The sequence below is a fragment of the Neobacillus sp. GCM10027624 genome, from assembly GCF_042675345.1.
Lineage (GTDB): Bacteria > Bacillota > Bacilli > Bacillales > Cytobacillaceae > Neobacillus > Neobacillus cucumis_D.
Genome location: NZ_JBHTHD010000010.1, coordinates 57,672 through 115,342 on the forward strand (window position 1 = coordinate 57,672; position 57,671 = coordinate 115,342).

The window sequence follows — 57,671 nt, forward strand, 5'->3', positions numbered from 1 at the left end:
CTATAAACCTGATTATAATGCACTGTTACAAGGTCCCGGTAAAGACCACCTAGCAGGCACGGATGAATATGGGAGAGATATTTTTAGTAGATTACTAGCCGGTGCTAGGATCTCATTGAGTGTAAGCTTTCTTTCTGTTTTTCTCGGAGCCTTGGTTGGTACCATGTTAGGGCTTGTCAGCGGCTATTTTGGCGGCTGGCTTGATCGGCTTATCATGAGAGGAAGCGACGTTATGTTTGCCTTTCCCGATATCCTTCTCGCGATTGCAATTGTGGCAATCTTGGGCCCTGGATTAACAAATGTAGTCATTGCCGTTTCCATTTTTGGTGTTCCATCCTTCGCAAGGTTGGTGAGGGGAGCTACGCTTGAGGCAAAAGAAACTGTATTTGTGGAGGCGGCTAAATCGATGGGGGCATCCCATTTTCGAATCATGTTTCAACATATTCTTCCAGAAACACTTGGTAGTTTAATCGTCTTTATATCAATGCGGATTGGAACAGCCATCTTGGCAGCCTCGAGTTTAAGCTTCCTTGGTTTAGGGGCAAGTCCGGAAACACCGGATTGGGGAGCGATGTTAAGCCTCGGACGTGATTATTTAGGTACATCGTCGCATGTCGTAATGATGCCGGGGATTGCCATCTTTTTAACCGTTTTGGCCTTCAATGTTGTCGGCGATGGGCTGCGAGATGTACTGGACCCGAAAACGAAGAATGAATAAGGGAGTTTGAAAAGGATGGAGAAGCTGCTGCAGGTAGAAAAGCTTGAAACAGAATTCACGAAGGATAAACATAAAACGAAAATTTTACACGGTGTTAACTTTCACATCCATAAAGGTGAGGTTGTCGGTCTTGTTGGTGAATCCGGAAGTGGAAAAAGTATCACTTCCCTCTCCATCATGAAATTATTTAAAGGGACGAGCGGAGAAATTTCAGGCGGCAGGATTCAATTTAATCAAGAGGATTTAACGAGCAAATCTGAAGGGGAAATGAGGAAAATTCGTGGAAAACAAATTGCGATGATTTTTCAAGAACCGATGACTTCCTTAAATCCCGTGATGAAAATTGGCGAGCAGCTGCTCGAGCCGATCCGCCTTCATTTAGGATTTGATGAGAAGAAGGCACGGGAACATGCCGTTTCAATTTTAAAAAAGGTCGGTATTCCAAGGGCGGAGGAAATCATGAAAGAGTTTCCCCATCAGTTATCCGGCGGTATGCGACAAAGAATCATGATTGCGATGGCGATAACCTGTCATCCACAGCTACTCATCGCGGATGAACCGACCACGGCACTGGATGTCACCATCCAGGCGCAAATATTAGATCTAATCAAACAACTGCAACAAAAGGAACAGATGTCGGTGTTATTGATCACCCATGATTTAGGGGTTGTTGCAGAAATGTGTGATCGGGTAGTCGTATTGTATGCAGGCAGAGTGGTGGAAGAGGCGAATGTATTCGATTTATTTGAAAGCCCAAAACATCCTTATACGAAAGGGCTGATTGGCTCTGTGCCAAAGCTTGGTCAGAAAAGGGATAAATTGGACTCGATTAGAGGCAATGTCCCGGACCCGAATCATTTACCTCAAGGATGCAAGTTTGCTCCAAGGTGTAATGATGCGATGCCGATTTGTTATCAGGAAGAACCGCCAGAATTGAAATTTGATCATGGCAGGACTTGCAGCTGCTGGTTATACAAAGAGGAAAGGGGGGGCATAAGTGTCTAATACTCTTTTAAAGGTATCAGGGTTAAAGAAATCTTTTTCGATTCCGGATGGCATGTTTGGAAAAAAGAAAACGCTCAAAGCGGTCCATGATGTATCCTTCATGATTCCGGAGGGGAAGACGTTCAGTCTTGTGGGGGAAAGCGGCTGCGGAAAATCGACAACAGGAAGGCTGATTAATCGGCTGATTGAGCCGAATCAGGGAGAAATCTGGATTGACGGGGATGAAATTTCGGGAAAAAAAGAATCACAATTAAAAACGATGCGGAAAAAGGTGCAAATGATTTTTCAGGACCCGTATGCCTCGCTTAATCCAAGGATGAAAGTTCGTGATATTGTTGCCGAACCACTTGCGATTCATACGAATCTATCAAGGGCAGAGCGATATAAACAGGTAGCGGAAATTTTAGAGGTTGTTGGTTTAAGTGAGTATCATGCGAATCGTTACGCCCATGAGTTCAGCGGCGGCCAGCGTCAGCGCATTGGCATTGCACGGGCGCTGATTCTAAAACCAAGATTGATTATTGCGGATGAACCCGTATCGGCCTTAGATGTCTCCATCCAGGCTCAAATCCTTAATCTTTTGAAGGATTTACAAGCCGAATTTAACTTAACCTATCTATTTATCTCGCATGATTTAAGTGTTGTTGAGCATATCAGTGACCATATTGGTGTGATGTATTTAGGGACGATCGTGGAGTCTGGGCCGAAAGAGGTTATTTTTTCAAACCCGCAGCATCCGTATACAAAAGCGCTTTTGTCGTCGATTCCGATTCCAGACCCGCGTCTGCGGAGGGAAAGGATTATTTTACAAGGGGATTTACCAAGTCCGGTGAATCCGCCGGCAGGCTGCCGGTTTCATACACGCTGTCCTTTGGCGACTGAGGCTTGTAAAGGGACGGAACCTGCTTTGAAAAAAGCGGGAACAGACGGTCATTTTGTTGCTTGTCATTTGGTAGAATAGCAGTTTTAAAAAATAGGAGGGGTTTTCGATGAAGGTTGGATTAAGTACATACAGTTTAGTGAAGGAATTACGCGAAGGGACGATGGATGTATTGGATGTCATTCAATGGATTGCGGATAATGGCGGCGAACATATGGAAATGGTTCCTTACGGTTATTCGGTGGTCGATAATCCCGAATTAGCGGATCAAGTTAAGGAAAAAGCAGCAACACTCGGGATTGAGCTGTCAGCCTATTCCTTGCCGGCAAACTTTGTTCAAGAGACTGAAGAGGCTTTTCAAGAAGAAGTGGAACGTCTCAAAACACATGTAGATATCGTCAATCGTTTAGGGATCAAGATTATGCGCCATGATGTAACGGCCTTCACGCTAAAGCCTGAAGAAATGACCATCCATTATTTTGAAGAACATTTTTCAAAATTTGTTAGAGGCAGCCAGTTGATTGCTGATTATGCGGCACAATTTGGTATTACGACTACAATTGAAAATCATGGCTTTAATGTTCAGTCAAGTGACCGGGTCCAGCGGGTGATTCATGCTGTGAACCGTGAGAATTTTAAAACGACCCTTGATGTGGGAAATTTCCTTTGTATTGATGAAGATCCGCTAGTTGGAGTGAAGAAAAATATTCCATATGCTGCGACTGTTCATTTTAAAGATTTCTATATTCGTCCTTACTATGAAAATCCAGGGGATGGTGTCTGGTTCCGGACGGTGAATGAAAACTATTTGCGTGGTGCGATTGTCGGCCACGGTGATTTAAATATTCGTGAGATTATCAAACTCGTTAAAAATTCAGGATATGACGGCTATTTAACGGTTGAGTTTGAGGGAATGGAAGATTGCAAGATTGGATCGAAAATTGGCATGGATAATGTAAGAAGACTATGGAATGAAGTGCAGTAATTTTACAGAAGGGGTGAAACACATGGAACAGCTTCGGGTTTGTGTGATTGGAACAGGTTCAATTTCTGATATGCACCTGGCATCTTATGCGAACAATCTCCATGCCGTATTATATGGTGTGTACGATTTTTCAAAGGAAAGAGCGGAGGAAAAAGCAAGGAAGTACGGAATTGAAAAGGTGTATGACTCTCTAGAAGCGGTTTTTGACGACCCTCATGTTGATGCTGTCAGTATTTGCACCTGGAATAACACCCATGCGGAAATTTCAATTGGCGCCCTAAAAAACGGCAAGCATGTATTAGTAGAAAAACCACTCTCGATGACGGTCGAAGAAGCAGTAAAGGTGGAGGAAGCTGCGCGAGAATCCAATAAAACCTTGCAGGTTGGTTTTGTCAGGAGATTTGCCACCAATACGAAAATATTAAAATCGTTTATAGACCAGGGGAAATTAGGGGAAATCTACTATGCCAAGGCATCCTGCTTACGGCGATTAGGGAATCCGGGCGGCTGGTTTGCCGACCAGGAACGCTCGGGAGGCGGTCCATTAATTGATCTTGGTGTTCATATTATTGATATTTGCTGGTATTTAATGGGGCGTCCAAAGGTAAAATCAATTTCCGGGAACACGTATCGGCAGCTTGGAAATCGTGGAAACGTTGAGAATCTAAGTTTTTATAAAGCTGCGGACTATGACAAAGGGAAAAATACAGTGGAGGATTTAGCTAATGCTCTCATTACCTTTGAGAATGGAGCTTCTTTACTTGTAGATGTTTCCTTTACCTTACATGCAAAGAAGGATGAAATTCAAGTAAAATTATTCGGCACTAATGGCGGAGCTGAATTAGAACCGGAATTAGTATTAATTAGTGAAGAAAATGATACGATTCTCAATATTCACCCGCAAATCGATCATCTTAGCTTCGATTTTTCCAATGCTTTTCAAAATGAAATTGATTCTTTTGTGGAGAGCTGCTTATCGGGGATCGAACCAGTGGCACCCGTTGAAGACGGCGTTGAAATCATGAAAATCTTAGCGGGGATTTATGAAGCCGCGGAAAAGAAGTGCGAGGTGAGATTTTAATCAATGCCTTATTTAAAATTGAACAATAAAATCGGGGTTATAGTGGATAGTCTTCAATTGCCGCTCCATGAAGGGCTTAAAGCAGTAAAGGAAATGGGGGCAGATGGTGTCCAAATCTATGCGGTTAACGGTGAAATGGCCCCGGAAAATTTAAGTGCCCGATCTCGGAAGGAACTTAAATCTTATATTGAGTCATTGGGTTTAGAAATTTCAGCCCTTTGCGGTGATTTAGGCGGTCATGGGTTTCAGGACCAGCACCAAAATAAGCAGAAGGTTGAAAAATCAAAACGAATTTTGGACCTAGCTGTGGAGCTTGGAACCAATATTGTTACTACCCATATTGGCATTATCCCGGAGGAAAAGGACAGTCCGATCTATGAAGCCATGCAATTGGCCTGTGAAGAGCTTGGGGTCTACGCTAAAAGGATGAATGCCTATTTTGCCATCGAAACGGGTCCGGAGCCAGCTGCCAGATTGAAGGACTTTTTGGATAGCCTAAGTACCAATGGAGTCTCTGTCAATTTTGATCCGGCGAATATGGTAATGGTAACGGGCGATGATCCTGTAGAAGGTGTAAAGCTTCTTAAGGATTATATCGTTCACACCCATGTAAAGGATGGAATCCGTCTTAAACCGGTTGACCCTCGCGATGTCTATGGGGCGCTTGGCTATGGAGGCGGAACAGACCATGAAAAAATAGCCCAAATGGTTGCCTCCGGTGACTACTTTCGTGAACTGCCACTCGGAAAAGGGGCAGTTGACTTTCCAAAATACTTCGCGGCCTTACAAGAAATCCAATACGACGGCTACCTAACCATTGAACGCGAAGTTCAAACCAACCCAACTCAAGATATCACTGAAGCAATTGAATTTATTAAAGCATTTAAGGTAGATTGAGAAGGAGTTGTGTTCGGCAAAATTCGGGGCGCGACAGGCGCCGCTCGAATTTTGTCGAAAGAAATTAAAAAATGATGTTAGTGCTTTCTTATGAATGGGAGATTTAACATGATTTTTTAAAGAGAAATAGAAAAATCATTTAAAAAGGGATGTAAATGGAATGGAAAAACAGGATCAGCTTTTAATGAAGAAGCAGAATAAGAATTTAGTTTTAGAGATTATAAAGAATCAATCGCCGATTTCGAGGATGGAAATTGCTAAGATCACAGGGATGAGTCCGACATCGATTACGAGGATCGTAAATGAGCTTCATTTACAAGGATTTGTTAAAGAAACGGAATTAGTAACTTCCGGTGTTGGTAGAAAGGCTGTTTTACTTGATGTATGTGGTGATGTGTTTTTTACGATCGGAGTTGAAATAGACAAATTTATTATAAAAATCGGTATTGTCAATTATGTTGGGGAGATTGTTGAATTAAGGAGGGTTCCAAGATTGGAGTCCGAAAGTTACTTTGAAACACTTGAAAAGGTAAATATGAACCTAAAGGAATTAATTGAAAAAAATCGGATTCCACATCAAAGGATAATTGGGATTGGAGCAGGATTACCAGGATTTATTGATAATCAAAACGGAGTTGTAAAGGTATCGGATCAGCTTAAATGGAAAAATGTCAATCTAGCGGAAGATCTTAAACAGCTTACGGCATTCGAAGTCATGATTGACAATGAATTAAAAATGAAGATTGTCGCAGAGGATTTTAAGGGGAGTGCAAAAAATTCGCATCATGCCGTCCTTGTTGGTATTGGGTCAGGTATCGGTTCTGCGATGATTCTTAACGGGGAAATTTACCGTGGCGATTCCAATAATGCGGGGGAAATCGGCCATACTGTGATTAATCCGACTGGGAATGTTTGTAATTGTGGAAAAATTGGCTGCCTTGCCACCTATATATCCGAAGGGGCGATTGTTGCGGATGCAAGAAAGGTAAAAGAAATTGATTCCATTCTTGATGTATTTGAGGCATACCGAAATGGGGAATCATGGGCCCATAATCTTATGGATCGAACAACGACTTATATTGCTCTAGCTGTTAGCAATATCCTTTGTCTCTATAATCCAGAAATGATTATTCTGAGCGGGGATACGATTGAAAGGCTCCCCGAAATAAAGCAACCGATTGAGCAGAAATGTGACCTATATATATGGGAACCATTGAAAGAAAGAGTAAAGATCGTTTATTCCCAGTTAGGTGAACATGGGGTTGTTCTTGGCGCAGCGATTCAAGTACAAAATTTGCTTCTGGATTTAGAGTAAACAAGGGATTTCATTTTTTTAGGGGAGAGGTTAGAAAGATGAATGCGGTAAAATTAGTGGAAGAAACTAGAGCAGGTTTAGTTGAAAATGTTCATATGGGAATGATATGCGGGGTAAATGAAAGGCTGGAAACGATCTACTATGCTGGGGACCCTGACCATTACACGTATTATCGGTCAGCGGCCAAGCCAATCCAAGCGCTGCCTGCCTTCTTAGCGAATATTATAACGAAATATGGATTGACAAGGGAGGAGGCTGCTTTGTTTACTGCTTCCCACCGCGGGGAATCCTATCATATTGCAGCTTTAGAGTCGATGCTAAAGAAATTACCTGTTCGGGAGGAAGAATTATTTTGTCCTTGCTCCCATCCTTTAAATGCAGCACCAAGGGAAGAAATGCTGCGGGAAAATAAAGAAAAAAGAAGACTTTACCATAATTGTGCAGGTAAACATATGGGATTTGTTACAGTTTGCCGTGAACTTGGATACCCGGTTGAAGGATATTGGGAAGTGGACCACCCACTTCAACAACAAATCCTGCAGATTCTTTCGGGACTCTCGGAAATCCCTATTACCGAGATTAAAGTTGGAAAGGATGGCTGCGGGGTCCCTGTTTTTGCCATTCCTTTAAAAAATATGGCGACAACCTATCTAAAATTAGCTTGTCCTGATTTGATTAAGGACCCAATTTTGCAAAAAGCCGTTATACAAATGACGGGTATTATGAATGAGTATCCCCATATGATTGCTTCAGAGCGATTTATTTGTTCCGTCTTGCTTCAAGATCAAAATATTGTCGCAAAAGGCGGAGCACAGGGAGTATATTGCTTTGGCTTGAAAAATGAAAGAATTGGTTTTGCTTTAAAGGTGTTAAATGGATCAGAGGATGTTTGGCCAGTCATTGTCGCCTCGATTTTGGAACAAATCGGGTATAAGAATAAACAAACGATTACGAGTTTAAGAGCTTTAAAACCATCTGTTTTAAAAAATGATGCCGGTGCTGAAGTTGGGGCCGTTCATGAACGGTTTGCACTGATTGCATATCCCGAAAATGCGGGCAAACAAGAAATTTGAAAAACAGTTGCCTATGTTAAAGGCTAGCGATGGTTTCTGAATGGAAACTGAAATCAATTTGTAGGGTGGTCGTTCATGCTTAAAGAAGTCTGTGTAGAGAATTTTACAAGGGTCCCCGAGGTGATTGCCAAAGGAGCTAACCGTATTGAGCTTTGTGACAACCTTTCTGTGGGAGGCACAACCGTCAGCCACGGTGTAGCGGCAAAAACCATTGAATATTGCCATAGTAGAAAGATTCAAGTGATGGCCATGGTCCGGCCTAGAGGCGGAAATTTTATTTATAGTAAAGAAGAAATAGAGTTGATGCGAGAGGATCTTGTTCATCTTAAACAATTAGGCACAGATGGAGTGGTGCTTGGCTGTTTAGATGAATCTGGCTGGATTGATGAGGCGGCAATACTTACCCTTCTGGAATCGGCAAAAGGCTTGGACGTAACTTTTCATATGGCCTTTGATCAAATTCATCCAGAATTCCAGTTGGATGCAATTGATTGGCTAGCAAAATATGGAGTAAAACGAATTCTAACCCACGGAGGCCCATTAGGATCTCCGATTGAGGAAAACCTCCATAAATTGAAGGAATATGTAGACTATGCCGCCGAAAGAATCATCATCCTGCCGGGTGGCGGCATTACCGCTAAAAACCTAAATCATCTCGTTAGTACCCTAAAAATAAAAGAAGCCCATGGGACCAAAATTGTTGGTTGAGATGTTAAAAGAATAATTTGACAAAAATCGGGTGGTGCCTGTCACCACTCGATTTTGTCGAATAATCCCTTTTGTGGATACAAATACTATTCTCGTTTGTATGATTTTCATATAAGGGAGGATTTTTTTCATTGGTAAAGAAATTTATTTTGTTTGCAATTTCGATGCTGGTTCTGGCGGTGCAGATGATGCCTTCTAATGCAGTGGCACAAAAGCCTGACAAAACGGTTCATCTGCGCTTGCTTGAAACGACAGATATTCATGTATTTTTAGCGAATTATGATTATTATCAGACCAAACTCGATGACAAGGTTGGGCTGGCAAAGACCGCCACTCTGATTAAACAGGCACGGAGTGAAGTGAAAAACTCCATGCTGTTTGACAATGGTGATGAGATTCAGGGAAATCCATTGGGCGATTACATGGCCAGAGTAAAGGGGCTAAAACCTGGTGAAGTCCATCCTGTTTACCGGTCGTTTAATCTATTGGGGTATGATGCGACTACGCTTGGAAACCATGAATTTAATTACGGATTGGATTTTTTAAAGGAAACCTTGAATGATGCAAAAATGCCAGTGGTCAGCGCTAATATTGTAAAGGCGGGAACTGAGGGGCCGTATTTTAAACCATATGTGATTTTGAAAAAGAAGGTTGTCGATGAGCGCGGTAAAAAGCAAAGCCTTAAAGTCGGTGTCATCGGTTTTGTTCCGCCACAAATTATGGAATGGGATAAATCTAATTTAGAAGGAAAAGTGGAAACAAGATCGATTGTGGAGACGGCAAAAAAATATGTTCCGCAGATGAAAAAGCAGGGAGCGGATGTGATTGTCGCCCTTGCTCACACGGGAATTAGCGGGGAGCCCTATCAGCCCGGAATGGAAAATGCCGGTTACTACATAACACAGGTCAAGGGTATTGATGCCGTATTTACCGGACATCAGCATAACACCTTCCCAGGTCCAATCTACAAGGACCTACCGAATACCAATCTTGAAAAGGGGACCATCAACGGGAAACCGGTGGTCATGGCCGGAGCCTTTGGCAGCCATCTTGGCGTGATTGATCTGCAGCTGCAGAAAAAACGAGGTAAGTGGAAAGTAGTTGACAGTAAAGCGGCTTTACGGCCAATTGTTGACCCTGCAGGGAAATCTCTTGTTCAAACCGACGAGTCAATAATGAAGGCGATTAGACAAGAGCATGAGGCGACAACCAACTACGTTAATCAGCCTGTTGGGGAAACAACCGCTCCAATCTATAGCTATTTTGCCCTCGTTAAGGACGATCCGTCTGTTCAAATTGTCAATAATGCCCAAGCTGAATATGTGGCGGGTGCATTAAAGGACCAAAAATATGCGGGGATCCCGATTCTTTCTGCGGCAGCGCCATTTAAAGCAGGCGGTCGTGGCGGTCCGACGTATTATACCGATATCCCAGCTGGAAAACTGGCCATCAAAAATGTTGCAGATTTGTATTTGTATCCGAATACACTCCAAGCAAAAATAGTAACCGGTGCCCAGTTGAAAGAATGGCTAGAAATGAGCGCGGGGCAATTTAATCAACTCAATCCTGCCGGCGGCGAGCAGCCGTTAATTAATCCGGATTTTCCATCGTTTAACTTTGATGTAATTGACGGTGTGCAATATCAAATTGATGTAACCAAACCTGCGAAGTATGATGTAAATGGGAATGTGGTGAATGCGGGCTCAAGTCGAATCGTTAATTTGGCCTATCAAGGGAAGCTGGTTGCGGCCGACCAGAAGTTTATTGTTGCCACCAACAATTATCGTGCTTCGAGTGCGACCTTCCCTGGAGTTAGTCAAGGTGAGATTGTGTTAAAGGCACCAGATGAAAACCGGCAGATTGTAACCAATTATATTCAGGCGCATAAACCGCTGAATCCAACTGCCGACCAAAACTGGTCTTTCGCGAAATTTAGCGGTTCAGCCGTTCCAGTGTTTGAATCCTCACCGATTGCACAAAAATACCTTGGACAATTCCCGAATATTAAATATATTGGGCCATCCGATGGAGGATTTGCAAAGTATTCGGTGGATTTGACGCAATAAGAGAGATCTTTAAAATAAAAAAGTGCAAACTTCTAGAAGTTTGCACTTTTTTATTAAGATTCCATTAGGCTTGATACAGAAACGCTTTGCTTTTGATTAGGCTGATCTAAAGGATGAATAGTAGCAGTGCCATTTTGTTGGTCAACATGCTCGATATAAATCCGAGTTCCGTTATACATAACATTTGCCATCGTAGTTGAATTGGCAATATCTTGAGCTCTTTGTGCGTCCATCAATCGAACCTCCTTTTCCTTTAACAGTATCCGCCTAATCACAAAGTATATACGCCTATTTATGTAGGTGTGTGGTGTTTCGACAAAATTCGAGTGGTGCCTGTCACCACCCGAATTTTGTCGAAAGCTATTTACTCCCTGACCCCGTCTTTGAAGTTTTTGTTCCAGTGTTTGTCACCGGAGTGTTCGAAGTCTTGGATGGTGCGTTCAAGGACGTCGAGGACCCATTTTTTTGTTTCGTTTACGGTGTCGTAGAAGGCTTTTTCTGCGATTCCGGAGGTTTTGATTCCGGCTAAGGCGTTTGAGGAACTCAGACGGCGATGTTCATCTGCTTTTTTGTCGAACTCGTCAAGGACATGCTGTACGAACTTACCGAGGTCTTTGTGTTCCTGTGTAATCCGCTGCTGGATTTCCCGCAATCTCTTGTCCATATTTATTTTCCTCCTTGATTCGAGAGTGATTTATTATATTAAGAAACCTGAAAAATCATGGATTAGAATCTCATTAAAAATTGCAATTTTTGGATGATTTGCATTATGATGGTAGAGTACTTGTTTAATTGAATAAGTGGGAACAGGTTCCTTGAAGCTTGGTTTCAAGGATGAAAAGGGAAGCTCGGTGCAAGTCCGACACGGTCCCGCCACTGTAAAAGGGAAATCAACGCAGTTTTTTGCCACTGATCGAGATGATTGGGAAGGTATGCGGCTGGTGATGATCCTTAAGTCAGGAGACCTGCCTGTTTCGACAACGCTGAAGACCTACGGGAAATAGGGAGGTGTTAGATTGGCTGCTGCTGATAACAGGGCGACGTATGTCGCTATCGATATTAGGCATTTCTAACTTTCTATTGGAACGTTAGAGATGCCTTTTTTTATTTTTAAAAAATAGCTTTCTGGGGTTGAAGACAAAAATGGCCCACTGATCTGGGGAATGTGTCTCCGAAAAGGTCGATAGGCGACAGAAATAGGTGCGAGGCGAGTCAAAATGTCGGCTATAAGTAACGCTGCGCGAACACTATGTTATTTTTCAAAAAGAGTAGGAGGAATTAAGATGAAAAGCAGTAATCTAGGGTACCCGCGCATTGGGGAAAAACGTGAATGGAAAAAGGCTTTAGAAGGATTTTGGACCGGGAAATTAGGAGAATCAGAGTTTCTTAAGCAAATAGAAGAAATTCGCCTCCACCACCTGCAAAAGCAAAAAAATCTAGGAATCGAGTGGATTCCTGTCGGGGATTTTACTTTTTATGATCATATGCTAGACCTAGCCGTAATGTTTGGCTGCGTGCCGAAAAGGTATAGTTATGAAGGTCAAGGGCCCGTTCCACTTTCAACCTATTTTGCAATGGCCCGCGGCAGTGAAAAAGCGGTCGCCTGTGAAATGACAAAATGGTTTAACACGAATTACCATTACATTGTTCCGGAGCTCGGGGAAGTTATACCTACCTTAACCGAAAATAGGCCGCTGCAAGCCTACCGGGAAGCTCGGGACAAACTTGGAATTCATGGAAAGTCAGTCCTAGTCGGACCTTACACGTTCTTAAAGCTATCAAAGGGATATGAGCCGAAACAATTGCCTGCACTTATTTTACAGATTGTCCCGTTGTACGCACAAATTTTACAAGAGCTGGCGGAAGAGGGGGTAGAATGGGTACAGCTAGATGAACCAATTTTGGTTACCTCTATCACAAAAGATGAAATGAAAACTGTTGCTTATATTTACAAACAACTGCAGGAAGCTGCGCCACAGCTGCGGATTATGCTGCAAACCTATTTTGATGCGGTTGAATGGTATCAGGACGTTATCGATTTACCGGTTGCGGGGATTGGACTGGATTTTGTCCATGGTTTGGAAAGGAATCTGCAGGCCCTCGCTACGTTTGGATTTCCAAAGGATAAAGTCCTTGCTGCTGGGGTGATTGATGGTCGAAATATTTGGCGTGCACATCTTTCTGAAAAAAGAAATTTAGTTGATGCGATCAAAAAGATTGTCCCTCAGGAACGATTATGGTTGCAGCCTTCGTCGAGCTTATTGCATGTGCCAGTTACGATTCAGCATGAAGGGAAGTTAGACCCAGTTATAAAAGAGGCTTTAGCTTTTGCGGATGAAAAGTTATTGGAAGTACACTGTCTGGTTGAAAGTGTTCGTGACGGTATTAAAGGTGAGGCGTTCGCGTTAAGCGAAGGGGCACTCAAACGTTTGAACCAATCCCCAGCAAGAAACTGTGAGGAAGTTCAGGAAGAGGTGTCGCGCGTCTGGTCTCAGCAGGTTGAGCGGGCTGCTACCTTTGAAGAACGTCGCGAAAAACAAAAGTGTTGGAAGCTGCCGCTGCTGCCGACTACGACAATTGGAAGCTTTCCGCAAACTTTGGAAGTACGTCAAGCACGGAGAAAATGGCGCAAGGGAGAATGGTCGACGGAACAATATGATTCGTATATTCAAGCGGAGATGGGGAAATGGATTGGAATCCAAGAAGAAATGGGCTTGGATGTACTCGTTCATGGCGAATTCGAGCGCACGGATATGGTTGAGTTTTTTGGAGAAAAATTAGGCGGATTTACGTTCACGGAAAACGGATGGGTTCAATCCTATGGCTCGCGTTGTGTGAAGCCGCCCGTGATTTACGGTGATGTGGAGTTTTTGCAACCGATGACGGTTAAAGAAAGTGTGTATGCCCAGTCGCTTACGGAAAAACCAGTCAAGGGCATGATTACAGGGCCTGTCACGATTCTGAATTGGTCGTTTGTTCGCGACGATCTGCAGCGCTCAGAGGTTGCTTTTCAAATTGCTCTTGCGCTGAGAAAAGAAGTGGAAGCCCTTGAGACGGCAGGGATTAACATGATTCAGGTGGATGAACCGGCACTTCGCGAGGGGCTGCCACTGAAGAAATCTGCTTGGGAACACTATTTAGAATGGGCGGTAAAAGCTTTCCGGGTAACGACCTCGACGGTAGCGGATACGACACAAATTCATACCCATATGTGTTATTGTGACTTTCATGATTTTATTGAACCTATCGATCAACTGGATGCGGATGTCATTTCGATTGAAACTTCACGGAGTCATGGAGAGCTAATCTCGACATTCCATCAACATGCCTACCATAAAGGAATTGGCTTGGGGGTATATGACATACATAGCCCAAGAATACCTTCATGTGAAGAAATTGTCGACGTCATCGCCGGCGGCCTAGCAGCCCTTGACCCAGCCCAATTCTGGATCAACCCCGACTGCGGCCTGAAAACCAGAGGAACCGAAGAAACCATCCAATCCCTGAAAAATATGGTAGAAGCCACACATTTGGTCCGTGAACGAATGACTGTGTTAGAATGGTTTAAGTGATTCGACAAAATTCGGGCGGTGCCTGTCACCACCCGAATTCTATCGAAAGAATGATGAGGGGGTGGGGTTTTCGTGACCCTGGAAAAATTACCGATACAGAATTCAAGGACGATTCAGACGCGTCTAGTTTTTCCGCCGGATACGAATCATTTGGATACGATTTTTGGCGGGAAGGTGCTTGCGTATATTGATGAGATTGCGGCAATTGCAGCGATGAAGCATGCGAATTGTGCGGTTGTGACGGCATCGATTGACTCGGTGGATTTTCTATCTTCCGCCAAGGTAGGGGATGCATTGACATTAGAGGCGTTTGTTACGTATACCGGGAGAAGTTCAATGGAGGTGTACGTAAAGGTAACAGCGCACAACCTTATCACAAATAAAAAGACCTTAACAACCGAATCTTTTTTGACGATGGTGGCAGTCAATCAAGAGGGAAAACCGATTCCAGTTCCGGGCGTATTCCCGGAAAGTGAAGAAGAAAAACAACTATTCGATACTGCCTTAGCTAGGAAAGAAAACCGAAAATTAAGGGCGGCGATACGCTAGAGGTAAGTTGTATGTTCGACAAAAAACGGGTGGTGCCTGTCACCACCCGTTTTTTGTCGAATCCAATTACCCGATCCATTCACAGTTTTCGGGGTCATTGAGGTCGATGTGTCGTGGAATGTGGTCTTCCGTGGCTTCGCCTTCGTCGCACAGGTAGTAGTGGCGGATGGGTTTTAGTTGGTCGTCGAGTTCGTAGACGAGCGGCATGCTGTTGGGGATGTTTAGGCTTGTGACTTCTTCGTCGGGAACTAGGTCGAGATATTTCACCAATGCCCGGAGTGTGTTCCCGTGAGCAGAGATGATGACGCGTTTGTTCTGCAGCAAATCAGGAACAATCTCTTCCTTCCAATAGGCTACAGCACGCTTTTCTGTATCGAGAAGGCTTTCGGCAAAGGGTAGTTCATCTGCCCCTAGCCCTGTATATTTCGGATCAGCCAGATAATGTGCGTGATCCTTCCTGGAAAGGGCCGGTGGCCGGACACTGACAGAGCGCCTCCACTCATTTACTTGTTCTTCACCGAAGCGTGCGATGACCTCGTCCTTGTTCAACCCCTGCAGCCCGCCGTAATGCCTTTCATTCAGCCCCCATGATTTTTTCACCGGAATCCACACTAAATCCATCTCATGAAGGAGAATCCAACAGGTCCGAATCGCCCGCTTAAGAACGGAGGTATAGGCAACATCAAAGGTAAAGCCATGCTTTTTCAAAATAGCACCGGCTTCCCGGGCCCCATTATACCCCTCATCGGTGAGGTCGACGTCAAGCCAGCCGGTAAAGCGATTCTCCAGATTATATAGACTTTGACCGTGCCGGATAAAAACAATTTTTTTCACTGTTTTAACCACCTGAATTAGTTTTTATTTAGTATGTGTCTAGCGGGAGTGGATTATAATTTGGAACAGTTTAACGGGATTTAAGCACAATACTTGTGCTGCCACAAAAAAATGTTCCCTTTTTTTAAAGAAGCTGCCACCCGAAGTGCCTGCTCCTAAATACAATATTAAAATGGAACCTTCTTGTAGTATCTTCTTGTAGTAAGCGGGTGCTCGCGGTATTTTTCCAGGTAGCAGCTGACGCGCTCGAGAAGGGTAGCGAAGACAATCGGTGATATGTAGGCTCTCAATTCAGCTGAAATTCCTGACAATTCATAGTCTTTCGTGTCAAAAGTGGTTACTTCCTTTGAATAGTGCTCAGCGAAACGCTCGACCCTTTCCACAAGAGGTCGTGTTTTGTCTTCCCCTTTGAAAAGAAGGATGCTTGTGTCTTCTTCGACTAGTTCTAATGTGCCATGGAAGAAATGGGAAGCATGGACGGGACGTGTTTTGATCCATTGCATTTCTTCTAAGATGCACATTCCATAATAATGCGTTTGGGCCCAATCGATGCCAGCACCGGAAAGGATGTGGTAAGGTGTGTTTTGGTGTTTAAGGGCGAAGGCTTTCGCGCGTTCTTCGGTAGCTTCCTTTACCTTTAGTAATACCTCTGGTAAGTTCTTCATTTCTTCGGTGAATTGATGGTATTGCGGGAACTCGCCTAGTTTATACAGGATGCGGAATGCTAGCAGGTAGGATTGAATGTAAAAGGATTCGCAGGATGTATCATCACCTGCAAAGTTGATAAAGGTGTAGTCTGTCATTTGTGCCAGTGGTGTGTCTGCAAGACCGACAAGGCTGATGGTGGTGGCTCCTTTTTCTTTTGCATATTTCGCGGCTTCCACGGTTTCCTTCGTGGTTCCAGAAAGGGAAGGGAGGATGACTAGTGATTTTGGGCAAAAGTGTTTATGGTCAATGAGCATTAATTCTGAGGAGATTTCTGTGAAAACAGGCAGTGTAGAGTGTGTTTTAATAATGAATTCTGCCGGCTGCATCAGGATGGCTGCCCCGCCTGTTCCTACGAAAAATACGTTTTCAACACCTTTTTCTAACACTGTATCAATCGCTTGATCAAATTCATTTTTTAAATTTAATGCCCCATTTTGGATTTTCAAAAATCGTTCTACATCAAAATTATACATCTTCTACCCCTCCGTTTTAGAATTTTTATTACCTTTGGTATATTACCTGTGGTTATAATGTAACACGGAAAACAGCAAGTAATCAACCGTATTTTTTGAAAAGTCAAAAAGTTAATTCGGGACAAAAAAAGACAGCCATAATGGTTCTGGCTGCCTGATTTACATCTCTTGTGGACGGTATACTTCGCTTTCAAACCGTGCTTTATAGGCGGGATATCTTGATTGGACAAATTCAAAAGGTAATCCATCTTCGGTAAATCCAAGGCTTTGAAAAAGAACCATGGGGCTTTCCTTGTCAATACTCAGATAGGTAGATTCCCTTGCGGGTGCCTTTTTCACTTCAATTGACCGTTTGGCTTTATGAATGGAAATGTTGTGCAGGTTTAGAAATTTGTATAGTGAACGTTCGGAAAAATCAGTTCGGATAAGGTCGGGACATATGTGCAATGGGATATAGCTGCTGACAAGGCAGATGGGTTCCTTGTCGACGAACCTTAGGCGCTCTAGTAAAAATACTTCTGAGTCTTCCGGGATTTCAAGGTTTTTTGCAACATCTGAAGGTGCTGTTGTAACGATTTGCTGAAGTACCATCGATGTGGGTGTTTTGTTCTGCTGACTGGCATCTTCGTGAAAACCAATAAATGACTGCAGTTCGTGGTCGGTGTATTTTTTTTCCGCAATAAATGTTCCTTTACCGGGAAGACGATATACTTCATCATCCTGCTCAAGTTCCTCTAGTGCTCTCCTTACTGTTGGTCTGCTTACACCAAACAGGTCACATAACTCCCTCTCCGAAGGAATCGGCGTGAGCGGTGACTGGTCCTTGAATTGCTTGAGGATTTTTTCCTTTAATTGTCGATAAAGCGGAATACTCTTATCCATCAAAAATCAGATCCTTATCCTTAAATGGTAAATAACCTTTGGTCATATTAATGAGTTTATCTTACCTGATATGCTGGAAGGAGACAATCAAATTTTTCGACACGTGCCTGTCACCACTCGGATTTTGTCGAATAAATTCATACTCTGTGTAGACCTTTTTGATAGATTTCTATTATTTCAGCAAAATACACGTCGAAAATCGTAAAATTCCCTGGGAAATCCTGTCGAGGAACAGAAAATTTCCGCATATCTATCAGCGTTCATTTTTCACAAAGTGCCTGGCACCTATGTGAAAAATGAACGAACCGATTTTCACATACTTTTCACACATTTATCACAAAATTTTGCCGGACTGTTTGTCTATACTTAAAATGTAATCTGGATAAATGAAGGAGTGATTCAGGGTGAAGAAGGTTATGATTGCCGGAATTGGAGCAGTGATGCTATTGGGCGGTGTATATGGGATGAAGAGCGTGTCGGCCGCTGCCAATCCTCAGAAAGTGGAAACGAAGGTAGTTCCGCAGACGAATTCCCATGTTGGAAAACGGATGGCATTCCGAGCTCAGTATACCGATCAAATCCATCAAATGAATAAGCTACGGGCGGAGCGATTAGCTTTGAAGAAACAATGGGTGGAAAAGAAGGACCAATTGATGGATTTTGTTTTAGCCGCTAAACAGAACCGTGAAAAAGATAAGCTGAAACAGGTGAGGGACGTGAAGAAGCAGCTGAAGGCAATCCATTCCGATATAAAACCTTTAATGAAGGATGCAAGAGCCGAGCGGAAAGAGCTGAAAGCGGCAGTAAGAAAGGGTGATGCAAAAGCCCAATTTGCTAAGCTAATCTCAACCCAGCAGCAAATCAATGAAAAAATGAAAGCAGAAGTAGCTGAATTAAATAAGATGATTGATATTCTTAACTAGCGCTTCGTATTGACCCCGTTTGGCTAAGCAGGAGATAGTGTTCGTAAACCTATCTCCTTTTTTATTATAATAGACGTGAGGTGATCAGCGATGAAGCATATTTTTGTGGTGGATGATGAGAAAAACATTCGGGACATCTTGCAAAAATATATTGAAAATGAAGGCTATAAACTGACGCTTTTTTCAGATGGAAGGTTTGTATATGAAGAGATGCTGCGGTTAAAACCGGATTTGTTGATCATCGACATCATGATGCCTCATGTCGATGGTCTTGAGCTTTGTAAAAGAATCCGCAAGCAGAGTGAGATTCCGATTATTTTTATCTCCGCAAGGGACAGTGAGTTTGACCGGATCCTGGGTTTGGAGCTTGGCGGCGACGATTATTTAACGAAGCCGTTCAGCCCGCGGGAGCTAATGGTTCGGATAAAAAATATTTTTAAACGGATGGAACGAACATCTGAGAGTGGACAGGCTATTCTCAAAGTCCGCGATATAAAGATTGACACGGAAAAAAGATATGTTGAAAAAGATGGGCAGGAAGTCAGGCTGACGACAAAGGAGTACGAGTTGTTGGTTTTTCTAGCCCTAAATAAAGGTAAGCCCTATACACGGGAGGAATTACTTCTGCATGTCTGGGGCTATGAATTTGCGGGGGATGGCCGGCTGATTGATGATCTCGTGAAGCGAATTCGAAAAAAATTAGAGATGCACCAATCGAGTGTGGAATTGTCGACGATCTGGGGATATGGGTACAGATTGGATGAATAGGATGAAAATTGGTTCGAAGCTATTATTGACTTATTTTATATTGATTATTAGTTTGTTCCTAATCACAAGCCTTTCGTTTCATTTTATCTCACAGCGGTATCTAATGAAGGAAACCGAGCAACAGCTTGATAAAGAGGCGAGGGTGATGGGTCAGCTCCTTAGCAGGGTTGCACTTTCAAGTCAGATGGTTCAAGAAAAGCTCGGAAATCGTAAGACACTCGTTGTTTCGAAAAAATTACTGTCATCGAAAATGATTATTTGGTCCGAGCAGCGGAAAATCATCTACACGGATCTTAACGATATCAGTTTACAGCAATTTTTAAAAGAGGACCGTGAGTCCGGGCGAAGGTTTGTCTCGGAAACCGTTGCAATCACGTCGAAAAATGGGACAACCAAAGGTTATGTTACCTTGATTACTAGGCTGGATGAAATCAAGGAAATCAACCGGTTGATGCGAAAATCGCAGTTGGTCAGCTTCGTTATTTCTGTTGTGATTGCTGTTTGTTTGGCATTATTTTTTGAGAAAAACTTAACGAGACCGATTCGGAAGCTCGCTAATCATATGAAAAATTACTCGCTTCAAAGGGGGAGCGCGGAAATCTTGATTGAGACAAAGGATGAAATGGAGGAGTTGGCTGATAGCTTTAATGCGTTGTCGCGAAAGCTAAAACAGTATGATGCGGACCAAAAGCAATTTTTCCAAAATGCTTCCCATGAGTTAAAAACCCCGTTGATGGCGATTCAAGGGAATGCGGAGGGGATTTTGGACGGTGTGGTGAAAGGTGAGGATGTCGGGCATAGTCTTCAGGTCATTATTGCTGAAAGTCAGCGGTTGAAGCGGATTGTAGAGGGCATTACCTACTTGGCGAGGCTGGAGAGTGGTAATGTGGAACACTTTGTATTTAAGGAAGAATCATTGGAGGCAATGATTCTTGAGGCGGTCCAAAGTGTTGCGGCACTTGCGGACCAACGGGAAATCGATGTTGTAGTTGAAAGTAAATTTGCTGCTTCGGTTATAATGGATGGGGAAAAAATGAAGCGGGCTCTGATTAACCTGCTTGGGAATGCCGTTCGTTATGCAGAATCGAGGATTGTGGTGAGAAGCTTTTTGGCCGAACAGCAGGTTGTCGTTGAGGTAAAGGATGATGGAGTTGGTTTAGCCCCGGGAGAAGAGGAGAAAATCTTTCAACGGTTTTACAGTGGCGATGCCGGCGGTTCAGGGATTGGCCTGGCGATTGTCAAAGCGATTATTGAAGGGCATAAGGGGTCCATCCGTGCATTTAACGAAAGGCCAAAAGGAGTGGTGTTCCAGGTTGGTATTCCACTTCTACTACCTTCCAAAAAAGGGGTCTGAACCCTTTTCCTTTTATAAACCCTCCTTATTAGCCTAGTGTCCACCCCACAAGGACAAAAATGATAAAAAGTCCACGAACGGTGCCTGTCACCTTTTTGAATAATGGGTTGTAATTCGAGGGAAAATACGGATTGGGACGGAATATTACCTTTAATTACTGCTAGGAAGTTGTTGACCAATGAATCGCTTATTTATTAGATGCACTACTTCTATTTTATTTTCTGGACTAATTGTGTTTTCGGGAAATTCCGGAAGCTCCGCTGCATTTGACATGATCGACCAAGGCGAAAGTGACAGGCTGCTTCAGATGGAATTACCTAAAAGCATAAAAGAGGGGTCTCCCTTTATTCCTTTTAAAGTCACTCCCTATGCATGGATACAGAAAAATAAAATTATCGCTCACGGGATGGGCGGAGTTGAAAGGAAAAAAGTGACAAATAGTTTAAAAGCCTTTCAATCCAACTATAAAGATGGTATCCGCATTTTTGAGGTGGACCTTGTTTTTACGACTGACGGTCATTTAGTCGCGAGGCATGACTGGCACGCGTATATGTATCCATTTTTAGGTCAGGAAAACAAAGGCGATCAACTTTCACTTCAAGAGTTTAAAAACTTAAAAATACATGACGGGTGGGAGCCTTTGTCCGTATACGACCTCATCATGTTAATGAAAAGGTACCCGGATGTTTATTTTGTCACGGATACAAAATTAGATAATACACGTGTTATTAGTGAGGTTGTGGCTCAATTTTCGAAGGAGAATCGGGCACTGCTGCAGAGAGTAATTCCCCAAGTGTACGGACCTAGCGATTACCGCAGAATAAAGGAAATCTATCCTTTTGAAAATATGATTTTAACTACGTATAGATTAAGTATGAGCCAGGAAAATATCCTTGGCTTTCTGCAAAATAGCGAAATTAAGGTGGTAACATTGTCACAGAAGCAAGCTGACATTTCATTTATTGAGAACCTAAAGAGGCATGGGATTTCGGTGTATGTCCATACAGTCAATAATAAAGTGGAGGCAAAAACACTATTAAACCAGGGTGTTACGGGAATCTACACGGACTATTTAAGGATGGATGATTTGAAATAATTCATGTCAGGCACCAGTGAAGAATTCACATGGTGCCTGACACCGTTCGTGGACATTTCACCATTTTTGTACATGGTGGGTGGACAGTTGAGGTGTCATCTTCTGAAGGAGGCTTCTCGCTCCTTATAGAGGGATTTTTCCTTATACATTGCTTGGTCTGCGGTTTCTAGAATTTCTTCGACGGTGATCAGAGCCCCAGGTACATAGTGGTAGAGCCCATGGCTGACAGAGATGTGAAATGGCTTTTGTTTAACTTCATTTAAGATTTGGAAATCCCGCTGAATATCTTCCCAAATCCGCTCGACGTCTTCCCTTTTCTTTTTAAAAAAGAGGATGATAAATTCATCTCCGCCAAGGCGGAAGAGGACATCGTGATGATCAATATGCCGGTTAAGGGTTTCACAGCAGGTTCTAATTAGATCATCTCCAAAAGCATGGCCGAGACGATCATTGACCTTTTTCAAATCATTAATATCAATAAAGCTAAGAATGAATTCTTCAGACTCTGGCCCCCCGCAAACTTGTTTGCGAAGCTGCTCAATCCCAATCCTTCGATTTCTGACACCGGTAAGCATATCATAGGATGCATGCCTTTCTAGCTCTTCTTCTGTTTTCTTGATATCGGTAATATCCGTTGTTCCAATTAACATACAGGTTTGATCTAAGTAATCAACCAGCTCGAAATGAAGCATGGACCATTTGCGGATATTTGGAGTGATTTGTTGCTCCATCACAATGTTTTTAATCATTCCCTGTTCCTTTAATCTTGTAAAAATGTCATCCCTTTCTTTAGGGGTGCGAAACAAGAAGCTTCCGTCGGTATTTTTGCCCTGAAGTTGATAGTATTCAATTGCCTGTTGATTCATGAGAAGAATTTCATTGTTATCAGGATTTACAAGAAACAAGGGATTGGGATTTAAATTAAATAAACGGCGAAAAACTTCCTCATTCCTGCTAAGCTTCCTTTTGTTTAAAAAATCATTTTTACGAAATGTGTAAAATGCTAGGGCAATCGTAAAAGAAATTACTGCAGCACCTGTGGAATTAATGAGCTTGATTAAAAATGAGACTCGGTCTTGTTCAAGGAGGAAAAGGCCTATCACAAAGAGTAACTGAACCCATGTGAAATTTTTTAGTAGAATTTTCGGCTGGACAGGGAAAATGACAGCGACCCCAAATAAAATAATGATATAGGCGTAAAGATTTCCAGTCAGCAATTGGCTATTGAGAGAGGAAACGGCTCCTATCAATAAATAAAAAAAGACATAAAGGTGAATGATAGACTTTTTTGCTCTGATTTCGTTCCGAACATAGCGATAAATCATGATAAAAATAAGCGAAATAATAAGCCCAGAGATATGTACACCTGCCAGCATCTTTTTGTAGGTCGGATAAGCAAGCCCATCTAATAGGAAGAAATCGACAATGAAAAATGCAGGATAAGTAAAAATCAACATATACGAAACAAGCTTCAAACGCTCAAATAAAACATCATCATTGAAATAAAAAAACTCCCGTTCCCGATCCGCACAGGGGCACACCTTCGATCGATTTAGAAGTTTTTTAGTGAAGGACCTTAACATTGTATCATCCTTTTAGCTTAGTAATCCGAAGTAGTTTAACATAGTCATAAAGATGCTGTCGACAAAATTCGGGTGGTGACAGGCACCACCCGAATTTTGTCGAATACACTTATTTACGATTTTCCCTGCAGTACCATTTTCCGCGATTCCACGAATCGCTGCATGCGTTTTAGTGCTTCTTGGAGCTGCTGCATGGAGGTGGCGTAGGAGCAGCGGACGTAGCCTTCGCCACTTTCGCCAAAGACGTTGCCTGGGACGACGGCGACTTTTTCTGCCATTAGTAGTTCTTCGGCAAATTGTTCTGAGCTTAGACCGGTTGAACGAATCGATGGAAATACGTAAAAGGCTCCCCCTGGGACATGGCAGTCTAGGCCGATTTCGTTTAAGGCCTGCACCATAAAGTTCCGTCTTCTGCGGTAGCTTTTTCGCATCTCTTCCACTTCATGATAGGTATTGCGAAGGGCTTCAATTGCTCCGATCTGCAGCATATGGGGCGCGCACATCGTTGTATATTGGTAAATCTTCAGCATAACCTCAACAAATTCCACTGGAGCCGCTAGGAACCCTAAGCGCCAGCCGGTCATCGCGAAGCCTTTTGAAAAACCATTAATCAAAATGGTCCGCTCATACATCCCATCGATGGCTGCAAAGCTTGTAAAGGTTTCGTCGTAGCTCAATTCCGCATAAATTTCATCGGAAACAACAATTAAGTCATGTTTTTCAACAATCTTGGCAAGTTCCGTTAAATCTTCTCTTGTCAGCATGCTTCCTGTCGGGTTGTTCGGTGAACAGAGCAAAATCGCCTTTGTTTTTTCCGTGATGGCCGATTCGATTTGCTTCGGTGTTACCTTAAACCCGTTGTCCGGTGAAGTCGAAACCGGAACTGGTTTACCGCCAGCCAATGCAACCAATGGAGCATATGCAACGAATGCTGGTTCAACAATCAAAACTTCTTCCCCTTGGTTTAAAATCGCACGGAAGGCGAGGTCAATTGCCTGACTTGCCCCGACGGTTACAATCACTTGATCTTTAGGATTATATTCGACTGAAAACCGATTATTTAAGTATTTACAGATTTCCTGGCGTAATTCCAGCAACCCCGGATTGGCAGTATAAGAGGTAATCCCCTGCTCGAGCGAAAGAATCGTTGCCTCGCGAATATTCCATGGCGTGACGAAATCCGGCTCGCCCACCCCTAACGAAATGACGCCCTCCATACTGGCAGCCAAGTCGAAAAATTTGCGAATTCCCGAAGGCTGAATGTCTTTTGCCAATTGCGAAATATAGGAAGAATACCCGTTTTTCATGGTGTAACCACCATCCTGCGATCCTTATCTTCGCCGCCTTCAAAATTAACTCCATCATGCTTATATTTTTTTAACATGAAATGGGTTGTGGTGGAGATCACATGCTCAATCGTTGATAGTTTTTCCGAAACAAAGTTGGCAATCTGATTCATCGTTTTTCCTTCTATTGTAATCGACAGATCATATGCACCGGACATTAGATATAAAGAGGATACTTCCGGGAAACGGGCAATTCTTTCCGCCACTTCATCGAAACCGACGCCTCGCTTCGGAGTAACCTTTACTTCAATCATGGCAATAATGTTTGCTTCGCCTTCAACCTTACTCCAGTTGATCAATGTCGGGTAACTCATAATGACCTTTTGATCTTCTAATTTTTTAATTGTGTTTTTGACGGTCTCCTCATCGCTCATAACCATGGATGCGATGGTGGCCGCCGATAATTGGTGGTCCTCTTCAAGTATTTTTAAAATTTCAATTTCTTCACTGCTCAGTTTCATAACGAGCCTCCTCAAAGTATACAACCTCCATTTGATAGGAGATTGGCGATAATCATCGAAAATAGTCGGTAATATTACTATAATAGGTTATTTTGAAATATCACTCAATTCAAATTGCACTATTTTTTTATTAAAATTAATGGAAAGTAACAGGAGGTTGGCACCCCCTACCACTTTATTAAAAAATTCCCTCAAAAGCCATACTAAAATTATCAAAATAAGGGAGATGTTAGGGTTGATTGGATTTATCGGGCTTGGAATTATGGGCAGCCGTATGGCTGAAAACTTATTGAAAAGCGGTTATGAAATAGTCGTTTATAATCGAACTAAAGAAAAAGCGGAGGAACTTTTAAGGAAGGGGGCAAATTGGGCTGTATCTCCGAAGGAAGTCGCCGCCCGGTCCACTGTTATTTTTACCATGCTTGCGGTGCCAAAGGCTGTCGAAGAGGTTGCCCTGGGGGAGGAAGGATTTTTGGGGAGTTTTCGTGAGGGCAGTCTATGGGTTGACTGCAGTACCGTCGACCCTGTATTTACACGAAGAAGGCAGCAGAGGCAGAAGCCCGTCAAATTCGCTTTTTAGATGCTCCTGTATCGGGCTCAAGAATTCCTGCAGAAAAGGCAGAGCTTGTTTTTCTTGTGGGCGGGAAGGAAGAGGATATGGAGGAGGTAAGGCCGCTGCTTCAGACCATGGGGAAGGATGTTCTTTATCAAGGAGAAACTGGGAAAGGGACATCCATGAAAATTGTGATTAATTTAATGCTAGCCCAATCGATGGCGGCGTTTGCGGAGGCCCTGAATCTTGGTGAAGCTCTCGGCCTTCAAAAGGAAACTGTCATAGAGACACTGTTAAATGGGCCGACAGCAGCTCCGATGTTGAAAGGAAAAAAGACCAAAATTCTCTCCGACGAGTATTCGGCCGATTTTCCATTAAGGTTGATGCAAAAGGACCTGCAGCTTGTCTCTCAGGCGGCATACGAACATTCTTTATCGATGCCAAGCGCCAACCTCACCAAGGAACTCTATGCGTTAGCAAAGCAACAGGGCCTTGGTGAACTTGATTTCTCGGCCATCTATCAATTCCTAAAACCAAATAAATAGAAGGATGTGAAAACTTCACAATGGTGAAAGAAACCATTTGAAGTATTCACATTCCCAGCGAGTCCTTAAGATACACCGTCAAATAGTCGACATTGGTTATTTTTTTATTGCATTCAGAACTATTGGTACAAATATAATTGCCAATGGCTTTATAATAGTCCGGGTTTTTGGATTTTTTCGCTTTTGTTACGGTTGAAATGTAAGTAACCTGGCCAAAGCGATTACAGAAGGAACAAATATTTTCTTTACTGGCGGGAGTAACTTTGCATTCGATGCCGGTGATTTTTCCATCCAGCTCATAAACAATAAATTTTTTATTGGAACTAAGGTCGTTCCAGCTCAAATAGGTCAGTTGGCCGTGATTGATTTGTGATAAATCAGGCAGCTTTAATTTTTTATTTTTAGGAAACATTTTTTTCAACTGCTGCTCGGTGATTTTGGGAAAAGAGATCACGTAGGATGAAAGATGCTGGATATATTGATCATATTCGGCATCTGTCTTCAGCCTTGAAAGATCGAGCATTTTCTGTTGTTCCGATGTTGTATTGGGAAATAGGTCGAAGATTTTAGCATTAGCTAAGTCTTTTACAGCTGATAAAACGGTTGGGGCCACATTCTTTTTGGCGCTGTCCTTAATCAAGGCGATCTGATTTTTTATAAAATTAAGCTGTTCATTTTTGATAAATTTTTCGGTCATTTTTAGTAGCTCCTATCATTCTCTATACCCTATATTTTAAAAAACCCCGCCCGTTTCTAAAATGGAGAAAATGAGTTAGAAATGTTTTTTACATAAAAAAGCACTGATGAAGTTTTTCACCAGTGCTATTGGTTTATTGCTTTTTCGAATAGACAATTTTTTTAATTGTTTCCATGGAGAGATAATGTTCCTCAGCTAATTGCTCGATGCTGCTGCCGCTGTTAAACGATTTTTTAATAGAAGCATTGCGGTGATCGAGCAGCCGTCTCCCGCCACTTGAGCTTCCCCATTTCCGATACTCCGTCTCCGGCTTGGGAATGTATAGGGTTTCTCCCTGGACATATTTTTGAATTTCAACGATCAGCTTTTCGGGTAAAACTTTGTTTGCATTAATATATTTCATTTTTGCCAGCCCCTTATTTCAATTTTGAAAAAATAAGGTGCAAAGCCAAAATAGTAGAAAAGCTAGGTCAGCGATATAATTAAATGATTCGCCCCATGCAAAGTATCGCCTTTCCAATACTAGGCTTTGCATGAGTGACAGAAGTACCAGACAATCTTAAGTGATTCTCCAACTGTACGCACCTCCCTTAATCTGTTGTCATTATAACAAAATTTTACACATGGCGGGAGAGGCTTATTTAACTATGTTTCTTAAATGTGCTTCTGCCGCTATTGTAATGGCTCGCCCACACATTCGAACTTCCATTCGCATACTGTGTTTTTACAGAATGTCGAATGGAGGGAAAGTATGAAAACACGAAAATGGTTTTGGACAATCGTTTTAAGTGCCATATTGGTTCTCCCGTTGGTTCTCGTTATGTTCCATGGTAATGGAACGAAAAAGCAGTCTAATCCGCCTGAAGTGCAGACGGTCATGGGGGATAATTCCACAAAGAATCCTGGAAAGCCTCACCCCAATTCCCAATCCCAGTCTAAACCGGAAAAGAAGCCTGCTCCCAAACATAAAACCCTATGGGGTGTCGATTCCGCTACAAAGGTGGATAAGGCATTTTTAAAATGTGTAAAAAAGCATTATGGCAAGCCGGCTGTGTTTGGCCGTTATTTGGAGACGAAAGAGGGAATCTCGACAGGACTTACGAAAAAAGAGGCTGACTTTCTTCACAAAGAGGGAGTCAAAGTTATTCCGATATTTAATCATTTCATCGATGCCACTGGCTATAAAAAAGGGGTATCTGAAGCAAAAGAAGCGATCCGTTATGCCAAAAGGATAGGAATTCCAAAGGGAACTGCGATTTTCGCCGATATCGAACCGAAATATCCTGTGGATGAAGGATTTATCCGCGGCTGGGTCGACACCTTGCACAAATCGGATTATAAACCTGGAATATACGGAGTATTCACCAAGGAATCCAAGGTTACCTCCGCATATAAAAAAGCGATGGAGAAGGATAAGAATATTCAGGACCAGACCATCATCTGGAGCAGCAACCCCGAACCAGGAATCACCAACAAAGACAGCGCACCAAAATTCAAACCTAAGGCGCCCGACAAGGTAAACGTATCCATCTGGCAATACGGAATCGACGGCCAAACCTGCAACATCGACACCAACCTCATCCAGTCAGAAGTAATCGACGCCCTGTGGTGAAATACGGTGCCTGACACCGCCCGTGGACTTTTCGCTCTTTTTGTCCGCGTGGGGTGGACACTTATTGGCTATCAGCGTTTTTGTTGTTTTATCAGCGGAAACTGGCTTCCAATTGGCGAAACGGGGAGTCCCATCAGCGATAACAGCCCTCCAATTAGCGAAACACAAAACTTTGCATCCAAGTTGAAACACTCCATATGTGATTAAACATAAAGTGCCTGTCACCAATGTGAAAATTTCACATTGGTGACAGGCACTAACCAAGAACTATCTAGTACCTATACCCCAATTTCAACGAAATCCGCCTTCCATATTCCACTACTCTGTCAATCAACAGCTTTTCCCGCTCCTCCGAAACTTGGAAATTGACATACCCAATGCTAATAGCGCCAATCAGTTCATTCATCTGGTTAAAAATGGGAGCGGCCACAGCCGATGTTCCCTTCGTTTTTTCGCCATGACTAATGCCGTAGCCCTGTAATTTTACAGCCTGCAATTTCTCCAAAAATGCCTCCTGTTCCTCCGCAGCGACCAGTGCACCAACAATTTTCTGCGACTCCGCCTGCGGCAGGAACGCGAGCATCGCCTTGTTTGCCGCACCAATATGCATCGGAATCCGATTCCCAAGCTGGTCATAAATCCGAATCGGATTGGTCGGGCAATCAATTCTTTCAACCACAAGCGACTCCAGCCCAAACGGCTTATTGTAATAAACACTTTCTCCAACCTCGTTCATTAATCGCTCCATTTCAGGGCGAATCTGGCCGACAAAATCGAAGCTGTCATATAACTGCAAGCCATATTCCAGCCATTTATTTCCCAGCGTGTAAAGTTTCGAGTCCGGATCCTGCTGAATCAGTCCATGCTCTTTCATTGAATTCAACAAGCGGTGGATGGTACTAACAGGAAGGCCGCACTCCTTCGATATGTCCGTAATCGACAACCACTTTGCCGCTTCACTGCTGGAGATAATCTCGATGATTTCCATCGCACGATCAATCGTTTGCATTTCTTCAACTCCATTTTCTAATTGATGATTTAAAATTCCGTATTGTGGAACGTTATCATTACTATACATTAATTTTTAAAAATTAAAAATATTGACATGATTATCGAACTGCTATACTATCAAATTATAAATTTCATTTGATGAAACAAAATTCCACTATGTGAAAAAACGGAGGTCAATTACATGTTTAAAAATGTTATCGTTAAAACACCTGGGAAAACATATGTAAACGGATTAACCACTTCTGATCTAGGAACACCAATTTTAGAAAAAGCGCAAGAGCAGCATACATCTTACATAGCAGCCCTTAAACAATGCGGCGTGGAGGTAACCGAGCTTCCTGCAAACGAAAACTACCCTGATTCCACCTTCGTTGAGGATACTGCTGTTCTTACACCAGATTTTGCTGTAGTAACCAATCCCGGCGCAGCAACCCGCAATGGCGAAATTATTGATATGGAGCCGGCATTAAAGAATTTTTATGAAAAATTTTATCGTATTGAAGCACCTGGAACCCTTGATGGCGGAGACATTTTACAAATTGAAGATCATTTCTATATTGGCATTTCTGCAAGAACCAATCATGAAGGTGCGAAACAATTAAAACAAATCCTGGAATCGGAAAACTACAAAGCTACCATTGTGGAGTTAGAGAAATTCTTCCACTTAAAAACCGGAGTTAACTACATTGGGGAAGGAATCATCTTGGCCGCAGGTGAATTCATCGACCATGCTGACTTCAATTCTTACAAAAAAATCATTGTGCCGCCTGAAGAAGAGTACGCAGCCAACTGTATCCGCGTCAACGATTATGTAATCGTCCCAGCTGGATTCCCGGAAACTAAGAAAAATATTGAGGATGCAGGCTTCAAAACCATTGAAGTGGATACAACCGAATTCCGTAAATTAGATGGTGGACTAAGCTGCTTATCTTTGCGTTTCTAATATCTTCATAGAAAAAGCTGCTCCATTCTGCCGCTCCTGACATGAAATGCCAGCCAATTAATGATAGTAAATAGATTGTTATAGCAGTATATTTAAAATGAGTTCCGCTTTTTTAAACAAAGTGTATTACCTTAAAAGGGGATAGAAGATCATGACAGAAAATCAATGGGCCACAAAAGAAGGACTTCGCCGTTTGCTATGTGAGGTTGTGAGCTGGGAAAGCCGGACACTGACGCCGGGAGAACGGGAATTCCCTAAAAAGCTGGAAGCGAAACTACAGAGTTTGCCTTATTTTCAAGAGAACCCTGGCCACTTAGGTCTTCATGATGCGGATTTAGGAAGAAAATTCGTCACTGCTCTATACAAACATCCTGAAGCCAAGGACACCATTGTTCTCATTAGTCATTTTGATACGGTTTTTACAGCGGAATATGGGGATATCGAAGAATTCGCCTTCAAGCCTGAGGAATTAACGCAATTACTTCATAGCCGAATCGACAGCCTGCCGGAGGATGCAAGAGAAGATCTTCTTTCTGGTGAATATCTGTTCGGACGTGGTACGATGGATATGAAAATGGGCCTTGTCATGCATATGGGATTAATTGAAAAGGCTTCCGCCGAAAAATGGCCAATCAATCTTATTTTACTAACGGTTCCGGATGAAGAAGTTAATTCGGCGGGTATGCGGGCCGCGGTGGTGAAATTAGTTGAAATGCGTGAAGAACACGGTCTCACCTATAAATTATTTTTAAATGGAGAACCGGTATTTACGCAACAGCCGGGTGACCGCAATTATTATATTTACTCCGGCTCAATCGGTAAAATTATGCCGTCCGTGCTTTTTTACGGGCGTGAAACCCATGTAGGCGAACCGCTGAGCGGGATTACTGCAAGCTATATGGCTTCGTTTATGACGCAGCAAATGGAGTGGAACGTCAAACTCGAGGAAACGGTGATGGGCGAGAAGACTCCGCTTCCGGTGACATTGCAACAAAAAGATTTAAAAATGGAGTACTCGGCACAGACACCATTCCGTGCAGCTGCCTTGTACAATGTATTTTTAATGAAGCGGAATGCAGCGGAAATCATGGATATTTTTGAAGAGATTGCCGGGGACGCATCAAAGGCCTGCAATACGGCCTATCAAAAAATCTGTACGGCTCAGGGCGTTAAACCGGTAGGGGAAGTCCGTGTTCTCCGTTATGAACAATTGCTCGAGCATGCCGTAAGGAAGCTTGGTCAGGAGTTTGTTGATGCGGTGAAAGCGGAGGTTCTTGCGAACAACGAGTGGGATGACCGCGATAAGTCCTTCCAAATCGCTGATACATTAATGATTGAGTGCCAAGAGTTGGCACCGGCGATGATTTTGCTCTATGCACCGCCATATTATCCAGCCGTCAATTCGTCTGATAGTGAATTCATTCGCGAATGTGTGAGCCATATTCAAGCGCAGGGCATGGAGAAATTTGGGTTGCCGGTGGGGCAAATCCACTATTTCAATGGCATTTGCGACCTAAGCTATGTGAATTACAATGATACGAACGAGGGCTGGAATTCCTTTGTCGCCAACACACCGGTTTGGGGAGACAGCTACAGCATCCCATTTGAGGAAATGAAACAACTCCAAGCACCCGTACTTAACGTAGGACCGTTTGGAAAAGACGCCCACAAACGCACCGAACGCCTCCATATGAAGAGTGCATTTGAAGAAGTTCCGGCGCTTGTGGAAGGGCTAATAAAGTCGATTTGCAGGAACAACACAAAGGGACAGGTACCTTGTATATAAGATTAATGATGAAAAAGGACAACACCGGGTTGTCCTTTTTGTGTAATTTCGTATACATCTACCGATTTCTGAAAATATTGAATAGTATAAAACCGAGTGGTAAACTATATAAAGATAATCTTATCTTCTAAACAACGTGACTTTTTCTACAAATCGCACATTTTCAAGGAGGTAATGATGTTAAATTCCAATGCTGCCGGTCCTAATCATATAGATGTTGAAGGGATGAACCCAATTTCAAAACAGTTATCAGCAAAAATAGATAATTATCTGATACTATGCGTCTATGAACAGGATTATAAAATTCAAGATCACACTGGTTTAGAGTGGGAGCAATCCAAGAATTCACTAGCAGCGATGCCGTTATCTGCGGACACAAAGGGATCTAATACTTTTATTATTTGGGACCGAGTCTATCAGGAAAGCACCCACGTGTTTAATAGCTTGCGTCTTGCGGCTAGGAATCGGTTAATTAGGCATATCTCCAATAATATTGTGAACTATCTTTTAACGAAGTATAAAAAGTTTTCTCCTATATTCTCCACGATTCTTAATGATGTAGAAATGAAAAGCCGGTCGATTCACTATTTTGAGGAAATGTTAAAAAGAGACACTTTCTTAGTTAATGAGGATGTTTGGGATAACTTTTGTGATTGGTTCCGGATCTATTTAACTGAATGGGTACTGGAAGAAATGGCCCAAACCCTTGGCGAGGATCGATTAATCCAGCTGGAGAAAAAGGAATTAAACGAGCAATTCTATCAATTTATCTCCATGAATTTTTCACAAAATAAAAATTTCATTACAAGGTTTACAAGTATAGTAAATAACTATACCTTAGAGTGGGTTGGAAAAATTATTACCTTTTTAAATTTAGAAAATTATTCTATTCAGCAAATCGAATCATTGCTATGTAAAGATATCTCCATTTCTGAACATCCATCACCCTCTCCTGTAAATGAGTTCACGTTTAATTCAGCAGGGAATGACTGTATATTTGTCATGAATAATGCACCGTATCAGTCTGTTCGTGAAGCTTTATATAAAACGAGTTTTACAAAAAAAGAAGAATTTCTTTGGCCCACCTTCCCTATTATAAAGAGCAGTGTTAAGGGGATCCTGCAAATCAAACCCTTTAAAAAAGACTATTACCCATTACATAATAATCATCCCATTGTAAAAGAAACCTGGGAGGAGGTTAAGGTCTTATCGGATTTAGAAGCAGATATATTTGATGCTCTTTGTACCTTCTTTTTATCAAATGCCAAACATCCAGATGATGTCGTCGAAATCCAGTTGGATGCCTTGTTAGCTATTCGGGGCTTAAAACCAAAAATGGGTGGTGATGGACGTCGTGGCGGATATGAGGAGAAGCAGCGCCGTCAAGTATTGAAATCGCTTTCCCTTATACAGAAACTTTGGATAGACTTGGAAAAAACGATTGTCTATGAAAAAGGGAAGCCCTCCGAGACTCGGCTCCAAGGCAGGGCCTTTCTTTTCGTTGACCAGAATCGAGTCGAGTATCCCATTACGGAAGAAACAAATGAGAAAAAAATAAGTTATAAAGTGGACCAGGTCTTTTCTAGATACTTGTTTGGATCAGGAAGACAAGTGGCTCTTCTTCCTTTAAAGGTGTTACATTATGATCCGTATCGAAAAACATGGGAGAAGCGATTAACAAGATACCTTAGCTGGCGTTGGCGGATACAAGCCAGAAAAGAGGATTATTTGCAACCGAATAAAATCAACACGTTACTTGAAGCGATCGGTGTCAAAATAAATGAGCGAACCCCGTCACGCACAAGAGAAAGATTGGAAAAGGCACTTGATACCTTGCAGCAAGATGGTGTAATTGGGGCATGGCACTATGAGAAATGGGAAGAGTCGATCGCCGACCAAAAAGGATGGGGGCGTATTTGGCTGAATTCTATGATCAACATTCAGCCTCCGGATTTTATAATGGAACAATATCGTCCAATTAAGAGAAGCCATCAAGGCCAGAGTATAAGACAACCTCAGAAAGAGGTATTGGGTGAAGAAGCAGAATTGATTGGAGTACGTGTAAGGGAGATTAGGGAAAAGTTCGACTTGGCTTTAGCACATGTTTCGGAGGAATTGGAAATCTCCACGTCTTATCTAAGCAATATTGAAAGAGGTATAAAAATCCCATCTAAAAAAATTCAGTTTAAGCTGATGAAATGGCTGAAGCGCTTTGAATGAAAAAGAACCATATGTACATGAAAAATGTGCATATGGTTCTTTTTTTTCGTCAAAAGGGTTTATCTTATACATTTGTCGAGGTTGTCTTGAACAAATGTCGGGATGATGGTGTACATAAAAAAATTACAAGTTTATTTTGCGGTTGATAGACCAAGGTTTTTAACCACTTTTTCTTTTTTTTCTCACTAATAATTAAATAATATAAGCCGCTTTGTTTTCTGAATATTAAAAACCAATTGTGTATGATTCAACTATGAAAACAATAGTAAAGATTGGGGTGGAAGAAATGAAAAGTGAAAACGTTTCCTATAGAAGTTTGGACCCCTTATTTTATCCTCGTTCCGTTGCAGTATTAGGGGCGTCAAAAAATCCTAATAAGCTGGGTTACATTCAGGTGAAAGCATTATTGGATGGGAACTATGATGGAGCGATCCTGCCGATTAACCCAAAGGAAACTGAAATTGCCGGGTTAAAATGCTATTCCACATTATCAGATGTCCCTGGACCCATTGATTTAGCAATATTTTGTGTGAGTGCCAGTCAAGTTTTACAAAGCATCGAGGATTGTGGAAAGAAAAAGGTGAAAGCCGCAATTATTTTTGCCTCAGGATATTCAGAAACAGGAGTAGAGGGGGCAATACAGCAGGAAATGATTGCAGATACAGCTAGAAAGTACGGAATTAGATTAATCGGCCCTAACTGTGTTGGACTCGTCAATACTTTGAATGGATTGGTAGGAACCTTCTCACCAGCTGTAATGAGCCATCCATTAAACGATCAGCGGGCTGTAGGATATGTTTCTCAAAGTGGAGCCTTCGGGATTCTAACTTATATGGCGGCGGCCCAGAACGGATTAACCTTTAATTATTTTGTCAGTGTTGGAAATGAAATGGATACAGAATTTGCTGACGTTGTGGAATATATGATTCATGACCCAAAAACGAAAGTCATCAGCGGTTATCTCGAGGGAGCTAAAAATCCTGCTAAACTGCGACAGCTCGCAAAGGAAGCATTGAACAAAAATAAACCAATTGTAGTAATGAAAACAGGACGCAGTTCAGCCGGAAGCCGGGCCGCAGCTTCCCATACAGGTTCCTTGGCGGGATCAGACCAAATCTATGATGCATTTTTTAAGCAAACAGGAATCGTAAGAGCAAATGACTACGAAGAAATTATTTCTTTCTCCAAACTGTTTCTATCAGGTAAGCTGCCCACTGGACGTAATACGGTCATTATTACAAGTTCCGGCGGCAGGGGAATTAATGAAGCAGACCGCTGTGAGGCAAGCGGACTAAAGATTATCCCGTTAAGGAATGAGACGAAGGAAAAAATAAAAGAAGCTTTACCATCCTTTGCAAGTGCCTCCAACCCAGTTGATTTAACCGCTGCAGCCGCAGTTACGAATCCTGAGTTGTTTATCGCACCGCTGAAGGCACTTTTGGAAGATCAAGAGATTGATAATTTAATATTTACTGAGTTTCCAATGTTTTGGGGAGACGATCACCCACTATTACAAGAGTTTATTCAAAAGTGTAAGGAATCGGATAAATTTGTGCTAGTTACAACCTTCCCATTACAAGGAATGTCAATCCCTAAAGGGACATCTGAAATGGAAAAAAACGGAATTCCTGTAATACCTGGGAACTTAAATCCAATTGGAGCTCTGGCAAAATTGGTAGAGTACAGTGATAAATATCGTAAAAATCAAATGAACGAGGCTCAAAAAGAACAAAAGTATCCCGTTCTAAAAGTCTCAAACCCAAATTTACAGCAGCTGTTAAAGCCAGGTGTAACACTAAGTGAATTTGAATCTAGTGAAATATTGGAACTATACCATATTCCAACTTCCCAAAAAGCATTAGCGCGAACAGCGAAAGAAGCTGTTTTGCACGCCAAAAGTATCGGTTTTCCAGTTGTAATGAAAATAGACTCCCAGGATATTCCTCATAAAACAGAAGCAAATGCCATTCGATTGAATCTACAAAATGAACAGGATGTAGTGAATGCCTTTGCGGATATTTTAAGTTCCGCTAAAATGTACAATCCTGATGCCGTCATCAATGGTGTATCTGTTCAAGAGATGCTGCCGAAAGGTACAGAGGTAATTGTAGGGGTAACAAAGGACCCAGTTTTTGGACCGGTCATCATGTTTGGGCTAGGTGGAATTTTTGTTGAGACGTTCAAAGACATTTCTTTCCGTGTTGCCCCTCTAACCCGTCAAGATGCAGTAGAGATGATGGAAGAAATTAAAGGAAAGGCGATTCTGAAAGGGGTAAGAGGGCAGGCTCCTGCTGACCTTGACGCAATTATCGATGTTTTATTAAAAGTATCGGATTTAATTTCTGATGCAGATGGTGGGATTGAAGAAATCGATATCAATCCACTCATTGTTTATGAGAATGGTTTAAAAGCGGCGGATGCCTTAATCATTACGAGTCATTCTTCACTTGAAAAAACTGAAGCAGGGAGGAGATAAAATGGATTTGGACAGCAGCATTATTGGATTAACGGGTCCAGAATTTACTTTTGAAGTAGAAAAACGACATATACGCCAATTTGCTCAAGCAATTGGAGACCCCAATCCGCTTTACGTAGATGAGGAGTATGCTGCACAAACTCCTTACATGGAAATCATTGCCCCACCCACTTTTCCGATTGCCATTGGTGCGGAAGGCGAAGGGATTGACTTGGACCTCGACCCAAAGAGAATGCTTCATGGTGAACAGGAATTTATTTATCACCGTCCGATTAGATCCGGGGACCGGTTGGTGTGTCAAATGAAGGTGACCGATTTATATGAACGGGAGGGAAAAAGCGGGAAAATGCAGTTTTTAGTGTTAGATACAGAGATGAAAGATGAGAGGGGAAATCTGGTCGTCATCAGCCGCACGAATATTATTTACCGGCCAAAGCAATAGAATCAACCTTTTATTCTTTTAATCTGCGGTTCATACGAAGGAGGGATGATAAATGCTGGTATATGAAGATTTACAAGAAGGGCTGGTTTTACAGCCATTGGTTAAACCACCTGTTACAAAGGTGCAATTAGTAAAATATGCGGGAGCTTCTGGTGATTATAACCCGCTGCATACCGATGATGCGTTTGCCCAAAGCATTGGAATGCCGGGTGTCATTGCCCATGGAATGCTGGTGATGGGTTTTTTAGGGGAATACGTAATAGGGCTGGCCGGCAAAACAGCAGAAATAACGAACTTTCGAATGAGATTTGGCGCTATGACCATGCCGGGAGATCAAATTACCTGTTCTGCCATCGTCCAAAAATTCTATGAGGAAGATGGCAAACGGTTTGTCAGGTTAGAACTTAAAGCGGAGAAGACGCCGGAAAAAGTTGTCGGGTCCGGAGAAGCGATTTTACGTTTTTTCTAATAGACAAGAAAGTAAAAAATTTGACTTTGAGAATTGTCCAGCTCCAGCGCCTAGCCCCTCGAGACATAAGCCAATCCGTCAGGAAGGTTAAAGAGCAACCTTCCCGCCGGCTCGTCTTATGCTTGTCGGGGCTGACCAAGGCGCTTGCGCTTTTCTAATAAGAGGGAGGTTTTCTCGTGGGATTGATTAAAGACCGCTATGCGATTGTTGGTGTAGGGGAAAGTGAACGATCAAAAAATTCAGGCACGACCCCGCTGCATTTAGCCTTAGATGCAGCAAGAGCAGCCATTCAAGATGCAGGTATTGAAGCGAAAGAGATCGATGGGTTTATGAGCTATAGTGAAAATGATTCTTGTACCTCCCATCAATTAGCCACCTATTTAGGGGTTCGTCCTAAATATGTAAAAGATATCATGGGCGGAGGCAGCAGTACAGAGATGCTGATTGCTGATGCGATTGGATTAATTGAAACAGGTCAGGTCAATACCGTTTTAATTTACCGTTCGATGAATGGCCGATCCGGTGTCAGGATGGGCGGCGGCGGATGGGATGTAAATATGCTTCAATCTGCCATTGATGGAGGAAGCTTTATCATCCCTTATGGTGCAGGAGGACCAAGTCAATGGTTTGGACTTTTTGCAACAAGGCACATGTATGAAACCGGGCTTACGCAAGAACATTTGGGGCATGTATGTGTAAGCTTTTATGAACATGCCCAGCGGAATCCAAAAGCATTTTTTTACGGAAAACCGCTAACCATGGAGGAATATAAAAACACACCGTACTTAAGTTATCCGTTTAATAAGCATGATTTCTGTCTTGAATCAGATGAAGCCAATGCACTGATTGTTACTTCAGCTGAAAGGGCCAAGAATGGTAAATCAAGACCCGTGTACATTATGGGGATTGCTGCAAGACAATGTGTATCCCATGCGCATTACTGGTCAGATCTTTCCGAAGTTGCTGCGGATTACGTTGCGCCGGAGGTCTATAAAATGGCAGGGGTTAAACCGGAAGATCTTCATGTCGCATCCATCTATGATTGCTACAGCTGGGTGGTATTACGCCAGCTTGAGGCTTATGGAATCGCTCCCCGCGGTCAAGTAGGAGATTTTGTTGCTGATGGAAATTTACGACTGGGTGGGAGATTGCCGAGTAATACAGCGGGTGGCATGCTATCCGAAGGCTATACACATGGAATGAATAACGTTCTCGAAATTGTTCGCCAGATCCGCCACGATTATAAAGGAACAGACCGGCAGGTAGAAAATTGTGAGATCGGCTTGTGTACTGGCTGGGCGGGTCCAGATATTGCAGGGGCTATGATTCTAAGAAACTAGGAGGGGTTAGAATGGGATATCAAAAACCAATACCATTAAAAAGTCAGGATAATCATCCCTTTTGGGACGCCGCGGATCGTCATGAACTTATGATCCAAAAATGTGAAAGTTGTCAACGCTACTTGCATCCACCTGGACCAGCTTGTGCAAAATGCGGCAGTACTGAACTTAGCTGGGAGAACCTTGGCAGTGATGTAACAGGGACGGTTTATTCCTATGTGATCTCTTATCGTCCTTTTCTTCCTGGATTTCAGGATGATCTGCCGCTTGTAATTGCGGTCGTTCAGCTTGAAAAAGCTCCTGATGTAAAGATAATTGGGAACATTATCCATTGCAGTCCTGAGGATGTCAAGATTGGAATGAGCGTAAAAATGACCTGGCAGGATATCAACGAAGAACGCGCACTTCCGCAATGGATCCAGGCTTAATGAATGAGGTATTTGAAAGGGGCAAATAAATATGGATTTTTCTTTTACAGAAAGGGAAGAGGCCTTCCGCCAAGAATTACGGACATGGCTTGAGAATCATTTACCGGATGGCTGGCTTGCGGGAAAAAGAGAGCTTCCAAAAGGGCGAAATGAGTATTCTCAATTCTTAAGAAACTGGCAAAAAAAATTATATGAGGGTGGATACGCTGCGATTGCCTGGCCGGAAAAATATGGAGGCCGGAATGCCAGTTTAATAGAGGAGATTATTTATCAGCAGGAAATGGTCCGAGTAAAAGCTCCGCCATTGGTGAATTATGTTGGTATTCATATGGTCGGACCTACATTGATGCAAATCGGGACAGAGGAACAAAAAGCTGCCTATATTCAGAAAATATTAACAGGTGAAGAGGTTTGGTGCCAGGGATATTCGGAGCCGAACGCAGGATCTGACTTAACTGCCATCCAGACCTCTGCAGTGCGGGATGGGGATCGTTGGAAAATTAATGGACAAAAAGTGTGGACGAGTTTTGGACACTTGGCAGATCGTTGTTTTCTTCTTGCAAGAACAAGCAAAGGAGAGAAGAAGCATAAAGGGATTACTGTTTTCCTATTAGATATGAAACAGCCTGGGGTGGAAACACGGCCCATCATCCAAATGGATGGCAAACATGATTTTAATGAAGTGTATCTTGAAGACGCGATTGCTTATGATGCCGACATTGTTGGTGAGGTGGATGAAGGCTGGAAGGTAATGATTGCCCTATTAATGCACGAAAGAACGGGAATCGGAGCCCAAGTCTTTACTTTGGAACAGCAATTTCAAGATTTAGTTGTTTTAACAAAGGAATTGCGAGAAGATGGCCATCCACTAATTAAAAATCCGTTTGTTCGTAAGACAATGGTTGATTTATATACACGGTCAAGAGGCTCTCTTCTAAACTATTATCGCAATCTTACTAAGACACTAAAGAATGGGCATCCAGGTGCAGAGGGATCCATGGATAAATTATTGGTGAGTGAATTAACCAAGGAATTATTTGCTCAGTCTATGTCCATACAGGGGCATCAAGGAGTTTTATGGAAAGAGGATGCCCAAATCGGAGATTCCTATTGGCAAGAGGGTTTTCTTTATTCATTCGGTATGACGATTGGGGGAGGAACGAGCGAAGTTCAGAAAAACACGATCGCGGAGCGGATTTTAGGACTTCCTAAAGATATGGGAAGATAGTGAAAACGGGGGTGACAAGTCATGGATTTTTCATTAAATGAAGAACAAGAGATGTTTCGCAATTATGTTCATAAGTATCTAAATGACAAGGGGCAAACAAAAATTGCCCGTGAGTTTATTAAGGGTGATAAAGAATTCTATCAATCTGCTTTTTTAGGATTGGTGGAGTTAGGCTGTACTAGTATAAATATTTCGGAAGAGAATGGTGGAATGGGACTCGGAGCATTGGATTTGGTTCCCATTCTAGAAGAGCTGGGCCGGAATGTGCTCCCAGGTTTATATTTAGAAACTAATGCATTTGCCGTACCTTTGCTGGAGAGATTTGGAACAACCGTGCAAAAGGAAAAGTACCTACCTGCAGTTGCCGATGGAACGCAAACTTTTTCCCTTGCATGGCTTGAACCGGGAGGGAGCTACAACCCATCAGATATAAGAATGACTGCCTCCTTAACGGGTGATCGAATCATTATAAATGGAACAAAAACACTTGTTCCAGATGCCGAGATGGCTGATAGTTTGATATTGCTTGTTCGTACAGGCGAAAGAGTAGGGACAGAGGGGATTTCACTGGTGGTCCTTGATCAATCTGACCCCAATATAAGGATTAAGAGACTAGCAAATATCGATGAAACACGCCAGTTAGCTGAAATTACTTTAGAGAATGTTGCCATCTCAAACGAGCAATTGATTGGGCCTATCCATAAAGGCTGGGAGGTTCTGCAGGATGGATTGCTTTCGATCAATGCGGCACTTGCATCCGTGATGGTTGGCGGAATGGACAAGGTCGTCGAAATGGCGGCCGAATATGCTAAGATTCGAGAACAGTTTGGTCAGCCAATTGGCCGTTTCCAAGCCATTAAGCATAGGATTGTCGATATGAAGCTGGATCTTGAAACAGCAAGGTCTTTAGCTTACTATTCGAACTGGGCATTAGAAAGTGGAGCAGAGGATCGTGTGCAGGCTATCTTTAGCGCCCGAATTTTTGCAAGCGAAGCCTTTAACCGTGTAGCAGCACATAATGTTCAAATTCACGGCGGCATTGGGTTTACCGAAGAATTGGACTGCCATTTATTTGTAAAACGGGCACGCTTTTATGAAAATTACCTGGGAAGTACGCAAAGCTATTATGAAAAAACCGCAGTTGCATTGGGATGGTGATCGCTAGATGAAAATCGTAAGTGAAATCAAGGAATACCAAAATCAAATGAATGGAAAAGCTGTGCCAGCATCATCCGGCAAAACCATTGATAGTATTGACCCGGCAACAGGTAAAGTGTGGGCAAAGGTGCCCGGCAGTTCTATACAAGATGCCGAAGATGCAATTTCTTCTTCAAAGCGGGCTTTTAACGATTGGGCCGCCTTATCAGCGATGGAACGTGCGACTTATCTAAGAAAAATTGGCGATCAGTTAGTCCTGCATGCCGAAGAGCTGGCCGCATTAGAAACAAAAGACATTGGTTGGGTCATCCGGGAAACAAGCTATGGATTGATTCCGGTATTGACCAGTATTTGGCATGATGCTGCTGGTGCAGCAGCCGTGGCAAGCCGGGGAGAAACGGTTCAGCTCGATTCAAAGAGTTTTGGATATACGCTGCGAGAGCCATTAGGAGTGGTAGTCGGCATTCTTCCGTGGAATGCACCACTCTTTACCTTTACGATTAAAGCTGCCAATGCACTTGCTGCTGGGAATACCGTGATAATCAAACCATCTGAGTTTGCATCCGTTTCCAGCTTACGATATGGCGAAATTTTGAATACCATTCTTCCCCCTGGAGTCTTAAATATTGTCTCCGGTGATGGGGATGTTGGCGATGCATTGGTTCGTCATCGGGATGTGAATCGGGTTAGCCTGACCGGATCAGTGAATACAGCGAAAGCAATTGTTCGTTCCTCTGCCCAGGCACCGAAACCACTAACTTTTGAGTTAGGTGGAAAGTCGCCTAATATTGTATTCGCCGACGCAAACCTTGAGAAAGCGGCTGAAGGCGTAACACTTAATGGCATTTTTACAGGAAACGCAGGGCAAATTTGTGTGGGCGGTTCAAGAATCCTGATTCAAAGGCCAGTATTCGAGAAAATGCTTTCTTTAATGAAAGAACAAATAGAGAAAAATATTAAGCTAGGATACCCGATGGACCCGGAAACCTCCATGGGACCGATTGCCAATAGTGTTCAATATAAAAAAGTATGTAACTATATCGAGTTGAGTAAAGAGGAAGGCGGAGAAATTATTGTCGGCGGCCGTTATGGGGGAGCTGCTCTGCTGCCAAACAACCCTTCATTTGCTGAAGGCTATTGGATTGAACCGACCTTGATTCTTGTTGGTAGCAATTCGCTTCGTATATGCCAAGAAGAGATTTTTGGGCCTGTTGCAGTTGTGATGCCATTTGATACCGAAGAAGAAGCTCTAAAAATCGCAAATGAAACGGCCTATGGTCTTGGAGCAGGGGTTTGGACGACCAACTTAGACCGTGCCCATCGAATGATTAGAAAATTGGAATCCGGTAATGTGTGGGTAAATACGTATCGAAGAGTGGGACCAGAGCTGCCGTTTGGTGGTGTAAAGGAAAGTGGCTATGGAACGGATTCGATTCTAGAGAACACACGGGAAAAGACATGCATTATCGAAATGGGGTAAGAGATAGGGAAACTTTTTAGTTTCCCTATTTATACCGATAAAGATGGATTTGACCATTCAAATTGGAGGGGAAATTATTGGAGGAGAAATTTATTAGAAGATCTTTTCACTTCTTATGTCTAGGGATTCTACTTGTCGTTTTTGCAGAGGCAACACATATACCGGCCTATCCCAAAATGCTCGAGCACTTTCATTTAGGTGCAGGGTATGCAGTCTATATGCAATTGGGGTTTGCATTGGGACTAACAGGATTCCAGCCCTTAATGGGATGGCTGTCCGATTCTTTTGGACAGAAAATAGTGGTGCTTTTTGGCGCAGGATTTTTGGCCATTGGTTCCATTTTAATTGCCACAGCTCCTGCGTTTTGGGTCTTGGTAGTAGGTCTTTTCTTAAAAGGCTTTTCCGGTGCAGCCGTTATTCCTGCAGGTGTTTCCTTCGTAGGTAGATACTTTACCCATCAGCAACGCGGTAAAACGATGGGGATTTATGGGTTTTATACGGTGATTGGAGGACTTGCTGGGCCGATTTTAAGCGGAATCCTTATAGATCGTTTCGGGTGGAACTCTATCTTTTTCCTCTGTAGTTTTTTTGGTGTTCTTTCCTTCCTGTTATTTGCTTTAGGTGTTCCAAATGTAAAAGGTAAAAGGTCAGATTCCTTCGATTTCTTAGGTGTAATCTTTGTATTCTTATTGCTGGGAGGACTCCTGACCGTTCCAACCTTTATAAACAATTATGGAATTTCCTCTTGGATGTGGGTTCCAGCTCTCGTGGTTTCCATTATTTCCTTCCTATTGCTATTGGCTGTCGAAAAAAAACAAAAGAAGCCACTGTTAGATATCAAATATGCAAAAACAAGAAACTTCTGGGGCCCTTCGATCATTGCGGTGATTATGTATATGTCCTTTAGCAGTGTCATGTACGTTTTAACATTCTTTGTCCAAAGTGTACAAGGGAAATCCTCAACCGTTGTCGGATTATTACAGTTCCCGCTATTTTTGACCATGGCAGTAGCGAATATCATAAGCGGAAGATTAATGGGGAAATACTCCCCGCGCAGGTTAATTGGTGTAGCCATCGCATTATTAGTGGCAGGAGTCGGAATGTTATCGATGGCAAGAACCGATACTTCCTTTATATATTTATTTATTTCTATGAGTCTAATTGGATCGGCAATTGGAACGGTTGGTCCGGTAGTGAAATCGGTGATTGTATCTAAAGCGAGTCCAACTCGTCTGGGTGTTGTTTCGTTTACTTATATTACGATTGAGAACGTTGCTTCACGTGTAGGAGCCTCCTTTGCCCTTGTCGCATTTGCCTTATTCTCAGCTGGAGGAAATGCCTCAAGTGCCCTTTCAACTACAGCTCTTTTATTAACCATTTTTACGGCTGTGTCGTTCCTATTTCTTATGTTCATTCCCAAAAAGAATGAGACAAAAGGAGAGGAAATGGTGGAAGTTATAGATCTTAATCAAGATTCCGAAACCACAACTATAGGTTGATAATAGATTTAAAATAAAGGCTCTTTTCTGAGAGATTGTTGTTTTTGAAACGAATTTTTGAAATGCAAACGATTAATAAATTGGTTGATTGGAACGGATAGCGAGCAAACATTCGTTCCAATTAACCACTCTTTATTCAAGAACAACAACGTTTACGAAAAAAACCTATAGAAATAGGATTTTGTAATTTAATAGATTTAGTAAGCAAATTCAATAAAGGTGGGATGATTGTGAATATTTATGTGCTATTAAAAAGGACGTTTGATACAGAGGAAAAAATTTCTCTCTTGAATGGGAAAATCAATGAAGAGGGAGCAGAATTTATCATTAATCCCTATGACGAATATGCGGTTGAAGAAGCGCTAAAAGTTCGTGAAACACATGGCGGTGAAGTGACGGTAGTGACCGTGGGGAATGAAGAGGCAGAAAAACAACTTCGGACGGCACTGGCCATGGGGGCAGATCAAGCAATTTTAATTAACGTAGAGGATCTTGAAGACGGGGATCCCTATACAACTGCAAAAATTATTAGTGAATATCTGAAGGATAAGGAAGCAGATTTGATCTTTGCAGGAAATGTAACCATTGATGGCGGTTCTGGTCAGGTTGGTCCCCGCGTAGCTGAAATCTTAAATATTCCTTATATCACAACGATTACAAATCTGGAAATCAACGGTGACCAGGTCACCGTTATAAGAGATGTCGAAGGGGACTCTGAAACCATTCAGTCTACAATGCCCTTATTGGTGACCGCTCAACAAGGGTTAAATGAACCACGTTACCCATCCTTGCCAGGAATCATGAAAGCAAAGAAAAAACCCTTAGTGGAACTGGAGTTAGATGACCTGGATCTAGAAGAAGATGAGGTAGAGGCGAAAACGAAAACCATTGAGATCTTTTTGCCCGCAAAAAAAGAGGCCGGAAAAGTGTTAACCGGTGAATTGAACGAGCAAGTAAGTGAGTTACTTCAATTACTTCGTAACGAGGCAAAGGTTATTTAAATTTATGCCATAGCATTCAAAGTAGAAAATATTTTAATAGGGTAATAGGAGGTTGTTTTTATGAGCAGGAAGGTTCTCGTATTAGGAGAAGTACGTGACGGAACGCTTAGAAATGTTTCATTTGAGGCAATTGGGGCAGCAAAACTTGCTTCTCAAGGCGGAGAAGTAATTGGAGTATTACTGGGTGAGAATGTACAGCCGCTAGCAAATGAACTCATTCAATATGGAGCAGATCGGGTTGTTGTGGTAGAAGATGAAAAATTAAAACAATATACATCAGATGGTTTTTCACAAGCCTTATTTGCTGTCATTGAACAAGAAAATCCAGACGTCATTCTTTTCGGTCATACCGCACTAGGAAAAGACTTGTCTCCAAGAATTGCAAGCAGATTAAAATCCGGTCTCATCTCGGATGCCACTGCGGTTGAAGAAATAGCTGGAAACCTTATCTTTACCCGGCCAATTTATTCGGGTAAAGCGTTTGAAAAGAAAATGATTACGGATGGCCTTGTGTTTGCAACTATCCGTCCTAATAATATTCAGCCGTTACTGAAAGATGAATCTCGCTTCGGTGAGGTTTCCATCTTATCCACTCAAATAAAAGACCTACGTACGGTAATTAAAGAGGTAGTCCGGAAAACAAGTAAAGGTGTAGATCTTTCCGAAGCCAAGGTGGTGGTAGCCGGAGGACGCGGCGTGAAAAGCAAAGAGGGGTTTGAACCTTTAAAAGAATTGGCCCAAGTTCTTGGTGGGGCTGTAGGTGCCTCGCGTGGAGCATGTGATGCTGATTTTTGTGATTATTCACTCCAAATCGGGCAAACGGGTAAGGTGGTAACTCCAGATTTATATATTGCTTGTGGGATTTCTGGTGCCATCCAGCATCTTGCAGGAATGTCTAATTCAAAAATCATAGTGGCGATTAATAAAGATCCGGAAGCAAATATTTTTCAAGTAGCCGATTATGGGATTGTGGGAGATTTATTTGAAGTGATTCCTATGTTAATCGAAGAATTTGCTGCAGTAAAACAATAAACCTACAAGAATTTAGGGAGTGAAAATGGTGAACCCATTATTAATCAATATAATTGCATTTACTTTAGTAACGGGTTACGCCCTTTGCTTGTTTCTATATTTAATCAAGACACGTTATGAATATATTAAACTTGGCCGTAAGCGGGAATTTGACCACCGTTTTAAAGAAAGATTTGAACTGATAAAAGTAAATGTATTTGGGCAAAAAAAATTATTGAAGGATAAGAAAAGCGGCGTGATTCACGTCATGATGTTTTATGGTTTCTTATTAGTGCAATTCGGGGCAATCGATTTTATTTTAAAAGGACTTGTACCAAGGGCACATCTGCCTCTTGGTTCAGTCTATCCTGTTTTTACCTTTTTCCAAGAAATCATCACCTTAATGATCCTTCTTGCTGTCGCTTTGGCCTTTTACCGGCGTTATATTGAAAAGCTGACCCGCTTAAAACGTGGTTTTAAAGCAGGCCTTGTCTTGATTTTTATCGGTACTCTCATGCTTTCTGTCCTATTTGGAAATGGTTTCTCAATTATTTGGCATGGTCAATTACCATCATTGTCGGAACCTGTTGCTTCCTTTCTTGCGATCTGCTTTAACTGGATCAGCCCGTCGGCAGCGATGACCTTATTTTATATTTTTTGGTGGATTCACTTGTTTGCGTTACTTAGCTTTCTTGTCTATGTACCGCAGTCCAAGCATGCCCATTTAATTGCAGGGCCGGTAAATGTGTTTTTCAGCCGTTTAACCTCCCCAGGCAAGTTAGAGAAAATCAATTTTGAAGATGAAACGCAGGAAACCTTTGGTGTTGGTAGAGTCCAGGATTTTAAACAAACACAGCTCATTGATTTATATGCTTGCGTGGAATGCGGACGTTGCACAAATATGTGTCCGGCAACGGGGACAGGGAAAATGCTCTCGCCAATGGATTTAATTGTAAAACTGCGTGATCACTTAACCCTGACAGGGGCGGCGATTACCTCTAAATCTCCGTGGGTACCAGGATTTGCTTTTTCTGGGACAAAGGGTAATCAATTGGCCTTGATGGCTAGAACAGACGGCAATCAAGAAACGGCAGCAACACTTGAACAGCTTCCTAACTTAATCGGAGAGGTAATCACCGAGGAGGAAATATGGGCTTGTACCACTTGCCGAAATTGTGAGGATCAATGTCCCGTTATGAATGAGCACGTCGATAAAATTATTGACCTTCGCCGCTACCTTGTTTTAACAGAAGGGAAAATGGACGGAGATGCCCAAAGGGCAATGCAAAATATCGAACGGCAAGGAAACCCTTGGGGATTAAATCGGAAAGAAAGGGAGAATTGGCGAGGGTTACGGGAAGATATTAATATCCCTACTGTAAAAGAGTTGAGAAAACAAGGAGAGGAATTTGAATACTTATTTTGGGTAGGTTCAATGGGTTCGTTTGATAATCGCAGTCAAAAAATTGCTCTTTCGTTTGCAAACCTTTTAAATGAGGCAGGAGTCAAGTTCGCCATATTAGGCAATAAAGAAAAGAATTCAGGGGATACAGCCCGAAGGTTAGGAAATGAATTCCTATTTCAGGATTTAGCTGCTGCGAATATTGAAGAATTTAAGAAAAACGATGTAAAGAAAATTGTAACAATCGACCCTCATGCTTTCAATATCTTTAAAAATGAATATCCAGACTTTGGTTTAGAAGCAGAAGTATATCATCATACCGAACTTCTGGCTAAGCTTGTGAAGGAAGGACGGCTTGTTGTGAAGAAAGCAGTAAATGAGACCATCACCTTCCATGATTCTTGCTATTTAGGCAGGTATAACGAAGTATATGACCCTCCAAGGGAAATCTTAAAAGCAATCCCAGGTGTAAACCTTGTAGAAATAGAGCGCAACCGTGAGAATGGGATGTGCTGCGGGGCTGGAGGCGGACTTATGTGGATGGAAGAAAAATCCGGTAGCAGAATTAATGTTGCCAGAACGGAACAGGCAATGGCAACCAAAGCTACTACCATTTCCAGCGGATGTCCTTATTGCTTAACCATGCTTAGTGATGGAACCAAAGCTCAAGAAGTAGAAAATGAAGTTAAGACCATGGACATTGCGGAAATTTTAGAACTAGCTATTTAAGCCACCCTATAATTCGCTCTTTTTAGGTACGAAGGATTATAGTTGCAAGATAAAAAAAATATTGTTAGAATTTAGATGTCTAATATTTAGATATCTAAATATATTTTCAAGGAAAGAGGTCATACGAATGAGATTACTAGGGAAAATTGCAATTGTTACCGGAAGCGCCTCAGGAATTGGAAGAGGTATTGCTCTTGCTATGGCCAAGGAAGGGGCACATATCGCCATTGTCGATGTGAATGAAGAAAAAGGAAAACAAACTCTTGAAGAGATAAACCAATATACAGAGGGTATGCTTTTTATTAAGGATATTTCAGTCAAAGAAACCGTATATACAATCGTAGAAGAAGTGGTTAAGAAATTTGGAAAGCTAGATATTATCGTGAATAATGCGCATGTATCGAGACAGGCGCCATTTATTGAAACCACACAGGATCTTTTGGACTTGTCTTTTGGAACGGGCTTTTATCCGACATTCCATTTCATGCAGGCAGCCTACCCAGAATTGAAAAAATCAAGGGGTAAGGTGATTAACTTTGCATCTGGTGCTGGTCTTGAAGGACAGGTCACCCAAACGTCCTATGCGGCGGCAAAAGAAGCCATTCGAGCTATTTCCCGCGTGGCAGCAAATGAATGGGGCCCAGAAGGAATCAATGTCAACATGATTTCGCCTATCGCCCTTACACCAGGTGTTGAACAATGGCGTGAGAGTGCTCCACAATTATACGATGAGATGATTAAGAAAGTTCCGCTCCGCCGGCTTGGAGATCCTGAACAAGATATTGGTAGAGTAGCAGTATTCTTGGCAAGCAGTGATTCGGATTATATTACCGGTCAAACCTTCATGGTTGACGGCGGTTCAATAAAATTACGCTAAACGTATGAAAAAGGAGTTTTCAAAAATGGGAAGAGTACAAGATAAGGTGGCCCTGGTTACCGGCGGCGCCTCAGGTATAGGATTATCCTCAGCGACATTATTGGCCAAGGAAGGGGCCAGAGTTGTTATAGCTGATTTCAATGTTGAGGGGGCAAAGGAAGCGGTAAACAAGATCAAAGCCCAAGGCGGAGAGGCGGCAGGTATTTTTCTCGATGCCGGTGATGAAACTTCCATTAAAGAAGCAGTTGAATTTACGGTTGAGCACTACGGTAAGATTTCTGTTCTATTTAATAATGTTGGTGCAACCAATTTGAAAAAGGATTTAGATGTTGTAAACATGGATCTTGATGAATGGGACCGACTAATGAATCTGAATTTAAAAAGTGTGCTGCTTGGAAGCAGATTTGCCATTACGCATATGATCAAAGCCGGTGGCGGCTCGATTATCAACACAGCATCCATGGCAGGCTTTTTCAGCGATTCAATCCGTGCAGCATATGGGGCATCAAAAGCTGGTGTTGTCAATCTGACAAGATATATTGCAGCACAATACGGAAAACATCATATTCGCTGTAATGCCGTGGCACCAGGCTTAATTTTGACACCTGCAGCTAAAAATAATTTGCCGCCTGCTGTATTGGATATTTTTGCGAAATATAATGCCCTACCATATCATGGTGAACCGGATGATATCGGAAATACAGTTTTATTCCTTGCATCAGAAGAATCTAAATTTATTACTGGGCAGACGATTCAAGTAGAGGGCGGACATTATATTGCCAACCCAACAATTTCGGATTTTGAAGAGTTTATGAAAAAAAACCAAGGTTAATCTAGATGGGCAATTTAGATTTGCAGGTTTCATAAAATTTACCTTAGGGAGAATTGAAAATGGGAAGATTAGGTCAAAAAGTGGCCATTATTACAGGGGGAGCCTCCGGGATTGGTGAACGGATGGTTGACTTGTTCAGCCAAGAAGGAGCCATTGTCATCGCTGCAGATATCAATGAGGCAGCACTTGAAAAAGCGAGCCAAAAAGAAAACGTATATGGGAAAATTAAATGTTGCTTCTGATGACGACTGGGAAGCATTGGCAAAAGAAGTGAACGACCGTTTTGGCAGAATTGATATTCTGGTCAACAATGCTGGGATTTCTTCAGAAAAACCATACCAGGAAATCAATTTTGAGGATTGGCAAAAAATGCTGTCCATTAATGGTTTTGGTCCATTTGCCGGCATGAAGCATGTTGCACCTTACATGGCTGCACAGAAGAAAGGTTCCATTGTAAACATTTCTTCCTATACGGCCCAAATTGGACAGGGCTTTAATCATTATTCAGCATCAAAAGGGGCAGTGCGTGCGATTTCGAAAGCTGCGGCAACAACCTTTGGCAGCCAGGGAGTACGTGTTAATACACTATTTCCAGGAATAATTGAAACACCGATGACCCAAGCTTTAAGTACATCAAAAGAACTTCTTGGCCGTCTCATTCAAGCAACGCCGCTTCGAAGGTTAGGGCAGCCAGAAGATATTGCAAATGCAGCTTTGTTTTTAGCTTCTGATGAATCATCTTATATTACAGGTGCAGAATTGGTGATTGACGGTGGATTTTCTGCACAATAATATTATGAAGAGCCCCTGTTGATAGTAGGGGCTCTTACCTTTAAATCAGGAGGATGTTGTTATACATAATGGCAGAACAAACTATTTTTGAGTTAATTCACTTAATGGATAAGGTGACGAACAATTTAATAATTCAGTGGAATAAAACGTTTAACGAAGACCTCGGTGTCTCCCATATTCTTGTACTTGGTCACTTAAAGAAATATGGAAAAAGTCGTCCATCCGACCTTGCAAAAGCATTGGGATTGACCCCTCCAACGCTGACGCATTTAACTGAAAAAATCGTGAAAAAAAATTTGGCCATTCGACTGAATGATGAGTCGGATCGGAGGATTGTTTATTTGGGAATTACGAATAAAGGAATTGATATGCTAAAAAAGGCAAATAAAGAAGGGGAAATACTGCGAAAAAACCTTTTTGAAAGATTAACCGAACAGGATAGGCAACAATTATTAAAAATATATACAAAACTCAGTTCAGAAAAAAACTAAATCCATTTTAAAGCGGCTAGCACTTTGAGGTATTCTTCTATCGTGCCGGCCGCTTTTTTGTTTTGAAAATTTAAATTGGTTATATCCACCAATGCTATTGAAGGTTATGTAAAAGTTGGTAAAATTAAGTTGGCGTTAACTATTAATGGGAGGGTGAAGGAGGATTTTTAAGGTGTATTTTCATATGGACCTTCCTTACTTGTCAATGTATTGAATCCCTTAAGTTAAATTTGTTTACCTAAAAAAGATTTTAATACGAGCATTTCCATAGGTATCGACTGCTTTTTTGTAAGCCTTTAGTGTGTTCGTCATGAACCGTACTAATTTTTTCATTTGGTTTCCTCCTTCGAATTGTGTCTGAAAAATAAAAAGGCCGAATTGTCGGCCTTTTTGCTAAAATTCAAGCTCTAGAAATTCTCCTGGAAATAAATTCAATTTTTCCGTATTCACCACCCGTAGCCATGATGGTGCCACGGATGATGAAATCCATAGCCAAAACCGCCAAAGTATGGGTAGTGATGATGATGGAACCCGTATCCACCGTACATATATGGATTAAATCCTACACCGATAATTGGATAACCAAAAACTCGAGGCATACAGACACCTACTCTCATTCATTTGTACCTACACTCTAGACATATGATTGAGGGATTAAAAATGAGCATTTCTCACTAAAAATGGGCAGTTAGTCGAAGGGGAATATGAAAATAAAACACAAGGTGACAAACACTATGCGGATTTTCACATCGTGTTTTTTGTGCATGATTACGTAAGTAATGGCAAATAATGACTTAATGAGTACTTTTGATGCGAAGGATGAATGAGTTGGAGCATGTTGTAATTTTAGCAATTTTACGTACAATAGTTTCTTGTATTATTCTAATGGTGGTCACTTACTGTATTGGAAAACAGGTAAATGCTCATAAAAACCATTATAATTTTGCATTATCCATAACGTTAGGTTCATTTATTGCAAACATGGGCTTTGATACCAATCTTAAATTTTTCCCGATGCTGGCAGCCTTCCTTACACTTGTCATTCTCTACTTTCTTATGTCCGCTTTTTCTGCCAATAGTAGAAGTTTTCGAAAGTGGCTTTCAGGAAACCCAACCATCATTATCGAAAATGGCAAGCTTTTGGATTCAAATATGAAGAAAGTAAAATACACTCTCGATCATTTGAATCTGCAACTAAGGGAGCAGGGAATTTTTGATATTGTTGAGGTGGAGTTTGCCTTACTTGAGGTTAGTGGAAACTTATCGGTATTAAAAAAATCACCTTTTCTGCCTGTCACCAAAAAGGATCTAAATCTTGATCAGCCTCATCAAGAAATCAGCCTTCCAGTAGAACTGATCATGAACGGAGTGGTTATTGATAAAAACCTTAATGACCCGTATTCCAAACCATGGCTTGAACAACAGTTAAAAACAAGGAGATTAGAAATAAAAGACATCCACTATGCGGTCGTCGGAACCAATGGTTCTTTTTTTATTGACCTTTATCAGGATCATTTGAAGTCACCAGTGGGCAAAGAATAAGGTGGAGTGTGTTCGACAAAAATCGGGTGGTGACAGGCACCACCCGATTTTTTTATCTTACTGTTGCGTGAGCAAATTTTTTACTTCTTCAGCAGAATGATATTGAGGATTTACTCCAAGGTACACCCCGATTTGGTGTGCTGTGTAAGAGAATAATAGATTTGAAAAAGTGGACAAAACTTCTTGGTGGGTCCAATCTTCTTTAACATGTGTTTCATAAGGATTCCCTGCATATGGACCCTGAGGACAGCGAACAATTGGAATACTGATGATTACAAATTCACTATTGTGTAATAATTTTTGATAAACATCAATTGCTTCTTCTTTTGTCATATGTTCTAAAACATCACCTAAAAAAGTAAAGGCGTATTGTTTTTCAGGAGTATACTTCCGGATATCCTCCTTAATAATATGATGGTATTTATTGGTTAAGTCGTATTGTAAAATGTATGGCTCCCAAATTTCTACACCGATAAACTCCATTTGGGGTAAGGAAGATCTGAGTAGATTAGAATAAGTTCCTACTCCAACACCTACATCTAAAATCGAATTAAATTGACATTTAGTGACCAGCTTTTTAACAATACTCTGAATCCATTCCTTACCTTCATTTAAACTAACCGGCATACTAGCCCTCCTAATCATTTTTATACGTTGAATCCTTAAAAATCCGTTCAGTACCCAAAAATTTTATTTAGATATGTAATAAGATATTGAAAATAGCCCTAAAGTGAAACGGCTAAAAATTGTTTTTAATACCAAATTGATGCATCTCCAATAATTAGGTAAAGTATTTTACGTTGAACTAATTTGAAATAGCCCTAAGACAATCAACGAAAAAAAAATTATTGAATAAGATGGAAAAGGAAAAAAGTCTGGGGGTGCATCCTTTGGAAGATTACCGTGTTTTAATCGGGAGTCCAATCCATCGTAAAGCTAATATTTTAAAAGAATTTCTTGCTTATTTACCCAAAATTGATTCTACAGGTTTACAGATTGATTACTTTTTTATAGACGATAATATCGATGTGGATTCTACAAACTTATTGAATCAGTTTTCTAAAGAAAATGAAGGAGTCACACTCATTTCCTCTAATTCTAATGATTTGTTTACCAGTAATGAAAAGGGTACACATATATGGAATAGCAGCTTGGTTTGGAAGGTCGCAGAATTTAAAAACCAAATAATCGAGTTTGCTCTAAAAAATGATTATGATTATTTATTTTTAATTGATTCGGATATTTTACTTCATCCAAAAACGATTCAACATTTAATAGGAACAAAAAAAGATATTATTTCGGAAATATTTTGGACAGATTTTGGAGGTAATGGAAGTGAATTACCCCAAGTGTGGTTACAGGATGAATACAATTTTTATTATAAGGGGAATGAGAAACAATCAGTTGAGGATATCCATAAATCTATGCTCGAATTCCTTAACAGTTTAAAGACTCCGGGTGTTTACGAAGTTGGAGGATTAGGTGCATGCACATTGATTTCAAGGCATGCCCTTCAAAGAGGAGTGAGTTTCAGCAGAATAAAAAATGTATCCTTTGCGGGTGAGGATCGACATTTTTGTATAAGGGCTGTTGCCTTAGGATTAAACCTTTATGTCGATACTCATTATCCTGCCTTTCATATCTATAGAGAATCCGATTTAAGTCGAATTTCTAATTTTATTGGTAAAAATGAAACTCCATTAGGAAGAAATCAATATGTAAGATATTTTAAAAGCTCTAATAATAAATTAACACTTTCAATGGTTGTTAAGAATGAAGCGAATAATTATCTGAAAAATGTCCTAACGGAACATAAACAATATATTGATGAAGCTGTCATTATAGATGATGGCAGTACAGATGATACTGTAGATATCTGCCTGGAGGCTCTTGATGGAATTCCTATCCATCTAATAAGGAATCCTACTTCAAAATTCTCAAATGAAATCGAGCTTAGGAAGCAGCAATGGGAAGAAACGTTAAAAACCAATCCTGACTGGATTCTTAATCTAGATGCAGATGAAATGTTTGAGGAGAAGTTCCGATTTAATGTAAGATCTTTAATTAATCAAAATAAGACGGATGTTTGCTGTTTCCGTTTGTATGATTTTTGGGATATGGACCATTATCGTGATGATGAGTTGTGGTGTGCCCATAAAACCTTTCGGCCTTTTTTGTTAAGATACCAAAAAGATTTTCCTTACCAATGGAAAGAAACCGCCCAACATTGTGGCAGGTTTCCACATAATATTTTATTACAGCCCTATGATTTATCTCCAATGCGATTAAAGCATTATGGCTGGGCAAATTATTCAAAAAGAGCATCTAAATTTGAACGGTATCTAGAGTTGGATCCGGAATTTAAATATGGTTCAAAGGAACAAATATTATCCATACTTGATGAACAGCCAAACTTAATCAAATGGGATGAAAATTCAAACTGAAAAATAAAAAGGGAATCTACAAGGCCGTTTTGGAGGTCTTTAGGTTCCCTTATTTTTTATCTTCACTATTTAGTTGAATATAATTTCATCCAGGTGATATCAAGTAATTTATATGATTTTAAAGCTCCTAGACTCCTAATATTATCGATTGGTTCGATATAATCAGGATTTTGTAATAAAGAATTTTGAAAATGAATTAAAGCTAAATCCTTTTCCCCCATTAATGCGAGTGTTTCTCCAATGTAATTTTCTAAAATGTGATCCTTTTTTTCATAGGAGTTTAATAGTTGTAATGCTACCGGCAGATTTCTTGTTATGATTGCTCCGATTGCCCATACAAAATTTTCGGTTTCTGTTCCTCTGGCGAGTTGTAATGACTTTTGGTACCAATTCAATCCTTCTTTTTCGATTTCCCTTCGATATAACAATAATGCTAGAATTGCAAAGGCTTTAGATAGATTTTCATCAACTTTATGGTTTTTCCAATCAATTTCTGGGATTAGATCTTCAATTGAGTGTTCATTAATTGTTTTTTGAATGTGTAAAATTACTGTATCATCATCTGTTTCCAGTGTGGTATTTGTAGAATGTTTTCTATAGAAATATAATGGTTCGGGAACATGTAGGGAATCCCAGGTCTTAAGTGCATGTAAGATTAAATTTGTATCTTCTCCTATTTTTAAAGTTGTATCATATCTCAACTCGTTAAAAACTTCTCTTCGAAGCATCATGCTTGCTCCATTAATATAAGTGCCTACTTTAAGAAAGAATCTTAACATCCGCTTATTTTCCATATTTCGCGCTTGCCAATAGGCTTCTGGAGAATTATTTTCATTCATAATTAACATATCAGAATGCACAATTCCAATATTGGGAGAGGTAAATTGCCTTAGTAAGACTTCGAACCGATTTGGTAAGGATAAATCATCAGCGTCTTGAAAAACAATAAATTTTCCGGATGCGTAATCAATTCCTTTATTTCTTGCAGAGGCTGCACCGGCATTTTCTTGGGAGAAGTATTTAATTTTTTCGCTGGAAAAGGATCGGATGATATCCTCACTTGTATCTGTTGACCCATCATTGATGATAATGAACTCAAAGTCTTGTACAGACTGATTGAGAATGGACTCTATCGATTGTGCCAAGTATTTTTCAGCGTTATATACGGGCATGATGACACTTATCAACTCTATCCGCCCCCTTTGAAAAAATGTGTTTGGATGGAAATTGAACAAAAATCCCCTTATAATTCAATCTTATTAACTCGTAAGTGTCTTCGTTTCTGGAAATTGGCCGATTTTATATTTTATATAAAGTAGTAATTTTTGAAGGATAGGGTGGGAAGGGTTAAATTCTGCTGCTTTTTTTAAATAAACTACAGCTTCT

General features: G+C 41.6%; 54 protein-coding genes, 2 pseudogenes and 1 riboswitch (2 of these 57 cut by a window edge). Of the genes and pseudogenes, 41 read left to right on the forward strand and 15 right to left on the reverse strand.

Annotation, left to right across the window (positions count from 1 at the left end; translation table 11 throughout):
• The 10 genes from ACFQZ9_RS14730 to ACFQZ9_RS14775 form a co-directional block, all read left to right on the forward strand.
• Positions 1–718 carry the 3' portion of an ABC transporter permease gene (locus ACFQZ9_RS14730; protein ID WP_498944357.1) on the forward strand. Its footprint begins 179 nt before the window's first position, so the window shows 718 of its 897 coding nt (coding positions 180–897); the start codon falls outside the window, past its left edge; its stop codon occupies positions 716–718.
• A 15-nt stretch (positions 719–733) separates the two neighbouring features.
• Positions 734–1,723: an ABC transporter ATP-binding protein gene (locus ACFQZ9_RS14735; protein WP_498944358.1), complete on the forward strand. Its 990-nt coding sequence runs from the start codon at positions 734–736 to the stop codon at positions 1,721–1,723.
• Positions 1,716–2,684, forward strand: coding sequence for an ABC transporter ATP-binding protein (locus tag ACFQZ9_RS14740; RefSeq protein WP_498944359.1), 969 nt, complete (start codon positions 1,716–1,718; stop codon positions 2,682–2,684). Before ACFQZ9_RS14735 ends, ACFQZ9_RS14740 begins: the two co-directional genes overlap by 8 nt.
• Before the next feature lie 28 nt (positions 2,685–2,712).
• Positions 2,713–3,588 (forward strand): sugar phosphate isomerase/epimerase family protein, encoded by an 876-nt coding sequence (locus ACFQZ9_RS14745; protein WP_498944360.1) that lies wholly within the window; start codon positions 2,713–2,715, stop codon positions 3,586–3,588.
• A gap of 22 nt (positions 3,589–3,610) precedes the next feature.
• A complete protein-coding gene (locus ACFQZ9_RS14750) occupies positions 3,611–4,669 on the forward strand; it encodes a Gfo/Idh/MocA family protein (RefSeq protein WP_498944361.1) in 1,059 nt (352 codons plus the stop codon).
• 3 nt (positions 4,670–4,672) lie between these two features.
• Entirely contained in the window at positions 4,673–5,566 is an 894-nt protein-coding gene (locus ACFQZ9_RS14755) for a sugar phosphate isomerase/epimerase family protein (RefSeq protein ID WP_498944362.1), read from the forward strand.
• 160 nt (positions 5,567–5,726) lie between these two features.
• Positions 5,727–6,881: an ROK family transcriptional regulator gene (locus ACFQZ9_RS14760; RefSeq protein ID WP_498944363.1), complete on the forward strand. Its 1,155-nt coding sequence runs from the start codon at positions 5,727–5,729 to the stop codon at positions 6,879–6,881.
• A 38-nt stretch (positions 6,882–6,919) separates the two neighbouring features.
• A complete protein-coding gene (locus tag ACFQZ9_RS14765; RefSeq protein WP_498944364.1) occupies positions 6,920–7,954 on the forward strand; it encodes an asparaginase in 1,035 nt (344 codons plus the stop codon).
• A gap of 75 nt (positions 7,955–8,029) precedes the next feature.
• A complete protein-coding gene (locus ACFQZ9_RS14770; protein ID WP_498944365.1) occupies positions 8,030–8,662 on the forward strand; it encodes a copper homeostasis protein CutC in 633 nt (210 codons plus the stop codon).
• Positions 8,663–8,793: 131 nt separating this feature from the next.
• Positions 8,794–10,728 carry a bifunctional 2',3'-cyclic-nucleotide 2'-phosphodiesterase/3'-nucleotidase gene (locus tag ACFQZ9_RS14775; protein WP_498944366.1) on the forward strand — a complete coding sequence of 645 codons (1,935 nt, stop codon included), beginning with the start codon at positions 8,794–8,796 and terminating at the stop codon, positions 10,726–10,728.
• A 53-nt stretch (positions 10,729–10,781) separates the two neighbouring features.
• On the opposite strand, the gene ACFQZ9_RS14780 is transcribed toward ACFQZ9_RS14775, so the two are convergent.
• Together ACFQZ9_RS14780 and ACFQZ9_RS14785 are read right to left on the reverse strand one after the other, a co-directional pair.
• On the reverse strand, positions 10,782–10,961 hold the full coding sequence (locus tag ACFQZ9_RS14780) for a small acid-soluble spore protein H (protein WP_498944367.1): 180 nt from the start codon (positions 10,959–10,961) through the stop codon (positions 10,782–10,784).
• Positions 10,962–11,092: 131 nt separating this feature from the next.
• Positions 11,093–11,392 (reverse strand): hypothetical protein, encoded by a 300-nt coding sequence (locus tag ACFQZ9_RS14785; protein WP_498944368.1) that lies wholly within the window; start codon positions 11,390–11,392, stop codon positions 11,093–11,095.
• A 127-nt stretch (positions 11,393–11,519) separates the two neighbouring features.
• A riboswitch (cobalamin riboswitch) is annotated at positions 11,520–11,715 on the forward strand.
• A gap of 296 nt (positions 11,716–12,011) precedes the next feature.
• On the opposite strand from ACFQZ9_RS14785, the gene metE reads away from it, so the two are divergent.
• Positions 12,012–14,300: a 5-methyltetrahydropteroyltriglutamate--homocysteine S-methyltransferase gene (gene metE / locus ACFQZ9_RS14790; protein WP_498944369.1), complete on the forward strand. Its 2,289-nt coding sequence runs from the start codon at positions 12,012–12,014 to the stop codon at positions 14,298–14,300.
• A gap of 78 nt (positions 14,301–14,378) precedes the next feature.
• Positions 14,379–14,849, forward strand: a complete 471-nt coding sequence (locus ACFQZ9_RS14795) for an acyl-CoA thioesterase (protein ID WP_198310695.1) — start codon at positions 14,379–14,381, stop codon at positions 14,847–14,849.
• A gap of 66 nt (positions 14,850–14,915) precedes the next feature.
• Here ACFQZ9_RS14795 and gpmA read toward each other — a convergent pair whose 3' ends face one another.
• From gpmA to ACFQZ9_RS14810, 3 genes are all read right to left on the reverse strand, one after another.
• Complete coding sequence (gene gpmA, locus ACFQZ9_RS14800; RefSeq protein WP_498944370.1) at positions 14,916–15,683, reverse strand: 2,3-diphosphoglycerate-dependent phosphoglycerate mutase; 768 nt, start codon at positions 15,681–15,683, stop codon at positions 14,916–14,918.
• A 167-nt stretch (positions 15,684–15,850) separates the two neighbouring features.
• The gene (locus ACFQZ9_RS14805) at positions 15,851–16,864 is read right to left on the reverse strand and encodes an SIS domain-containing protein (RefSeq protein ID WP_498944371.1); all 1,014 of its coding nucleotides are present in this window, start codon (positions 16,862–16,864) and stop codon (positions 15,851–15,853) included.
• A 159-nt stretch (positions 16,865–17,023) separates the two neighbouring features.
• The gene (locus ACFQZ9_RS14810; RefSeq protein ID WP_498944372.1) at positions 17,024–17,746 is read right to left on the reverse strand and encodes a GntR family transcriptional regulator; all 723 of its coding nucleotides are present in this window, start codon (positions 17,744–17,746) and stop codon (positions 17,024–17,026) included.
• A 404-nt stretch (positions 17,747–18,150) separates the two neighbouring features.
• On the opposite strand from ACFQZ9_RS14810, the gene ACFQZ9_RS14815 reads away from it, so the two are divergent.
• The 4 genes from ACFQZ9_RS14815 to ACFQZ9_RS14830 all read left to right on the forward strand — a co-directional run bounded on the left by ACFQZ9_RS14815 (position 18,151) and on the right by ACFQZ9_RS14830 (position 21,887).
• Positions 18,151–18,669, forward strand: a complete 519-nt coding sequence (locus ACFQZ9_RS14815) for a hypothetical protein (protein WP_498944373.1) — start codon at positions 18,151–18,153, stop codon at positions 18,667–18,669.
• Between the two features lie 90 nt (positions 18,670–18,759).
• Positions 18,760–19,437: a response regulator transcription factor gene (locus ACFQZ9_RS14820; protein WP_498944374.1), complete on the forward strand. Its 678-nt coding sequence runs from the start codon at positions 18,760–18,762 to the stop codon at positions 19,435–19,437.
• A 1-nt stretch (position 19,438) separates the two neighbouring features.
• Positions 19,439–20,791 carry a sensor histidine kinase gene (locus ACFQZ9_RS14825; protein WP_498944375.1) on the forward strand — a complete coding sequence of 451 codons (1,353 nt, stop codon included), beginning with the start codon at positions 19,439–19,441 and terminating at the stop codon, positions 20,789–20,791.
• Between the two features lie 178 nt (positions 20,792–20,969).
• On the forward strand, positions 20,970–21,887 hold the full coding sequence (locus ACFQZ9_RS14830; RefSeq protein ID WP_498944376.1) for a phosphatidylinositol-specific phospholipase C/glycerophosphodiester phosphodiesterase family protein: 918 nt from the start codon (positions 20,970–20,972) through the stop codon (positions 21,885–21,887).
• Positions 21,888–21,982: 95 nt separating this feature from the next.
• On the opposite strand, the gene ACFQZ9_RS14835 is transcribed toward ACFQZ9_RS14830, so the two are convergent.
• The 3 genes from ACFQZ9_RS14835 to ACFQZ9_RS14845 form a co-directional block, all read right to left on the reverse strand.
• Complete coding sequence (locus ACFQZ9_RS14835; protein ID WP_498944377.1) at positions 21,983–23,470, reverse strand: sensor domain-containing diguanylate cyclase; 1,488 nt, start codon at positions 23,468–23,470, stop codon at positions 21,983–21,985.
• A 113-nt stretch (positions 23,471–23,583) separates the two neighbouring features.
• Positions 23,584–24,777, reverse strand: a complete 1,194-nt coding sequence (locus tag ACFQZ9_RS14840; RefSeq protein WP_498944378.1) for an aminotransferase — start codon at positions 24,775–24,777, stop codon at positions 23,584–23,586.
• Positions 24,774–25,277 (reverse strand): Lrp/AsnC family transcriptional regulator, encoded by a 504-nt coding sequence (locus ACFQZ9_RS14845; RefSeq protein ID WP_198310593.1) that lies wholly within the window; start codon positions 25,275–25,277, stop codon positions 24,774–24,776. The genes ACFQZ9_RS14840 and ACFQZ9_RS14845 overlap by 4 nt, the downstream gene beginning before the upstream one ends.
• Before the next feature lie 274 nt (positions 25,278–25,551).
• Between ACFQZ9_RS14845 and ACFQZ9_RS14850 the strand changes: the two are divergent.
• Together ACFQZ9_RS14850 and ACFQZ9_RS14855 are read left to right on the forward strand one after the other, a co-directional pair.
• Positions 25,552–25,931 (forward strand): annotated as a pseudogene (locus ACFQZ9_RS14850) (NAD(P)-dependent oxidoreductase); the annotation flags it as partial.
• A gap of 3 nt (positions 25,932–25,934) precedes the next feature.
• Positions 25,935–26,375, forward strand: coding sequence for an NAD(P)-dependent oxidoreductase (locus ACFQZ9_RS14855; RefSeq protein WP_498944585.1), 441 nt, complete (start codon positions 25,935–25,937; stop codon positions 26,373–26,375).
• 46 nt (positions 26,376–26,421) lie between these two features.
• Here ACFQZ9_RS14855 and ACFQZ9_RS14860 read toward each other — a convergent pair whose 3' ends face one another.
• Together ACFQZ9_RS14860 and ACFQZ9_RS14865 are read right to left on the reverse strand one after the other, a co-directional pair.
• A complete protein-coding gene (locus ACFQZ9_RS14860) occupies positions 26,422–27,072 on the reverse strand; it encodes a FusB/FusC family EF-G-binding protein (RefSeq protein ID WP_498944379.1) in 651 nt (216 codons plus the stop codon).
• Positions 27,073–27,205: 133 nt separating this feature from the next.
• Positions 27,206–27,475: a CD3324 family protein gene (locus ACFQZ9_RS14865; RefSeq protein ID WP_498944380.1), complete on the reverse strand. Its 270-nt coding sequence runs from the start codon at positions 27,473–27,475 to the stop codon at positions 27,206–27,208.
• 348 nt (positions 27,476–27,823) lie between these two features.
• Between ACFQZ9_RS14865 and ACFQZ9_RS14870 the strand changes: the two genes are divergently transcribed.
• On the forward strand, positions 27,824–28,684 hold the full coding sequence (locus tag ACFQZ9_RS14870; protein WP_498944381.1) for a glycoside hydrolase domain-containing protein: 861 nt from the start codon (positions 27,824–27,826) through the stop codon (positions 28,682–28,684).
• Between the two features lie 64 nt (positions 28,685–28,748).
• On the forward strand, positions 28,749–28,871 hold the full coding sequence (locus ACFQZ9_RS14875; RefSeq protein WP_286180101.1) for a hypothetical protein: 123 nt from the start codon (positions 28,749–28,751) through the stop codon (positions 28,869–28,871).
• A gap of 84 nt (positions 28,872–28,955) precedes the next feature.
• Here the strand turns inward: ACFQZ9_RS14875 and ACFQZ9_RS14880 are convergent, their stop codons facing one another.
• Positions 28,956–29,693 (reverse strand): IclR family transcriptional regulator, encoded by a 738-nt coding sequence (locus ACFQZ9_RS14880; RefSeq protein ID WP_198310588.1) that lies wholly within the window; start codon positions 29,691–29,693, stop codon positions 28,956–28,958.
• 183 nt (positions 29,694–29,876) lie between these two features.
• Here ACFQZ9_RS14880 and ACFQZ9_RS14885 point away from each other — a divergent pair, with 183 nt between their 5' ends.
• The 19 genes and pseudogenes from ACFQZ9_RS14885 to ACFQZ9_RS14975 all read left to right on the forward strand — a co-directional run bounded on the left by ACFQZ9_RS14885 (position 29,877) and on the right by ACFQZ9_RS14975 (position 52,299).
• On the forward strand, positions 29,877–30,638 hold the full coding sequence (locus tag ACFQZ9_RS14885) for a dimethylarginine dimethylaminohydrolase family protein (RefSeq protein WP_498944382.1): 762 nt from the start codon (positions 29,877–29,879) through the stop codon (positions 30,636–30,638).
• A 151-nt stretch (positions 30,639–30,789) separates the two neighbouring features.
• The gene (locus ACFQZ9_RS14890) at positions 30,790–32,424 is read left to right on the forward strand and encodes a M20/M25/M40 family metallo-hydrolase (protein ID WP_498944383.1); all 1,635 of its coding nucleotides are present in this window, start codon (positions 30,790–30,792) and stop codon (positions 32,422–32,424) included.
• 177 nt (positions 32,425–32,601) lie between these two features.
• Complete coding sequence (locus ACFQZ9_RS14895) at positions 32,602–34,644, forward strand: helix-turn-helix domain-containing protein (protein ID WP_498944384.1); 2,043 nt, start codon at positions 32,602–32,604, stop codon at positions 34,642–34,644.
• Positions 34,645–34,930: 286 nt separating this feature from the next.
• Entirely contained in the window at positions 34,931–37,120 is a 2,190-nt protein-coding gene (locus ACFQZ9_RS14900; protein ID WP_498944385.1) for an acetate--CoA ligase family protein, read from the forward strand.
• A gap of 1 nt (position 37,121) precedes the next feature.
• Positions 37,122–37,562: a MaoC family dehydratase N-terminal domain-containing protein gene (locus ACFQZ9_RS14905; protein WP_498944386.1), complete on the forward strand. Its 441-nt coding sequence runs from the start codon at positions 37,122–37,124 to the stop codon at positions 37,560–37,562.
• A gap of 52 nt (positions 37,563–37,614) precedes the next feature.
• Positions 37,615–38,031, forward strand: coding sequence for a MaoC/PaaZ C-terminal domain-containing protein (locus ACFQZ9_RS14910; protein ID WP_498944387.1), 417 nt, complete (start codon positions 37,615–37,617; stop codon positions 38,029–38,031).
• Between the two features lie 176 nt (positions 38,032–38,207).
• Positions 38,208–39,371: a thiolase C-terminal domain-containing protein gene (locus tag ACFQZ9_RS14915; RefSeq protein WP_498944388.1), complete on the forward strand. Its 1,164-nt coding sequence runs from the start codon at positions 38,208–38,210 to the stop codon at positions 39,369–39,371.
• Between the two features lie 11 nt (positions 39,372–39,382).
• A complete protein-coding gene (locus tag ACFQZ9_RS14920) occupies positions 39,383–39,799 on the forward strand; it encodes a Zn-ribbon domain-containing OB-fold protein (RefSeq protein ID WP_498944389.1) in 417 nt (138 codons plus the stop codon).
• Positions 39,800–39,830: 31 nt separating this feature from the next.
• Positions 39,831–41,027, forward strand: coding sequence for an acyl-CoA dehydrogenase family protein (locus ACFQZ9_RS14925; protein ID WP_498944390.1), 1,197 nt, complete (start codon positions 39,831–39,833; stop codon positions 41,025–41,027).
• Between the two features lie 21 nt (positions 41,028–41,048).
• The gene (locus ACFQZ9_RS14930) at positions 41,049–42,185 is read left to right on the forward strand and encodes an acyl-CoA dehydrogenase family protein (protein WP_498944391.1); all 1,137 of its coding nucleotides are present in this window, start codon (positions 41,049–41,051) and stop codon (positions 42,183–42,185) included.
• A gap of 7 nt (positions 42,186–42,192) precedes the next feature.
• Positions 42,193–43,665 carry an aldehyde dehydrogenase family protein gene (locus ACFQZ9_RS14935; protein WP_498944392.1) on the forward strand — a complete coding sequence of 491 codons (1,473 nt, stop codon included), beginning with the start codon at positions 42,193–42,195 and terminating at the stop codon, positions 43,663–43,665.
• A gap of 77 nt (positions 43,666–43,742) precedes the next feature.
• A complete protein-coding gene (locus ACFQZ9_RS14940; RefSeq protein ID WP_498944393.1) occupies positions 43,743–45,164 on the forward strand; it encodes an MFS transporter in 1,422 nt (473 codons plus the stop codon).
• Between the two features lie 230 nt (positions 45,165–45,394).
• Entirely contained in the window at positions 45,395–46,165 is a 771-nt protein-coding gene (locus ACFQZ9_RS14945) for an electron transfer flavoprotein subunit beta/FixA family protein (protein ID WP_498944394.1), read from the forward strand.
• A gap of 60 nt (positions 46,166–46,225) precedes the next feature.
• Positions 46,226–47,197 carry an electron transfer flavoprotein subunit alpha/FixB family protein gene (locus ACFQZ9_RS14950; protein WP_498944395.1) on the forward strand — a complete coding sequence of 324 codons (972 nt, stop codon included), beginning with the start codon at positions 46,226–46,228 and terminating at the stop codon, positions 47,195–47,197.
• A gap of 25 nt (positions 47,198–47,222) precedes the next feature.
• Positions 47,223–49,307, forward strand: a complete 2,085-nt coding sequence (locus ACFQZ9_RS14955; RefSeq protein WP_498944396.1) for a (Fe-S)-binding protein — start codon at positions 47,223–47,225, stop codon at positions 49,305–49,307.
• A 127-nt stretch (positions 49,308–49,434) separates the two neighbouring features.
• Entirely contained in the window at positions 49,435–50,184 is a 750-nt protein-coding gene (locus ACFQZ9_RS14960; RefSeq protein ID WP_498944397.1) for an SDR family NAD(P)-dependent oxidoreductase, read from the forward strand.
• A 25-nt stretch (positions 50,185–50,209) separates the two neighbouring features.
• The gene (locus tag ACFQZ9_RS14965) at positions 50,210–51,016 is read left to right on the forward strand and encodes an SDR family NAD(P)-dependent oxidoreductase (protein WP_498944398.1); all 807 of its coding nucleotides are present in this window, start codon (positions 50,210–50,212) and stop codon (positions 51,014–51,016) included.
• 122 nt (positions 51,017–51,138) lie between these two features.
• A pseudogene (locus tag ACFQZ9_RS14970) lies at positions 51,139–51,808 on the forward strand (SDR family NAD(P)-dependent oxidoreductase).
• Positions 51,809–51,876: 68 nt separating this feature from the next.
• A complete protein-coding gene (locus ACFQZ9_RS14975; RefSeq protein WP_498944399.1) occupies positions 51,877–52,299 on the forward strand; it encodes a MarR family winged helix-turn-helix transcriptional regulator in 423 nt (140 codons plus the stop codon).
• Positions 52,300–52,745: 446 nt separating this feature from the next.
• Here ACFQZ9_RS14975 and ACFQZ9_RS14980 read toward each other — a convergent pair whose 3' ends face one another.
• Positions 52,746–52,898 carry a hypothetical protein gene (locus ACFQZ9_RS14980; RefSeq protein ID WP_498944400.1) on the reverse strand — a complete coding sequence of 51 codons (153 nt, stop codon included), beginning with the start codon at positions 52,896–52,898 and terminating at the stop codon, positions 52,746–52,748.
• Between the two features lie 229 nt (positions 52,899–53,127).
• On the opposite strand from ACFQZ9_RS14980, the gene ACFQZ9_RS14985 reads away from it, so the two are divergent.
• Positions 53,128–53,841 (forward strand): DUF421 domain-containing protein, encoded by a 714-nt coding sequence (locus tag ACFQZ9_RS14985; protein WP_498944401.1) that lies wholly within the window; start codon positions 53,128–53,130, stop codon positions 53,839–53,841.
• Positions 53,842–53,898: 57 nt separating this feature from the next.
• Here ACFQZ9_RS14985 and ACFQZ9_RS14990 read toward each other — a convergent pair whose 3' ends face one another.
• Positions 53,899–54,468: a class I SAM-dependent methyltransferase gene (locus tag ACFQZ9_RS14990; protein ID WP_498944402.1), complete on the reverse strand. Its 570-nt coding sequence runs from the start codon at positions 54,466–54,468 to the stop codon at positions 53,899–53,901.
• A 254-nt stretch (positions 54,469–54,722) separates the two neighbouring features.
• Between ACFQZ9_RS14990 and ACFQZ9_RS14995 the strand changes: the two genes are divergently transcribed.
• Positions 54,723–56,285, forward strand: coding sequence for a glycosyltransferase family 2 protein (locus tag ACFQZ9_RS14995; protein WP_498944586.1), 1,563 nt, complete (start codon positions 54,723–54,725; stop codon positions 56,283–56,285).
• A 65-nt stretch (positions 56,286–56,350) separates the two neighbouring features.
• On the opposite strand, the gene ACFQZ9_RS15000 is transcribed toward ACFQZ9_RS14995, so the two are convergent.
• A complete protein-coding gene (locus tag ACFQZ9_RS15000) occupies positions 56,351–57,472 on the reverse strand; it encodes a glycosyltransferase family 2 protein (RefSeq protein ID WP_498944403.1) in 1,122 nt (373 codons plus the stop codon).
• 72 nt (positions 57,473–57,544) lie between these two features.
• Positions 57,545–57,671 carry the 3' end of a TPR domain-containing glycosyltransferase gene (locus ACFQZ9_RS15005; RefSeq protein WP_498944404.1) on the reverse strand. It continues 986 nt past the right edge of the window, so 127 of the gene's 1,113 nt are visible here — the last part of the coding sequence; the start codon falls outside the window, past its right edge — the gene reads right to left on this strand; it ends in the stop codon at positions 57,545–57,547.

Coding starts and splice junctions, on each gene's coding strand:
- ACFQZ9_RS14735 (WP_498944358.1), top strand. CDS start 734: ATGGAGAAGCTGCTGCAGGTAGAAAAGCTTGAAACAGAATTCACGAAG.
- ACFQZ9_RS14745 (WP_498944360.1), top strand. CDS start 2,713: ATGAAGGTTGGATTAAGTACATACAGTTTAGTGAAGGAATTACGCGAA.
- ACFQZ9_RS14750 (WP_498944361.1), top strand. CDS start 3,611: ATGGAACAGCTTCGGGTTTGTGTGATTGGAACAGGTTCAATTTCTGAT.
- ACFQZ9_RS14755 (WP_498944362.1), top strand. CDS start 4,673: ATGCCTTATTTAAAATTGAACAATAAAATCGGGGTTATAGTGGATAGT.
- ACFQZ9_RS14760 (WP_498944363.1), top strand. CDS start 5,727: ATGGAAAAACAGGATCAGCTTTTAATGAAGAAGCAGAATAAGAATTTA.
- ACFQZ9_RS14765 (WP_498944364.1), top strand. CDS start 6,920: ATGAATGCGGTAAAATTAGTGGAAGAAACTAGAGCAGGTTTAGTTGAA.
- ACFQZ9_RS14770 (WP_498944365.1), top strand. CDS start 8,030: ATGCTTAAAGAAGTCTGTGTAGAGAATTTTACAAGGGTCCCCGAGGTG.
- ACFQZ9_RS14780 (WP_498944367.1), bottom strand. CDS start 10,961: ATGGACGCACAAAGAGCTCAAGATATTGCCAATTCAACTACGATGGCA.
- ACFQZ9_RS14785 (WP_498944368.1), bottom strand. CDS start 11,392: ATGGACAAGAGATTGCGGGAAATCCAGCAGCGGATTACACAGGAACAC.
- metE (WP_498944369.1), top strand. CDS start 12,012: ATGAAAAGCAGTAATCTAGGGTACCCGCGCATTGGGGAAAAACGTGAA.
- ACFQZ9_RS14805 (WP_498944371.1), bottom strand. CDS start 16,864: ATGTATAATTTTGATGTAGAACGATTTTTGAAAATCCAAAATGGGGCA.
- ACFQZ9_RS14810 (WP_498944372.1), bottom strand. CDS start 17,746: ATGGATAAGAGTATTCCGCTTTATCGACAATTAAAGGAAAAAATCCTC.
- ACFQZ9_RS14820 (WP_498944374.1), top strand. CDS start 18,760: ATGAAGCATATTTTTGTGGTGGATGATGAGAAAAACATTCGGGACATC.
- ACFQZ9_RS14825 (WP_498944375.1), top strand. CDS start 19,439: ATGAAAATTGGTTCGAAGCTATTATTGACTTATTTTATATTGATTATT.
- ACFQZ9_RS14830 (WP_498944376.1), top strand. CDS start 20,970: ATGAATCGCTTATTTATTAGATGCACTACTTCTATTTTATTTTCTGGA.
- ACFQZ9_RS14835 (WP_498944377.1), bottom strand. CDS start 23,470: ATGTTAAGGTCCTTCACTAAAAAACTTCTAAATCGATCGAAGGTGTGC.
- ACFQZ9_RS14840 (WP_498944378.1), bottom strand. CDS start 24,777: ATGAAAAACGGGTATTCTTCCTATATTTCGCAATTGGCAAAAGACATT.
- ACFQZ9_RS14845 (WP_198310593.1), bottom strand. CDS start 25,277: ATGAAACTGAGCAGTGAAGAAATTGAAATTTTAAAAATACTTGAAGAG.
- ACFQZ9_RS14855 (WP_498944585.1), top strand. CDS start 25,935: ATGGAGGAGGTAAGGCCGCTGCTTCAGACCATGGGGAAGGATGTTCTT.
- ACFQZ9_RS14860 (WP_498944379.1), bottom strand. CDS start 27,072: ATGACCGAAAAATTTATCAAAAATGAACAGCTTAATTTTATAAAAAAT.
- ACFQZ9_RS14865 (WP_498944380.1), bottom strand. CDS start 27,475: ATGAAATATATTAATGCAAACAAAGTTTTACCCGAAAAGCTGATCGTT.
- ACFQZ9_RS14870 (WP_498944381.1), top strand. CDS start 27,824: ATGAAAACACGAAAATGGTTTTGGACAATCGTTTTAAGTGCCATATTG.
- ACFQZ9_RS14880 (WP_198310588.1), bottom strand. CDS start 29,693: ATGCAAACGATTGATCGTGCGATGGAAATCATCGAGATTATCTCCAGC.
- ACFQZ9_RS14885 (WP_498944382.1), top strand. CDS start 29,877: ATGTTTAAAAATGTTATCGTTAAAACACCTGGGAAAACATATGTAAAC.
- ACFQZ9_RS14890 (WP_498944383.1), top strand. CDS start 30,790: ATGACAGAAAATCAATGGGCCACAAAAGAAGGACTTCGCCGTTTGCTA.
- ACFQZ9_RS14895 (WP_498944384.1), top strand. CDS start 32,602: ATGTTAAATTCCAATGCTGCCGGTCCTAATCATATAGATGTTGAAGGG.
- ACFQZ9_RS14900 (WP_498944385.1), top strand. CDS start 34,931: ATGAAAAGTGAAAACGTTTCCTATAGAAGTTTGGACCCCTTATTTTAT.
- ACFQZ9_RS14905 (WP_498944386.1), top strand. CDS start 37,122: ATGGATTTGGACAGCAGCATTATTGGATTAACGGGTCCAGAATTTACT.
- ACFQZ9_RS14910 (WP_498944387.1), top strand. CDS start 37,615: ATGCTGGTATATGAAGATTTACAAGAAGGGCTGGTTTTACAGCCATTG.
- ACFQZ9_RS14920 (WP_498944389.1), top strand. CDS start 39,383: ATGGGATATCAAAAACCAATACCATTAAAAAGTCAGGATAATCATCCC.
- ACFQZ9_RS14925 (WP_498944390.1), top strand. CDS start 39,831: ATGGATTTTTCTTTTACAGAAAGGGAAGAGGCCTTCCGCCAAGAATTA.
- ACFQZ9_RS14930 (WP_498944391.1), top strand. CDS start 41,049: ATGGATTTTTCATTAAATGAAGAACAAGAGATGTTTCGCAATTATGTT.
- ACFQZ9_RS14935 (WP_498944392.1), top strand. CDS start 42,193: ATGAAAATCGTAAGTGAAATCAAGGAATACCAAAATCAAATGAATGGA.
- ACFQZ9_RS14950 (WP_498944395.1), top strand. CDS start 46,226: ATGAGCAGGAAGGTTCTCGTATTAGGAGAAGTACGTGACGGAACGCTT.
- ACFQZ9_RS14955 (WP_498944396.1), top strand. CDS start 47,223: ATGGTGAACCCATTATTAATCAATATAATTGCATTTACTTTAGTAACG.
- ACFQZ9_RS14960 (WP_498944397.1), top strand. CDS start 49,435: ATGAGATTACTAGGGAAAATTGCAATTGTTACCGGAAGCGCCTCAGGA.
- ACFQZ9_RS14965 (WP_498944398.1), top strand. CDS start 50,210: ATGGGAAGAGTACAAGATAAGGTGGCCCTGGTTACCGGCGGCGCCTCA.
- ACFQZ9_RS14975 (WP_498944399.1), top strand. CDS start 51,877: ATGGCAGAACAAACTATTTTTGAGTTAATTCACTTAATGGATAAGGTG.
- ACFQZ9_RS14980 (WP_498944400.1), bottom strand. CDS start 52,898: ATGCCTCGAGTTTTTGGTTATCCAATTATCGGTGTAGGATTTAATCCA.
- ACFQZ9_RS14990 (WP_498944402.1), bottom strand. CDS start 54,468: ATGCCGGTTAGTTTAAATGAAGGTAAGGAATGGATTCAGAGTATTGTT.